The sequence below is a fragment of the Cystobacter fuscus genome, from assembly GCF_002305875.1.
Lineage (GTDB): Bacteria > Myxococcota > Myxococcia > Myxococcales > Myxococcaceae > Cystobacter > Cystobacter fuscus_A.
In genome coordinates this window covers 11737162-11793219 of record NZ_CP022098.1, presented here as the reverse complement: position 1 = coordinate 11793219, position 56058 = coordinate 11737162, and the positions used below count along the sequence as shown (strand labels likewise).

51 protein-coding genes (2 of these 51 cut by a window edge) are annotated in these 56058 nt (G+C 69.0%); 24 read left to right on the top strand and 27 right to left on the bottom strand.

What is annotated here, in order from left to right; translation table 11 throughout:
- From traB to CYFUS_RS47775, 5 genes are all read right to left on the bottom strand, one after another.
- Window positions 1-1560: the 5' portion of an outer membrane exchange protein TraB gene (traB, locus tag CYFUS_RS47795; protein ID WP_095991307.1), read on the bottom strand. 57 nt of this gene lie to the left of the window's left edge; 1560 of the gene's 1617 nt are visible here — the first part of the coding sequence; it begins with the start codon at window positions 1558-1560; its stop codon lies off the left edge, out of view.
- Window positions 1557-3566, bottom strand: coding sequence for an outer membrane exchange protein TraA (gene traA / locus CYFUS_RS47790; RefSeq protein ID WP_232537231.1), 2010 nt, complete (start codon window positions 3564-3566; stop codon window positions 1557-1559). Before traA ends, traB begins: the two co-directional genes overlap by 4 nt.
- Window positions 3567-3705: 139 nt before the next feature.
- The gene (locus CYFUS_RS47785; RefSeq protein WP_002621902.1) at window positions 3706-4068 is read right to left on the bottom strand and encodes a helix-turn-helix domain-containing protein; all 363 of its coding nucleotides are present in this window, start codon (window positions 4066-4068) and stop codon (window positions 3706-3708) included.
- Between the two features lie 227 nt (window positions 4069-4295).
- Window positions 4296-6074 (bottom strand): GTPase, encoded by a 1779-nt coding sequence (locus CYFUS_RS47780; protein ID WP_095991305.1) that lies wholly within the window; start codon window positions 6072-6074, stop codon window positions 4296-4298.
- 60 nt (window positions 6075-6134) lie between these two features.
- On the bottom strand, window positions 6135-7502 hold the full coding sequence (locus CYFUS_RS47775; protein WP_095991304.1) for a sigma-54-dependent transcriptional regulator: 1368 nt from the start codon (window positions 7500-7502) through the stop codon (window positions 6135-6137).
- A 197-nt stretch (window positions 7503-7699) separates the two neighbouring features.
- Here CYFUS_RS47775 and CYFUS_RS47770 point away from each other — a divergent pair, with 197 nt between their 5' ends.
- Complete coding sequence (locus CYFUS_RS47770; RefSeq protein WP_095991303.1) at window positions 7700-9058, top strand: thioredoxin family protein; 1359 nt, start codon at window positions 7700-7702, stop codon at window positions 9056-9058.
- A gap of 17 nt (window positions 9059-9075) precedes the next feature.
- On the opposite strand, the gene CYFUS_RS47765 is transcribed toward CYFUS_RS47770, so the two are convergent.
- The 4 genes from CYFUS_RS47765 to CYFUS_RS47750 all read right to left on the bottom strand — a co-directional run bounded on the left by CYFUS_RS47765 (window position 9076) and on the right by CYFUS_RS47750 (window position 13109).
- Window positions 9076-10461 (bottom strand): hypothetical protein, encoded by a 1386-nt coding sequence (locus CYFUS_RS47765; RefSeq protein ID WP_157759075.1) that lies wholly within the window; start codon window positions 10459-10461, stop codon window positions 9076-9078.
- Window positions 10458-11636, bottom strand: a complete 1179-nt coding sequence (locus tag CYFUS_RS47760; RefSeq protein ID WP_095991301.1) for a metallophosphoesterase — start codon at window positions 11634-11636, stop codon at window positions 10458-10460. The genes CYFUS_RS47765 and CYFUS_RS47760 overlap by 4 nt, the downstream gene beginning before the upstream one ends.
- A gap of 111 nt (window positions 11637-11747) precedes the next feature.
- Window positions 11748-12263, bottom strand: a complete 516-nt coding sequence (locus tag CYFUS_RS47755; RefSeq protein ID WP_095991300.1) for a hypothetical protein — start codon at window positions 12261-12263, stop codon at window positions 11748-11750.
- Window positions 12264-12434: 171 nt separating this feature from the next.
- Window positions 12435-13109 (bottom strand): dienelactone hydrolase family protein, encoded by a 675-nt coding sequence (locus CYFUS_RS47750; RefSeq protein WP_095991299.1) that lies wholly within the window; start codon window positions 13107-13109, stop codon window positions 12435-12437.
- Window positions 13110-13316: 207 nt separating this feature from the next.
- On the opposite strand from CYFUS_RS47750, the gene CYFUS_RS47745 reads away from it, so the two are divergent.
- The 5 genes from CYFUS_RS47745 (at window position 13317) to CYFUS_RS47725 (ending at window position 21200) form a co-directional block, all read left to right on the top strand.
- Window positions 13317-13700 (top strand): hypothetical protein, encoded by a 384-nt coding sequence (locus CYFUS_RS47745; RefSeq protein WP_232537230.1) that lies wholly within the window; start codon window positions 13317-13319, stop codon window positions 13698-13700.
- 137 nt (window positions 13701-13837) lie between these two features.
- Window positions 13838-15379, top strand: coding sequence for a GMC family oxidoreductase (locus tag CYFUS_RS47740; RefSeq protein WP_095991298.1), 1542 nt, complete (start codon window positions 13838-13840; stop codon window positions 15377-15379).
- Between the two features lie 276 nt (window positions 15380-15655).
- Window positions 15656-17293, top strand: coding sequence for a right-handed parallel beta-helix repeat-containing protein (locus CYFUS_RS47735; RefSeq protein ID WP_095991297.1), 1638 nt, complete (start codon window positions 15656-15658; stop codon window positions 17291-17293).
- A gap of 27 nt (window positions 17294-17320) precedes the next feature.
- Window positions 17321-19297 carry a PAS domain S-box protein gene (locus CYFUS_RS47730; protein WP_198316381.1) on the top strand — a complete coding sequence of 659 codons (1977 nt, stop codon included), beginning with the start codon at window positions 17321-17323 and terminating at the stop codon, window positions 19295-19297.
- A complete protein-coding gene (locus tag CYFUS_RS47725; protein ID WP_095991296.1) occupies window positions 19287-21200 on the top strand; it encodes a GAF domain-containing sensor histidine kinase in 1914 nt (637 codons plus the stop codon). Before CYFUS_RS47730 ends, CYFUS_RS47725 begins: the two co-directional genes overlap by 11 nt.
- Before the next feature lie 9 nt (window positions 21201-21209).
- On the opposite strand, the gene CYFUS_RS47720 is transcribed toward CYFUS_RS47725, so the two are convergent.
- Complete coding sequence (locus CYFUS_RS47720) at window positions 21210-22061, bottom strand: general secretion pathway protein GspE (RefSeq protein WP_095991295.1); 852 nt, start codon at window positions 22059-22061, stop codon at window positions 21210-21212.
- A 303-nt stretch (window positions 22062-22364) separates the two neighbouring features.
- On the opposite strand from CYFUS_RS47720, the gene CYFUS_RS47715 reads away from it, so the two are divergent.
- The 5 genes from CYFUS_RS47715 (at window position 22365) to CYFUS_RS47695 (ending at window position 27597) form a co-directional block, all read left to right on the top strand.
- Window positions 22365-23108 carry a MotA/TolQ/ExbB proton channel family protein gene (locus CYFUS_RS47715; RefSeq protein WP_095991294.1) on the top strand — a complete coding sequence of 248 codons (744 nt, stop codon included), beginning with the start codon at window positions 22365-22367 and terminating at the stop codon, window positions 23106-23108.
- 83 nt (window positions 23109-23191) lie between these two features.
- Entirely contained in the window at window positions 23192-23677 is a 486-nt protein-coding gene (locus tag CYFUS_RS47710) for an ExbD/TolR family protein (RefSeq protein ID WP_095991293.1), read from the top strand.
- A gap of 15 nt (window positions 23678-23692) precedes the next feature.
- On the top strand, window positions 23693-24277 hold the full coding sequence (locus CYFUS_RS47705) for an ExbD/TolR family protein (protein WP_095991292.1): 585 nt from the start codon (window positions 23693-23695) through the stop codon (window positions 24275-24277).
- Window positions 24278-24370: 93 nt separating this feature from the next.
- Window positions 24371-25048 carry an HAD family hydrolase gene (locus CYFUS_RS47700; RefSeq protein ID WP_095991291.1) on the top strand — a complete coding sequence of 226 codons (678 nt, stop codon included), beginning with the start codon at window positions 24371-24373 and terminating at the stop codon, window positions 25046-25048.
- Between the two features lie 167 nt (window positions 25049-25215).
- Window positions 25216-27597 (top strand): ATP-binding protein, encoded by a 2382-nt coding sequence (locus CYFUS_RS47695; RefSeq protein WP_232537229.1) that lies wholly within the window; start codon window positions 25216-25218, stop codon window positions 27595-27597.
- Window positions 27598-27607: 10 nt separating this feature from the next.
- On the opposite strand, the gene CYFUS_RS47690 is transcribed toward CYFUS_RS47695, so the two are convergent.
- Window positions 27608-28174 (bottom strand): YqaA family protein, encoded by a 567-nt coding sequence (locus CYFUS_RS47690; protein ID WP_095991290.1) that lies wholly within the window; start codon window positions 28172-28174, stop codon window positions 27608-27610.
- A 126-nt stretch (window positions 28175-28300) separates the two neighbouring features.
- Between CYFUS_RS47690 and CYFUS_RS47685 the strand changes: the two genes are divergently transcribed.
- The 6 genes from CYFUS_RS47685 (at window position 28301) to CYFUS_RS47660 (ending at window position 35159) form a co-directional block, all read left to right on the top strand.
- Complete coding sequence (locus CYFUS_RS47685) at window positions 28301-28960, top strand: LON peptidase substrate-binding domain-containing protein (protein ID WP_095991289.1); 660 nt, start codon at window positions 28301-28303, stop codon at window positions 28958-28960.
- Between the two features lie 76 nt (window positions 28961-29036).
- Entirely contained in the window at window positions 29037-30926 is a 1890-nt protein-coding gene (gene nadE, locus CYFUS_RS47680) for an NAD(+) synthase (RefSeq protein ID WP_095991288.1), read from the top strand.
- 131 nt (window positions 30927-31057) lie between these two features.
- A complete protein-coding gene (locus tag CYFUS_RS52100) occupies window positions 31058-32014 on the top strand; it encodes an outer membrane protein (protein WP_232537228.1) in 957 nt (318 codons plus the stop codon).
- Window positions 32015-32160: 146 nt separating this feature from the next.
- The gene (locus CYFUS_RS47670) at window positions 32161-32484 is read left to right on the top strand and encodes an FKBP-type peptidyl-prolyl cis-trans isomerase (protein WP_095991287.1); all 324 of its coding nucleotides are present in this window, start codon (window positions 32161-32163) and stop codon (window positions 32482-32484) included.
- 10 nt (window positions 32485-32494) lie between these two features.
- The gene (trxA, locus tag CYFUS_RS47665) at window positions 32495-32875 is read left to right on the top strand and encodes a thioredoxin (RefSeq protein ID WP_095991286.1); all 381 of its coding nucleotides are present in this window, start codon (window positions 32495-32497) and stop codon (window positions 32873-32875) included.
- An 82-nt stretch (window positions 32876-32957) separates the two neighbouring features.
- On the top strand, window positions 32958-35159 hold the full coding sequence (locus CYFUS_RS47660) for a patatin-like phospholipase family protein (RefSeq protein ID WP_095991285.1): 2202 nt from the start codon (window positions 32958-32960) through the stop codon (window positions 35157-35159).
- Between the two features lie 11 nt (window positions 35160-35170).
- Here CYFUS_RS47660 and CYFUS_RS47655 read toward each other — a convergent pair whose 3' ends face one another.
- Window positions 35171-36565 (bottom strand): FHA domain-containing protein, encoded by a 1395-nt coding sequence (locus CYFUS_RS47655; RefSeq protein ID WP_198316380.1) that lies wholly within the window; start codon window positions 36563-36565, stop codon window positions 35171-35173.
- A gap of 246 nt (window positions 36566-36811) precedes the next feature.
- Here CYFUS_RS47655 and CYFUS_RS47650 point away from each other — a divergent pair, with 246 nt between their 5' ends.
- Window positions 36812-38251, top strand: coding sequence for a sigma-54-dependent Fis family transcriptional regulator (locus tag CYFUS_RS47650; RefSeq protein ID WP_232537227.1), 1440 nt, complete (start codon window positions 36812-36814; stop codon window positions 38249-38251).
- A gap of 12 nt (window positions 38252-38263) precedes the next feature.
- On the opposite strand, the gene CYFUS_RS47645 is transcribed toward CYFUS_RS47650, so the two are convergent.
- The 5 genes from CYFUS_RS47645 to CYFUS_RS47625 all read right to left on the bottom strand — a co-directional run bounded on the left by CYFUS_RS47645 (window position 38264) and on the right by CYFUS_RS47625 (window position 41286).
- Complete coding sequence (locus CYFUS_RS47645) at window positions 38264-38764, bottom strand: GGDEF domain-containing protein (protein WP_095991282.1); 501 nt, start codon at window positions 38762-38764, stop codon at window positions 38264-38266.
- A gap of 9 nt (window positions 38765-38773) precedes the next feature.
- Window positions 38774-39385: an EcsC family protein gene (locus CYFUS_RS47640; protein WP_095991281.1), complete on the bottom strand. Its 612-nt coding sequence runs from the start codon at window positions 39383-39385 to the stop codon at window positions 38774-38776.
- 15 nt (window positions 39386-39400) lie between these two features.
- On the bottom strand, window positions 39401-39895 hold the full coding sequence (locus tag CYFUS_RS47635; protein WP_420042670.1) for a hypothetical protein: 495 nt from the start codon (window positions 39893-39895) through the stop codon (window positions 39401-39403).
- 48 nt (window positions 39896-39943) lie between these two features.
- Window positions 39944-40336, bottom strand: coding sequence for an aspartate 1-decarboxylase (gene panD, locus CYFUS_RS47630; RefSeq protein WP_095991279.1), 393 nt, complete (start codon window positions 40334-40336; stop codon window positions 39944-39946).
- A gap of 110 nt (window positions 40337-40446) precedes the next feature.
- Window positions 40447-41286 (bottom strand): LEA type 2 family protein, encoded by an 840-nt coding sequence (locus CYFUS_RS47625; RefSeq protein WP_232537226.1) that lies wholly within the window; start codon window positions 41284-41286, stop codon window positions 40447-40449.
- Window positions 41287-41395: 109 nt separating this feature from the next.
- Here CYFUS_RS47625 and CYFUS_RS47620 point away from each other — a divergent pair, with 109 nt between their 5' ends.
- Genes CYFUS_RS47620 through CYFUS_RS47605 form a run of 4 tightly spaced genes read left to right on the top strand, consistent with a single transcriptional unit; the run spans window position 41396 to window position 45587 of the window.
- Window positions 41396-42874, top strand: a complete 1479-nt coding sequence (locus CYFUS_RS47620; protein WP_420042721.1) for an alpha/beta hydrolase — start codon at window positions 41396-41398, stop codon at window positions 42872-42874.
- Window positions 42871-43605, top strand: a complete 735-nt coding sequence (locus tag CYFUS_RS47615; RefSeq protein ID WP_095991276.1) for an ATP-binding cassette domain-containing protein — start codon at window positions 42871-42873, stop codon at window positions 43603-43605. The genes CYFUS_RS47620 and CYFUS_RS47615 overlap by 4 nt, the downstream gene beginning before the upstream one ends.
- Window positions 43602-44774, top strand: coding sequence for an ABC transporter permease (locus CYFUS_RS47610; RefSeq protein ID WP_095991275.1), 1173 nt, complete (start codon window positions 43602-43604; stop codon window positions 44772-44774). Before CYFUS_RS47615 ends, CYFUS_RS47610 begins: the two co-directional genes overlap by 4 nt.
- A 9-nt stretch (window positions 44775-44783) precedes the next feature.
- Complete coding sequence (locus CYFUS_RS47605) at window positions 44784-45587, top strand: alpha/beta fold hydrolase (RefSeq protein WP_095991274.1); 804 nt, start codon at window positions 44784-44786, stop codon at window positions 45585-45587.
- A 79-nt stretch (window positions 45588-45666) separates the two neighbouring features.
- Here CYFUS_RS47605 and CYFUS_RS47600 read toward each other — a convergent pair whose 3' ends face one another.
- From CYFUS_RS47600 to CYFUS_RS47570, 7 genes are all read right to left on the bottom strand, one after another.
- The gene (locus CYFUS_RS47600) at window positions 45667-46047 is read right to left on the bottom strand and encodes a hypothetical protein (RefSeq protein ID WP_095991273.1); all 381 of its coding nucleotides are present in this window, start codon (window positions 46045-46047) and stop codon (window positions 45667-45669) included.
- Window positions 46044-46880 (bottom strand): TIGR02587 family membrane protein, encoded by an 837-nt coding sequence (locus CYFUS_RS47595; RefSeq protein WP_232537224.1) that lies wholly within the window; start codon window positions 46878-46880, stop codon window positions 46044-46046. Before CYFUS_RS47595 ends, CYFUS_RS47600 begins: the two co-directional genes overlap by 4 nt.
- Before the next feature lie 93 nt (window positions 46881-46973).
- Window positions 46974-47453, bottom strand: a complete 480-nt coding sequence (locus CYFUS_RS47590) for a DUF4126 family protein (protein ID WP_157759074.1) — start codon at window positions 47451-47453, stop codon at window positions 46974-46976.
- Window positions 47454-47566: 113 nt separating this feature from the next.
- Window positions 47567-48301: a hypothetical protein gene (locus tag CYFUS_RS47585; RefSeq protein ID WP_095991270.1), complete on the bottom strand. Its 735-nt coding sequence runs from the start codon at window positions 48299-48301 to the stop codon at window positions 47567-47569.
- A gap of 66 nt (window positions 48302-48367) precedes the next feature.
- Window positions 48368-49432, bottom strand: a complete 1065-nt coding sequence (locus CYFUS_RS47580; RefSeq protein ID WP_095991269.1) for an MBL fold metallo-hydrolase — start codon at window positions 49430-49432, stop codon at window positions 48368-48370.
- A complete protein-coding gene (locus CYFUS_RS47575) occupies window positions 49432-49632 on the bottom strand; it encodes a hypothetical protein (protein WP_095991268.1) in 201 nt (66 codons plus the stop codon). The genes CYFUS_RS47580 and CYFUS_RS47575 overlap by 1 nt, the downstream gene beginning before the upstream one ends.
- Before the next feature lie 81 nt (window positions 49633-49713).
- Window positions 49714-51255 carry an SIR2 family protein gene (locus CYFUS_RS47570; protein WP_095991267.1) on the bottom strand — a complete coding sequence of 514 codons (1542 nt, stop codon included), beginning with the start codon at window positions 51253-51255 and terminating at the stop codon, window positions 49714-49716.
- A 311-nt stretch (window positions 51256-51566) separates the two neighbouring features.
- On the opposite strand from CYFUS_RS47570, the gene CYFUS_RS47565 reads away from it, so the two are divergent.
- Both CYFUS_RS47565 and CYFUS_RS47560 read left to right on the top strand, forming a co-directional pair.
- Complete coding sequence (locus CYFUS_RS47565; RefSeq protein WP_095991266.1) at window positions 51567-52634, top strand: DUF2804 domain-containing protein; 1068 nt, start codon at window positions 51567-51569, stop codon at window positions 52632-52634.
- 34 nt (window positions 52635-52668) lie between these two features.
- Entirely contained in the window at window positions 52669-53838 is a 1170-nt protein-coding gene (locus tag CYFUS_RS47560) for a zinc ribbon domain-containing protein (RefSeq protein ID WP_157759073.1), read from the top strand.
- 10 nt (window positions 53839-53848) lie between these two features.
- On the opposite strand, the gene CYFUS_RS47555 is transcribed toward CYFUS_RS47560, so the two are convergent.
- From CYFUS_RS47555 to CYFUS_RS47545, 3 genes are all read right to left on the bottom strand, one after another.
- Window positions 53849-54484 (bottom strand): DUF3226 domain-containing protein, encoded by a 636-nt coding sequence (locus tag CYFUS_RS47555; protein WP_095991264.1) that lies wholly within the window; start codon window positions 54482-54484, stop codon window positions 53849-53851.
- Complete coding sequence (locus CYFUS_RS47550) at window positions 54484-55569, bottom strand: AAA family ATPase (protein WP_095991263.1); 1086 nt, start codon at window positions 55567-55569, stop codon at window positions 54484-54486. The genes CYFUS_RS47555 and CYFUS_RS47550 overlap by 1 nt, the downstream gene beginning before the upstream one ends.
- Before the next feature lie 85 nt (window positions 55570-55654).
- A protein-coding gene (locus CYFUS_RS47545) for a M1 family metallopeptidase (RefSeq protein WP_095991262.1) crosses the window boundary here: on the bottom strand, window positions 55655-56058 show its final stretch. 2152 nt of this gene lie beyond the right edge of the window; 404 of the gene's 2556 nt are visible here — the last part of the coding sequence; its start codon lies beyond the right edge, outside the window; the stop codon is at window positions 55655-55657.

Here is a 56058-nt window from a genome sequence, read left to right as displayed (position 1 = left end):
CCAGCCCGCGGCGGGATCCGGCGGACAGGGCGGGAGGGCTCCCTCCGCGGGTGGGAGGATGGTGAATTCCACCCGGCGGTTGAGGGCCATGTTGGCCTCGGAGTCATTGGCGGTGAGGGGGCGGCTGCGGCCGAAGCCCGCCGAGCACAGCCGCTCCACGGCGATGCCGCTGTCGAGCAGGAAGTTCTGCACGCTCACGGAGCGGCGGCGCGACAGGTCGAAGTTGTAGGCGTCGTTGGCGCGGGCGTCGGTGTGGGCCTCGACGAGCACGCGCTGGATTTCCTCGTGCGCGAGCAGCTCCTGGGCCACCTCCTCGAGGATGGGGAAGGACTCGGGGAGGATGACGTCCTGGTCGGTGGCGAAGTGGACCTGGTCGAGGATGACGATCTTGTTGCCCTCGATGCGAGCGAGCGGGCAGCCGTTGCGGCCCCGCGGGCCCGCGGCGAGCACGGGGCAGGGGTCGAGCCGGTCCACCACGCTGTCGCCATCGCGGTCGGTGTCGGGGCAGCCGCCGTTCTCCACGGGGCCGGGGGCGTTGGGGCAGCGATCGCCCTCGCCGATGACGGAGTCGCCGTCGGGATCCACGGGAGGAGGCGGAGGAAGGGGCGGCTCCGGGGGCTCCTTGAAGCGCTGGATGGCCTCCCACTCCCGGGTCTTCGCGGGCACCCAGATGATGGAGGTGAAGAGGCGCAGGGTGGGGGAGGTGGGCGAGCAGCCGCAGCCGCCGCCTCCGCCGACGGTGAAGGTGAGGCCGAGGCCCGTGTACCAGCGCAGGCCGACGAGGAACTCGGTGGGCAGGGCCTGCGGCTGGTTGAGCAGCTTCTCCAGGGGGGTGCTGCCGGTGAGCATGCCCATGGCGGTGATGCCATTGGCGCGCAGGATGGGCACCTCGGCGCCGAGTCCGAAGGTGAGGGAGTTGCCCCAGAGGGTGTTGATGAACTGGCGGGTGGGCCGTAGCCAGAACCCGGCGTTGAAGGCCAGGAGGACGCCCGACTCGAAGCGGTAGTCCGTCACCAGCCCGGGAGACCAGGTGACGGAGCCATCACTGGCGAACGCGTCCTGCAGGCCGGTGGGCAGGCTCATCCCGAGGGTGAGGGCGCCGCCGAAGCCGTTGCCCTCGGCGGAGCGGCGCAGACCGGGGATGGCGGCCTTGGCGGTGAGGCGCAGGTCCGCGGGGGTGAAGGACTGGATGAAGCCCTCGGTGCCGATGGCCTCCAGGTTGTCCGAGCCCTGGAAGAGGACGAGGGGCATGTCCACGCCGACCTCGACCCAGTTGTACAGGCCCACGGAGGCCATGACATCCAGTTGGAGGCGGTTGCCCACGAGGCTGACGGACCTGGCGTTGGTGCCCGCGGCGACGAGCACCAGCGGATCCAACATGAAGTTGAGGTAGGCGCCGCCGGAGACGGAGAGGTGGGACAGGGGCCGGGATTGGCCGACGCCGACCAGGTCCTGGGGTGCTCCCGAGGGGCGGAAGGCCTGGACGTCGAAGCGAACGTCCTGGGCCGAGGCGGCGCGGGTGAGCAGGAGGACGAGCAGGAGGGGCGCCAGACGGCTCATGCGACTCCCCGGGAGCGCCGCAGGAGGAAGGCGGCCGCGAGGAGCAGCAGGGCGAGGCCACTGGGAGGCGTTTCACCGGTGGCGCCGCAGCAGGGAGCGCCGCCCTGGGTCTCGGTGCCAGGCTTGCGCCGGCCGCGCTCACACTCGAGGGTGACGGCCGAGCAGTACTCGACCCCGAGGCAGTCGTTGCTGGTCTTGCAGGAGCTGGTGCACTGGTTGGTGGCGGTGTCGCAGGTGCCGCCGCAGGGGCAGTGGGCGTCGACGAAGCACTCGACGCAGGAGTCGCCGTTGCAGAGGGCGCCCTCGGCGCAGGTCACCGAGCACGTGGGAGTGGAGCAGGTGCGCGACACGGGGTCGCAGGTGCCGCCGGGGCCGCAGTGGGAGTCCTCGGTGCAGCCGACGCACGAGCTGCCGGTGGGGGTGCCGTCGGTGAGGCAGATGGGGCTTTCGGCGGGGCAGGCCTCGCAGCGCGAGCCACAGCGGTTGTTGGTGGTGCAGGAAGCGCACTCTCCGCTGAGGCAGAACTTGCCGTCACCGCACTCGAGGTCGGTGCGGCAGGTGACGCAGACCTGTCCGTCCAGGCAGTAGGGGCGATCCGTGGGGCACTTGGCGCACTGGGAGCCGCAGCGCTCCGAGGTGTTGCACTCGGCGACCTGCGCGACGCAGCGGCCATTGGCGATGTCGCAGCGCTTGCCATCGGAGCACTGGGTGTCGTTGGTGCACTCGACGCAGGAGGGGGGCGCACCCGGGGAGGGAGAGGCGCACTGGAGGCCCTGCGGGCAGCAGTTGCAGGAGGTGCCCGCGCAGCTGTCGTTGGTGGAGCAGGACTGGCAGGTGTTGTTGGTGCAGGACTGGCCGCGGCCGCAGTGCTCGTCGGTGATGCACTCGCGGCACTCGTGCTGCTCGGTGTCACAGTGCTGGCCACCGGGGCACTGCGCGTCGGTGTTGCAGCCACCGCACTGGTTGGTGATCGGGTCACAGCGGCCCCCGGGGCACTGCGAGTCCTCCGTGCACTGGACGCAGGTGAAGGTCCCGTTGCGATTGACGCAATTGGGCGTGTTGCCGCCACACGGAGAGCAGCTCGGGCCACAGTAGAAGGCCGAGTCACAAGGGGCGCAGAGGGCCGCTCCGTTGCAGTAGTAGCTGGGGTCACAGCCGTTGTTGCCCGAGGTGTTCGCGAACTGGCGATTGCACTGCTGGCAGTAACCCAGGTCCGGATACGACGGGCGTCCGGTCTCCGTCTGATAGAGCGAGACGGGCGAGACCAGGGCAAAGCCCGCGTCCTTCAGTTTGACGATGGGGGGTTCATTCGCCTTTCGCTCGAAGTCGGAGAAGGTTCCCACGAACACCGACATCTCCAACGCGGCGTGTTCCGTGACCTCCGTGTAGAGGATCTCCACGGCGTAGAGGCCTTCCTTCAGGAAGGTCACGCTGTTGGTAGTGCGCCAGGTAGCTGCTCCGAGCACAGGGGGCCGATTGATGACCGGATAGGCGCGGGATCTCTTGTCGTAGATGGTGAAGGCGACCGCGTCGTCGGCGTAGAAACCGAAGTGAACCGGCAGGCCCACCATGTCCGAGGTGACGTGGAAGTAGCCGCGAAGCCGGGTCGCGAACGCGGTGGAGGTGTCGTTGGCGATGAAGTCACAGCCACCGCTGCGGCACCCGGGGGCGGCGTTCTCGAAGTCGCCGTAGCTCAGCTTCAACCCGGTGTCGTTGTTGTTCGACAGATCGAACAACGTCCGCAGGACCGAGCTGACACGCGCGTTCGGATTGGATGCGTCCGGCGGGGTGTCCAGGAAGGTGTTCACCCCGAAGTTGAAGCCGGCATTACTCGTGGGGAAGTCCGCGGCCGGATTCGTCGACACCCGTGACGCAGTGCACAAGCCCGTTCCCGGCTGAGACGGTGGCGGGGCAAGAGGGTAGGGGTCGATGACCACCGTGGGGAGCTGCTCGGCGTGGGCCTCGACGCCCACCGCCACCAGCAGCACCACCATCAGGGCGGCCATTCTTCGAATGAGGTCCACGGGCACGGGGCGCAGAATTCCCCGGCCAACCTCCCCGGTCAAGCAATGCCCCGGGCTACACTGTAGAAGGGGGCACGGACGCCTACCGGGCATACGATCCCACCTCTCACTCGTGGACGCTCTACTCCTTCTTGAGTGCCACCGCGAGCCGTCCCAGCAGCTTGATCTGCCCGGAGTCCAGCTGGCGCAACACCCTCAGCACCGCCCGCACCTCGGGCTTCTCGCCCTGCTCGTTGGGCGGCTCGCTCAGCTTGAGCGCTCCGTCGGGACCCGATAGCCCCAGCAACTCGTCCGCGGAGATCCGCAGCGCCCGGCACAGCCTCAACAAGGTCGGCACGCTCGGCACCATGCCGCCGCGCTCGATGCGTCCGTACACCTCCGTCACCAGGTCCACCATCTCCGCTACATCCGCCTGGGTGAGTTGCGCACGCAGACGGGCCGAACGCGCGGCCTCCCCAATCGTCTTCGCCAATTTCTTATCCATACCTGAACCCACCCTACAGTGTAGGCACGGCGGAATACGACGTATCAGGTTGTTGGAACAGGACTGCAAAGGTCATTTCCTCGACCCTATCTCCGAAGTCACCCCGAACCCCCTCGCCCATCCCCACTTCGCTGTTCCCAACCCGCATTCCTACTCCGCACCGAGCCAGATTTGAACCCATGTACGACGAAATCCCACTCACCTCGTGTTCCGCGTGTCGCGGTGAACTACATCATGCGGGAGGGGTCTGACACGACTCCTCTTGTGAACGAGATTCGCGAGGTTGTCTCGGACAGGGTTGTCGCGGTGCGTTCCCACCCGGCCACCTGGGTGTCCAGGGCGCCCAGGAGCGGTGCGAAGAAGCGTTGTTCCAGGGCCTGGGCGAGGAGGGCGCCATGGGAGTCGGCCCAGCGCTGGGTGACGCGTTCGCGCAGGTCCGCGCCCAGCAAATCCACGAAACGCTCCAGAAGGGGGGTTGACAGGAGCGTGCCGGCCCAGATGACCGCATCGTGGCCGAGGCCCCCCGTGGCCACCGTCACCGCGGCGGCGGCTCCCGAAGGCACCGAGTAGACGAGCGTGGCGAGCGTCTGCAGCATCTCCTCACGCGCGCCGCCGTGGAGTTCCTGGGCCACCAGCCCACGGCAGAAGCCGTAAAGGCCCTCGCGCTCCTCGGGTCGGGACTGGAGTCCCTCGACGTCCAGCGGCTCGTCCAGGCGCGCGAGGGTCGCGGGGCCAAGGGTCTGGGCGAGCAGCTCGCGCGTGGCGGCCTCTCCCCTCCAGGCGGCCACCTCCGGGGCGAGGCCCTCCACCAGCCGGCGCACGCCATCGCGCAGGGTGTCCTCGGTCGCCTGCGCCACCGGGGCGGTGGTGGGCTCGGGGCCGGTGAACGAGCGGCGCACCTGGCGCGAGAGGAACGTGAGGGCCGTGGCCAGGCCCCGGAAGGGCAGGCGTACGTAGCGGTGGAAGGCGCTGCGCGCGTCGAGCTCGTCGCGGAAGGCCTCCACCAGCACATCCGCGGGCACCGCCTTGAGCGCCGCGGCCCGGCCCACCCCCAGCAGCTCGTGGCGCAGCCGCCGCCGCAACCGTTCGGGCTCCCGCGCGGCCCGGGTGGAGGCCTCGGCCAGCCGTTCCATGTCCGCGCGTGCGTCCCGGAGCGAGGCCTCCAGGGCACGGGCCTTGAGGGCGCGGGTGTGCTCGGGCTTTCCCAGGAGCGCGGACAGCGAGGGGCCCCCGTCGAGCGGGTGCGTCGCGAGTGGCTTCTCGCCGGCCTCCACCTCGGGCTGGTGGGGCGCGAGGTAGCGCGCCAGGGCGGGGTGGCCCACGTCCGCGGCCAGCTTCTCCAGGTGGCCCCGGGCCGTCTCCTCGCGGGTGGCCTCGTTGTAGACGAGGAGGTAGGGGTGCCCGTGGCCCACCGCCGTGCGCAGGAAGTCCACCAGGGCGGCGTTCTGGTACGTCTGCCGGCTGACGACGAAGACGAGCACGTCCACGGTGACCAGCAGCGCCTCGGCGCGCTCGCGGTTGTCGCGGTAGACGCTGTCGAAGTCCGGTGTGTCCATCACCACGAGCCCGCGGGGCACGGCATCGGCGAGGACGAGGTAGAGCCGCCCCGCCGGCCCTGGCTGATCCACCGGAGCCGTCTCGCCCGGCGCCACGAGGACGATGTCGTAGCGGCGCGTGAGGAAGTCCCGGAGCGCGCCCGTCCAGGTGTCCGGGTGCGCGGCGGCGAGACACTGCTTGGTGAGGCCACCCTCGGGCCGGGCCGGGGACAGGGGCGTGCCCACCAGCGCGTTGAAGAGCGTGGACTTGCCCACGTTGTTCGGTCCGGCGATGGCCACGAGCAAGAGGGGCGCGTCCGTGCCTCCCAGGCGGGGCAGCAGATCGCGCCTCAGCCGCTCATGGAGGCGGCGGGCGGTGTCCGCGTCGCCCTCTTCGACGAAGTGCTCGGGGGAGGGAAGGAGGGAGAGGGCGGACTCGAGCGCGGTGCGCAGGGGAGCGAGGTCGTTCATCCAGTTCCCGGAGGACAGCACGCGCCGGGCGGGATGCCCATGGAAAGCGGCGCGGCGGGACTACTCTCCCGTACCCTCCTTGAAACGGTCGAGCTTGCGATAGAGCGTCTTGCGGTCCAGGCCGAGAATCTGTGCCGCGAGTGACTTGTTGCCCTTCACCTCCTCCATGACGCGCAGGATGTAGCGCCGCTCGACCTCCTCCAGCGTGGTCAGCTCGGAGGCGTCCAGGCTCGCCACCACCACCTGCGAGGCGCGGTAGGCGCGGATCTTCTCCGGCAGATCGTCCACGGCGAGGCGCTCGGTGAGGGTGACGGCCACCGCGCGCTCGATGCAGTTGCGCAGCTCGCGCACGTTGCCGGGCCAGCTGTAGCTCATCAACCGCTCGGCCACGGCTTCGTTGATGCCCGTCACCCGCTTGTTCGCGCGCGCGGCGAAGTGCTCGATGAAGTGCTGGGCCAGGAGCAGGCAGTCGCCGCCGCGCGCGCGCAGGGGCGGCAGCTCCAACTGCACGACGTTGAGGCGGTAGTAGAGGTCCTCGCGGAAGCGCTGCTCCTCCACCATGCCCTCCAGGTCCCGGTGGGTGGCGGCCACCACGCGTACGTCGAAGGGCACCTCGTGGTTGCCGCCCACCGGGCGCACCCGGCGCTCCTGGAGGGCGCGCAGCAGCTTGGGCTGGAGCCCCAGGGGCATCTCCCCCACCTCGTCGAGCAGGAGCGTACCCCCGTGCGCCTGGGCGAAGAGGCCCGCGCGGGCCGTCTTGGCGTCGGTGAAGGCGCCCTTGGCGTGACCGAACAGCTCGCTTTCGAGCAGCGCCTCGGGCATGGCCGCGCAGTTGACGGCCACGAAGGGACCCGAGGCCCGCCGGCTCTTGTCATGCAGGGCCCGGGCGACCAGCTCCTTTCCCGTGCCGCTCTCGCCGTGGATGATGATGGTGGCGTCCGAGTCCGCGACACGGGTGATGAGATCGTACACCTTGAGCATCGGCGGGCTGGAGCCGAGCAGGCCGCCCAGGCTCTGCGACCCGGTGACCATCTTCTTCAGCCGGACCACCTCGCCCTTGAGCTGGGAGTGCTGCACGGCGCGCGTGAGGGTGTGCACCAGCGCGTCCATCTCCACCGGCTTGGTGATGAAGTCGTAGGCGCCGGCGCGGATGGCGGCCACGGCCGTCTCCATGCTGCCAAAGGCCGTCACCACCACCACGGGGAGGTCCGGCAGGTTGGCCACGACGCGCTCACACAACTGCGTGCCGCTCATGCCCTGCATGTTCAGGTCCGTGAGCACCACGTCGAAGGGTTGCTCGAGCACCAGGGGCACGGCTGTTTCCGGCTGGGTGACGGAGGTGACGGAGAAGCCGCGGCGGGTGAGGCGCGCCTGCAGCAGCTCCAGCATGCTCGGGTCGTCATCGACAAGGAGGACTCGGCCGCTCATAGGTCCCTCATGGGGGCGGGAAGAGAGTGAAGAGGGTCCCCTCGCCGGGTGGGTTGCGCGCATCCAGCCTACCACCGTGCTCACGGGGGATGGCCACGGTCGCTGCCCTCCAAGGTGGGCACGGGGAGCGGCGGGTGAACGGGACGCGGCCCCTCTGCTTCCTCCCTCGCTCGGCTCCAGGCTAGGGTGCCGGGCCCATGCGACTGCCCATCTTCTGTCTGCTCGCCGTCGGGGTGTGGGGGTGCGCCACGGAGCGAAGTGCGTCCGTGTCCGAGCCACCCGCCGCGCACGCCTCAGGTGCCTTGCCGTTCATCGAGAATGATTACCCACGCGCCCTCGCGGAGGCCAGGGAGCGAGGTCTGCCCCTGTTCGTCGATACCTGGGCTCCGTGGTGTCACACCTGTCGCTCGATGCGAGCCTATGTCTTCACGGACGCGGCGCTCGCGCGGCATGCGGGCCGCTTCGTCTGGCTCGAGGTGGACACGGATCTGCCCTCCAGCGCGGCCTTCCTGGAGAAGTACCCCGTGGAGTTCTGGCCCACCTTCTTCATCCTCGATCCCAAGGAGGAGAAGGCGCTCGTGCGCTTCGCGGGCAGCGCCACCGTGGCGCAGTTGGAGAAGCTCTTCGAGGATGGGGAGCGCGCGTACCGGGGCGCGGCCCAGGGGCCCGAGGCCCTGCTCGCCCGAGGCGACGCGCTCTATGGCGAGGGCAAATCGGCCGAGGCGGCGGACGTGCTCGCCCAGGCGCTCGCCGAGGCCCCCGCGGACTGGTCCCGTCGTGGGCGCGCGTTGGAGTCGCTCCTCGTCGCGCAGTACGGCGCGAAACGTCATGAGGCGTGCGCGCGCACGGCGCTGGCGGAACTGCCCAAGGTGCCCCCGTCGGCCTCGTGGGCGAACGCCGCGGGCCTGGGCCTGTCGTGTGCCCTCCAGGTGCCACCGGAGACTCCGGGAGCCAAGGAGCTGACGGCCGCGCTGGAGGAGAAGGGGCGTCAGGCACTGTCTCCGGAGCTCGCGATGCCGGCGGATGACCGCTCGGGGGTGTACGAGCTGCTCGTCGAGGCGCGCAAGCACGTGGGGGATGAGGCCGGGGCGAAGGCGCTCGCCGGACAGTGGCTGTCGTTCCTCGAGGGCGAGGCCGCCCGCGCGCCCACGCCCGATGCGCGCTCCGTGTTCGACTCGCACCGCATGTCGGCGGCGTTGGTGCTGGATGATCCGATGCGCGCGGTGCCGACCATCGAGCAGAGTGAGCGGGATCTCCCCAATGACTACAACCCGCCCGCGCGCCTGGCCAATCTCTACCGGCGGTTGAACCGGCTGGACGATGCGCTGGCCGCGAGCACCCGGGCCCTGGCGAAGGTGCAGGGAGGCCGGCGGCTGCGGGTGCTCTCGGAGCGGGCGGAGATCCACCTCGCCCGGGGAGAGCGCGACGAGGCGGCCCGGACGCTGGAGGACGCGCTCGCCTATGCGAAGTCACTCTCCTCGGTGCAGGCCTCGCCGCGCACGGTGGCCTCGCTGGAGAAGAAGCTGGCCGAGGTGAAGGGGCAGCGCGCGCCGTAGTTGCCGCCCTCGCGCCGTCAGCGCTCGTTCTCGTCGAAGAGGTCGCCCGGGTCTCCACGCCACCGGGCGAGCTGCTCGTCGGAGGGGAAGTCGCGGACGCGGTAGCGCTCTGGATAGAGCCCCTCGACCGGGGTGCCCAGTGCGCCGGTCACCTTCGCCACGTCCTCCCACCGCGCGACTCCCACGGGTGCGGCCCGCTCTCCCTGGGCGGGGTCCACGAAGAAGATCAGCTCGGCGCGGGGCAGCAGGGTGGTCATGCCCTTCTGCCAGACGGCGTAGCTGAGGCTCCGCCCGTGCTCGTCCTGGTAGGGCGTGAAGGCGGCCACGAAGACGTCCTCACCCGTGCCCTGGTAGTGCTTGTCGAGCTGCTGGGTCTGCTCGTCGTAGTCCCGGGCCTGGGTGAAGAGCTCGAGCTGGCGGAAGTCCTTCCAGGCATTGCTGAGCCGCTCGGGCATGAAGGGCACCCACGTTCCGGACGTCAGGCGCAGGGCGCGTCCATCCTGGGCGCGAGGGGCCAGCAGGGCGTCCAGGGACATGCGCGCCACCCGGCTCAATCCATCCTCGTCGTCGGAGCCCGTGATGAGCAGCAGGTCGCGGTGTGGCACGAGCACCACCGGCTCTCCGCGCACCGGGCAGCGGCGCACCACCTCCTCGAGCAGCAGGCGCGAGGCCGCGTACGTGTCCTGCCAGGGCGCCTGGCAGGTGCCGGGGGCGAGTCGTTCGAGGGACTCGGGGCTGCGCTGGCGCAGATTCTCCAGCGCGAGCGTCAGTGCCTCCTCGAAGGAGACGCCCCAGCGCCGCAGCTCGTCCGGGCCGAGGTAGCGCAAGGTGTCCGGACCATCGAAGGCCAGGCCCACGCCGAGAAATCCGCCCAGGGGCTTCCAGGACAGGAGGGTGGAGAGATCCTTCCGCCCCTTCACCTCCAGCCGGAGCCGCTCGAAGAAGGCGCGGCCGCGCACCACGGGCATCAGGTGGGGTCTGACGTCGGCGAAGGCTTCTGGCATCGTGGGCGGCGAGCGCACGTGGGTGAGGCGGCCGAGCACCTCGTGGCGCTGCTCGGGTGGCGTGGCGCGGTACTCGTCGAAGAAGTTGCCGAGGAACACCGTGCTCGGGTCCTTGTCCCCGAGCTCCAACAGGAAGCCCTCGGCGTCGTAGCGGATGGGCCGCGTCTCGCCGGCCTCGCGCAGGGCCGCGATGGCCTTCTGGGCGAAGGACTCCCGCTCCGTCCGCTCGTCCTCGTCGGCGGAGGACTCCTGGAGTTCTACCTGCTCCGCGAGACGTTCCTCGGCGCGCCGGGCGTCCTCGAGAGCAGAGGACTTCTGTGTCCGGGAGGGCCCCGCGCATCCGCCGAGACCCAGCAGCCCCAGGAGCACCAGCATCGATTTCCGCCAGACCCTCGTCATTGCACCTCTCCCCGTGCGGTGCCCTGCATGGGCGTTGCTGGACCCCGGGTATCGAGGTCGAGTAGCTGGAAGGACTCCAACGGCGACTCACGCATTCCCCCATCGGTGAAGAGGAGCACGGCCTCGCCCGGGTGGGAGGCGCGCGGTGTGCCGGGTCGGTAGTCGATGGTGGTGCCATCGGTGACGAGGTAGCGCAGCACGCCGTCATGGGAGGGGTCGTGAGGCAGCACGAGCAACTCCCGGCAGCGCTTGTCCCGGGTGTGGCCCACGACCTGGGTGAGGCCGAGGGGCAGTCGGCGGGGATCGAAGCGTCGGCGCGGGGTGGCGTCGCGGTGGAGGGTGTCCTCGGGGCTCAGACTTGGACGGTGGTAGAAGATGCCCCGGCCCTCGCCGTACGTGGCGTCGCCGGGCCGGTACAGCCCGGGGATGTGCAAGGGTCCCCGCGTCCAGGCGGCCACGGCGGAGTCGAGCGCCTGGTTGAGGGTCTCCACCACGGTGGGGGCGTGCGAGTGGAGGGATTCGGACATCCCCACCGCGTGCAGATCCTCGCGAGTCACTCCCGCGTGCAGGACGAGCATCCGCTCCGCCGCGGCATGGGCCACCCGGAAGCGCCGGGCGCGCAACAGGTAGTCGACCCAGCGGCGTTGCTCCTCACGGAAGGTGCCGAAGTCGCGTGCCACCAGCTCGACGTTGGGGAGCTCGGGGTGGCGGGCGAGGAAGTCGCGCTCCCGCGCCTCGTCGACGTCACCTCCCCGGTAGATGCCGTCCGCTTCCTCCTGGGCGGCGGCGAAGCGCGCGTCGGTGAAGCCGGCCAGCTCGCCCACTCGGCCCAGGTCGTGGTTGCCCAGCAGAAGCACCGCTTGATCCGCCGGGTGCGCGGCCATCCACGCGATCAGCCGGAGGGCGCTCGTGGCCACGGCGTCGCGCTCGGTGGACTTGCCCCAGTCGAAGTGATCTCCCACCGAGATGAGCTGGACTTCAGGGAGCAGGCGGCCGTCCATGCCGAGCAACCCATGCCGATCCAGCACGGCGAGGAAGCGGGTGATGTCCGCCTGGGGATCGCCGATGGCGAAGTGGTGGAGGCGGGGTTTCCCGTCGGGCGGCGTCGAATGGGGGCCCTGCTGGGCGACGGAAGTGGCGAGGGCGAGGGCGGCCTCGAGGCGGGGTGTGCTCACAGGCGCATCCTAGAACCCGCGCGGGGGCGGGTGCTGCGGCGATTCCGGGCCAGATGTGATTCGCCACCCGAGGAGCGGCACCCACGGCCGGGCGCGGGTGCCGCATGGAGGCTATTCGGGGAGTTCCTGCCGCAGACCGCCGCTGCGCTCCACCAGGGGGCACGAGTACACGCCGATGGCCGTGCCGATGAACAGGCTGACGATGTGCAGGATCGTCCAGTTCACCATTCCAATGCCATACAGGTCGTGGAGCCCCTGCACGGGCCTCATGAGGTCGAGGAAGCGGAGGATCAGGGGGACCGCCACCGAGGCGAGGGCGGCCGCGATGAAGGAGCGCTTCCAGCGCTTGGCGAAGAAGCCTCCGAAGAAGCCGGCCATGAGGGAGCCGAGTCCGGGCATCCAGAAGGTGATGAGGCTGACGGTCACCATGGTGAGCGTGCCGATGATGAGGCCCCGGTTCTTGAGCGTGAGATCGCCGGAGCGCACCAGCACGGGTCCATCGTCGAGGGAGAAGGCGGCGGCACGCACCTGGCTTCCTTCCAACTCTTGCCCGCGCGTCTGGTCCACGAAGACGTCGGAGCGTGGATTCACGGGGACGGAGCCCTTGGGATCGATGATGTCGGACATGCGTTTCCTCCCGAGGCCGTTGGGGGCGGAGTCCCCCGACGTGCGACCTGCCCAGTTGAAGATGGGACAGCATCCCGGGAAGGGCACAGCGGCTGGAGCCGTGTTGGAGGCCCTGCGTGCGCTCCAGCCGGCCCATGTCCGCCTGGCTGGAGCCTGTGGGCCATGAGCCGCTCAGCCCAGGTGGGCGCGGAGGAATTCCACGGACCGTTTCCAGGCCAGCTCGGCGTTCTTGGGCGAGTAGACCTCGGGCCGCTGCTCGTTGCAGAAGGCGTGGCTCGCGTCGTAGCGGTGGAGCTCGGCGGGGATGCCCGCGCCCTTCAACGTCTTCTCCAGCGCGTTCACCCGGTCTGGCGAGCACCAGTCATCGTGGTTGGCGAAGTGCCCCTGCACCGGGCAGCGGATCTTCTTCACGTCGGCGACCGACTCGGGGGGAATCCCATAGAAGGGGATGGCGGCGGCGAGCTGCCCATCCGTCGCCGCGGCCGCGAGCGTCAGGGCGCCGCCCATGCAGAAGCCGAGCACCGCCACCTTGGTTCCGGGAGCACGATGGCGCAGGGCCTCCGCCGCGTGGGAGATCTCCTGGGCGGCCCGCTTCATGTCCAGGGCGTTCATCAGCCTGGTGGCCTCGGCGGGATCCTTCGTCACCTTGCCGCCGTAGAGATCCTGCGCAAACACGGTGAAGCCCTCGCGCGCCAGACGATCCGCCATGCCGCGCACCTGGTCCGTGAGGCCCCAGAACTCATGGATGAGGATGACCGCTCCCCGGCTGGTACTTTCCTCGGCCGCCTTCAAGTAGCCCGCGACTTCCGCGCCATCCGCCGTGGTCAGCTTCGCTTGCTTCGCCATGTGTCCGCTCCTGTGGTCCGTGGAGGAGGCGGAGAATAAAGCCGGCGCGCACGCCCGCCCGGCGCGTGAGCGGGCACCGCTCGGGACTGTCAACGGGCGAACCGGGGGGACGGCGACAAGAGGGCCCGAGGGGAAAACACACTGGCTTTGAATCAACGCACGGGGTCCCCGTCAGAAGGAGCAAGAACGATTTGGGAGGACACGACGATGGCTCTTCAGCACGGACTCTTCACCCTGGCTCTCTCCGCTCTCCTGTTCACCCCCATGGCCGCCACGGCCGCCGACAACATCCAGCACGCGGCGTCTCCCGTGGCCAGCAACTGGGCTCCCGGCCGCGATTCACACCGGGCTCCTCCGCCCCCTCCTCCCTCGCGGGGCCGTGACGGCCGCTACGAGCTGCAGACGGTGCGCACGGAGGTGCCGGGTCACTACGAGCGCGTCTGGGTCGAGGAGCAGTGCGTGAGGACCCGCCGCTATGTGCGCTCGTGCGAGCCGGGCCATTACGAGCAGCGCTGGGTGCCGGGTTACACCCAGACCTCGCAGCAGTGGGTCTGGGTCCCCCGCGGCCGGGGCCCCTACGGCCGCGGGTAGCCTTACCTCTCATCATCACGCTTCACCGGGAACGCCTCGGCCTTCGGGCCGGGGCGTTCGTGTTTCCGGAGACTTCTTCGTCGCGAAGGGGCACGGTGCGTGACCGGTATTGGCGTTCGAGCCAGAGGAGGAAGGTCATGTCGGTCACGCTCGCCAGGAGTTTCGATTATGTGATCGTGGGTGGGGGAACGGCGGGCTGTGTCCTCGCGCGCCGCCTGGTGGAAGGCACCGACGCGACCGTGCTCCTGCTCGAGGCGGGTGGGTCGGACGAAGGTATCGCGAGCCTCTCGGATCCCCTGCGGTGGATCGAGAACATCGGCTCGTCCCACGCCCAGAACTACTTCTACGAGCCGAGCCCGCATGTCGCTCACCGCTCCATCCTCTTGTCGCGCGGCAGGGTGCTGGGCGGTTCGGGCAGCACCAATGCGTTGATCTGGGCCCGTGGGAACAGGGCCGACTACGATGGCTGGGCGGAGGCCGGGAATGTCGGCTGGGACTACGACTCCGTGCTGCCCCTGTTCAAGAAGTCGGAGGACTGGGAGGACGGGGCCAGCGACCTGCGTGGCGCGGGCGGTCCGATTCGGGTCGAGCGCGCCAGGAATCTCCACCCGGTGGCCGCCGCGCTCATCGACGCCGGTGGCTCCTACGGGATGCCGTACCTCGACGACGTGAACGTGCCCCACCCCGAGGGGGTGGGACCCATCAACATGAACGTTCGCGGGGGGGAGCGCTGCGGCACGTCGCGCGCCTATCTGCGGCCGGTGATGCACGACGCGAAGCTGACGGTGCTGACCGGGGCGCAGGTGCTCTCGTTGACCTTCTCCGGCACGCGCTGCACCGGGCTCGAGTTCCTGCGGGAGGGCGAGCGGCGGTCCATCGGTGCCTCCCAGGAGGTGATCCTCTGTGCTGGAGCGATCGACACCCCACGCCTCCTCATGCTGTCGGGAATCGGCCCGTCGGAGGAACTCGAGCGGCTCGGCATCCCGGTCGTGGCCGCGCTGCCGGGAGTGGGGCGGAACCTCCAGGAACACGTCATCGTGGCCGGGCTCTGCTTCGAGGCGAAGCACTCGCTGATGCCGCTGAACAACAACCTCGTGGGCAGCACCTTCCATTGGAAGAGCCGCTCCGAGCTGCGCGTGCCGGACCTGATGTTCGTGTCCGTTCAAATCCCCTATGTCTCGGCCGAGATCGGCGCCCGGTACCCGATTCCCGCGAACACCTTCTGCATCGCGCCGGGCCTGGTCCGGGTCCAGAGCCGGGGCTACCTGCGCATGAAGACCGCACGGCACGATGGCCCGCTCGAGATCCAACCCAACCTCCTGTCGGAACAGGCCGATGTCGATGCCTTGTTGACGGGGCTCGAGCTCGGGCTCGACATCGCGTCGCAGCCGGCGTTCCGTGAGTTGACCAGGAGCTGGGTCGCCCCGACGAAGCGCATGAGCCGGGAGGAGTCGGTGGCCTTCCTTCGTCAGGCGTGCTCTCCCTATTTCCATCCCGTGGGCACCTGCGCCATGGGCTCGGGCGAGGACGCGGTGGTGGATGCTCGACTGCGCGTCCACGGCATCGAGGGGCTGCGGATCTCGGACGCGTCGATCATGCCGACGATTCCCTCGGCGGGGACTCACGCGCCGTCCGTGATGATCGGCGAGTTCGCGTCTCGACTGCTGGTGGGCGGCTGATCCAGAGTGCTTCCCCACTCCCGTGAGGGAGTTCCACCAGGAGTGGGGGCTCGCCCTCTACTCGTGTGCGCCCACCTGCGACCTGGATGGTTGGGGTAGGTGGGGAGCGCCTTTCCTGGCAGGTCATCAACCCCTTGAAATCATGTCCCTTGCCCTGCTGCTCCGCGAACGGACGAGCAGTGGAAGGAGCAGCGGGGGAATACCGGGAAGTGGCGACCTGTCCGGCGCGGGTCTTCCGGGTCCCCATTGGGATCGCGGCTCACACAAGGAGTGTGGATGCGCGTCCGCTGGCTGCAGTCCGTCGTCTCTTCCGTGGTGCTGGTAGGGGTTGTCGCTTGTGGCTCTCGAGAACCCGCTCCGGTCACGGAACCTTCCGCTCCGGAGCTGCCCTCCTCGACGACGTCCTCTCCATCCCCCTCCGGGGACGTCTCCGCGCCGGCTCCCACCGCTCCGGCAACGCCTGGCGCGCCGGCATCTCCCTCCGCTCCTCCCGCGCCCACGACGGATTCGGCCTCATCCCCGCCGCCTTCTCCCCCGGAGTTCTCCCGCATCCTGTGGGTGTCCCCCAGTGGCAAGGATTCCGCCGCGGGCACGGAGTCGGCGCCCTTGCGCACGGTGGAGAAGGCACAATCGCTGCTCCAGCCGGGTGAGGCCATCTTCCTCAAATCCGGCACGTACACGGAGCGGCTGCTGCTCGATGCCCGGGATGGTTCCTCCGGGCGCTATCTCACGGTCAAGGCCGCGCCCGGCGCGAAGCCTGTCTTCAAGGGGGGCACGGGGAGCCGCACGCCGATGTTGGAGGTGAGCCGGGCCTACTGGCGCGTCGAGGGCATTACCTTCGACGCGGCGGGGGACAAGGCCTTCGCGGCGTACTGGCGCGGCGAGGGCGCGCATCACGGCATTCTTCGTGGCTGCACGCTCAAGAACGGGACGGATGGGGCGGGCGTCTTCGTCGCCGGCAAGGCCCGGGACGTGCTCATCGAGGGCAATACCATCTCGAACTTCCAGCGCTCCGGAGCGGACAGCCACGGCGTGTGCGTGCAGACCAACTCCAAGAACGTGACCGTGCGCGCCAACGACATCCACCACAACTCCGGCGATGGTGTGCAGTGCCTGAGTTCCGAGGGCGGTTCCACCGAGGAGGGCACCCCGTTCGACAACCTGCTCGTCGAGGACAATGATCTTCACGAGAACCGGGAGAATGGCGCGGACATCAAGACGTGCACCCGCGTGACGCTCCGGGGCAACCGCATCTGGGGCCATCGCCGCTCCTCCACCTCGGGCGGGGAGGGCGTGGTGGTGCACATGTCCGCGCGCGACGTCACGATCGAGGACAACGAGGTGCGCGACAACGGCCGGGGCATCCAGATTGGCGGCGTCCGACAGGGCGCTCCGCCCACCCACATCGTCCTGCGGCGCAACCGCGTGTTCGACGGAGTCAACTCGGACGGCAGCGAGGGCTCGGGCATTCGCATCGACACCGCCAGCGACGTGAAGGTGCTGCACAACACCGTGTGGAACATGCCCACCTATGGACTGGTCGTGGGCAAGGGGGAGTCGGGCGCGAGCGAGGACGTGGAGGTGCGCAACAACATCCTCGGGGCCTGCGCGGCCCTGGCGGTGCGGGTCGGCACGGAATGGAACGGCCTGTCCTTCGACGGCAACCTCTACTCCCCACTCGGGGACGCGCCCACCTTCCGCAAGGACTCCCGCGACCAGGATCTCGCCACCTGGCAGGAGAGCACGGGCTGGGACGCCCATTCCGTGGAGAAGGCTCCGGGATTCGTGGACGCCGAGGCGGGGGACTTCTGGTTGGCTTCCTCCTCGCCCGCCCGCGACGCCGGCCTGGCGGTGGGGGAGGACTGGTGTGGCCGGGCTCCGGACATGGGGGCGCGGGAGTCTGACTGCCCCTGAGCCGGGAGCCGGAGTAGAGTCGGGGGCGTGTCCGTCTCCGAGTCCTCTCCTGGCGTCATCCTGGTGCCCGCGGTCCTGGCCACGCGCGAGCCGCTGAGGCAAGCGGTGGCCCGGGCGGGTTTCCAGTGCGTGGAGGCACCCGAGCAGGCCTCCCTTGTCCTGGCGGATCTCACCCTGCCCGAGGCGCACGCCGCCCTCACCGCGCTGATCGCCACGCCCGTGGGGGCGGCGCTCTCCGTCGTGGTGTGGGTGGCGCCGGGCGAGGAGTCCTTCTCCACCGTGGATTCGTTCCATCCCGAGGAAGTGATGACCTCCGGGGCGGGCTGCCATGAGGTCGCCTGGCGGCTGCGGCGCGCGATGAAGCACCAATACAAGCGCGAGGAGGTGCGGCGAAGGCAGCAGGACCTGGCGCTCCTGGTGGAGCTCACCGCGGACTACGCCGAGAGCCTCGATGTGGAGGCCCTGCTGCACGACGTCACCCGCCGGATCGCGGAGCGGCTCGGCGTGGGGCGGGCCACGCTGGTGATGTTGGACCGGGAGGGCGAGGGCGCGCGCGTGGTGGCCGCCAGCGATGCCTCGGGCCCCCAGGACGTTCCCATCGATCTGGAGCGCTACCCCGAGGTGCGCGAGGCGGCACGCACGGGCGAGCCCGTCGTCGTGGAGGACGCGCCGCACCATCCGCTGTTCGAGGGCGTGCAGGAGGAGCTGGCCGTGCGCGACATCCACACGCTCGTGGCGCTGCCCCTGATCATCACGGGCGAGGTGCGCGGGGTGTTGCTCCTGCGCGCCAGGGGGAGCGACCGGCGCACCTTCGCTCCCCACGACATGGACTTCCTCAACACGGTGGCCCACTCCACGGCGGTCGCCCTGCGCAACGCCTCGCTGCTCCTGTCGGTGCGCGGGAAGACCGAGCGCGAGATGTCCGCGCGCATCGCCGCCGAGGCCAAGGCCGCCTCGCTGGAGACCTACCACCTCTTCTTCGCCAACGTGCGCGAGGGCGTGGCCATCCTCGATGATCGGGCGTGCGTGCTCAGCCTCAACCCCGCGGGCGAGGCCATCCTGGAGACGTCCTCGGAGGCCGCCATGGGCCGTCACCTGGTGGACATCACCCAGCCATTGGACGAGACGGTGCTGATGGAGCTGGTGACGGCGGCCCGGCGCGGTGAGTCCCGCTCGGATGTGGACATGATGGTGCGCCTGCCCGGGGGCCGCCGCCTCACCCTGTGCTTCTCCGCGGGGCCCCTGGAGGATGGGCGGCGAGCCATCATCCTCTCCTTCCGGGACGTCACCCAGGCGCGCCTGCTGGCCGACGAGCTGCACCACACCAAGGACTTCCTGGAGCGGCTCATCGACTCTTCAGTGGACGCCATCGTCGCCGCGGACATGCAGGGCCGCATCATCCTCTTCAACAAGGGGGCCGAGGCCATCTTCGGTTACACCGCCGCGCAGGCGCTGGGGGGACTGCACGTGGACCAGCTCTACCCGCAGGGGGTGTCGCGGCGCATCATGCGCCAGTTGCGCGGCCCGGACTTCGGCGGGCGGGGTCGGCTGGAGGTATGTCGCCAGGAGGTCATCAGCCGGACCGGGCAGCTCGTGCCGGTGAACATGACGGCCTCCATCGTCCACGAGGGCGGCCGCGAGGTGGCCAGCGTGGGCATCTTCACGGACCTGCGCGACCGCATGGCGCTCGAGCGCAAGCTGTCGGACGTGGAGACGCGCCTGGAGGAGAGTGAGAAGAACGCCGTCATCGTCGCGCTGGCGGGCACCACCGCGCACGAGCTCAACCAACCCCTCACCTCGGTGATGGGCTACGCGGAGCTGCTCAAGCGCAAGCTCAAGGAGGAGGACGCCGCGTACAAGCCGGTGGACATCATCTATCGCGAGGCGGAACGCATGGCGGAGATCGTCCGCAAGATAGGCCGCATCACCCGCTTCGAGACGAAAGCCTACATGGGGTCGCAGCAGATCCTGGACCTCGACAAGGCCAGCTCCAATGACGACTGAGTCGCGCCGTGTACCCGGGCCGGAGGAGCCTTCCGCCGAGGCCTTCCGGGCGTTCTTCGAGGCGGTGGAGGTACCCGCGGCGCTCTGTGATCTGTCGCTGCGGCTGCTGCGGGGCAACGCCGCCTTCAAGCGCTTCTGCTTCGATCATGGCCTCACGGTGGACCAGATGATGGAGGCGCTCGAGGACACGCCCGTGCCCGATGACTGGGGCTCGAGCGAGGTGAAGGTGGCGCTGCCCCAGGGCGGCGCGGTGGTGATGGAGCTGACGCGGCGGGGCGACTCGGTGTCGGTGGTGGGGCGGCGCGAGTCGGAGCACATGCGCGGCCATCTGGTGGTGGTGGAGCAGGCGCTGCTCGAGCAGGCGCGCACCGAGGGAGTGCTGCTGGACCTGGGGCGCAGCGTGGCGGAGGCGGGCAGCGAGGAGGAGCTGGTGGCGGCGGTGGCGCGCGGCGTCAAGGAGCTGTTTCCCGGGCGCTCCTTCTGCATCCGCATCACCGACGCGCGCACGGGCGCCCTCACCAGCCTCTACGCCGAGGGCCGCCTCAAGGAGGGCTCGCGCGAGCCGCTGGTGCTCAAGCGCAGCGCGGCGGAGAAGATGCACCTGGTGGAGTCGGCGCTGCCCGCGGGCAAGGTGGTGGTGGCCGGCCGCGTGCCGCTGCTCTTCGAGGACAGCGTCGGCGGGGTGAGCGCACCCCTGGTGGCCAGTAGCCAGCTCTATGGCGCCATCAACCTGGAGTACCCCGCCTCGCGCCAGGAGGCCAACACCTACCAGGACGAGCGGGTGCTCGTGCAGCTGGCCAACCAGGTCGCGGTGGCGGTGAAGAACGCCAAGCTCATCGACGAGCTGACGTTCGTGCGCAAGTACCTCGAGGACCTGCTGGAGAAGGCCAACGCCCTCATCGTCGTGGCCAACCGCGAGGGGAAGATCGTCGTCTTCAACCGGGCGATGAGCCGCCTCACGGGCTTCAGCAAGGAGGAGGTGCTGGGGAGGGACGTGGCGTGGCTGGTGCACCGCGACGAGCACCTGCGGCTGATGCCCGTGCTGCTCGCGGCCCTCAGGGGCGAGGACCTGCCCAACTTCGAGCTGCGGCTGCGCACGCGCATGGGCGAGGCGCGTGCCTCGTTCGCCACGTCCACGTCGCTCTCGTCCCAGGGCGAGGTGGAGGGCGTCATGGCCATCGGGCAGGACGTCACGGTGGTGGCGCAGCTCGAGCAGCGCATCATCCACGCGGAGAAGCTCGCCTCGCTGGGGCAGCTCGCCGCGAGCGTGGCGCACGAAATCAACAACCCGATGACGGCGGTGGTGACGTACGCCGACGCGCTCCTGCAGCGCGTGCCCGTGGGGGCCTCGGGGGGCCCGGACGCGGAGAAGCTGCGCAAGATATTGGAGAACGGCCAGCGCATCCTGCGCTTCACGAGGGATTTGACGTCCTACGCGCGGCCGTCGAAGAACAAGCCGGAGCCGGTGCGGCTCAACGCGCTGCTGGACAAGGCGCTGGGCTACTGCGAGCACGTGGTGACCAAGGCTCAGGTGGAGGTGTCGCGCGACTACGGCGAGGTGCCGCAGCTCACCGGGGTGCCCTCCAACCTGGAGCAGGTGTTCGTCAACCTCATCACCAACGCCTGCCATGCGATGCGTCCCGGCGGGCGGCTGTCCCTGCGCTCGCGGTGCGAGGGGCGTGAGGCGGTGGTGTGGGTGAAGGACACCGGCAGCGGCATCGAGCCCGCGCTCCTCTCGCGCATCTTCGAGCCCTTCTTCACCACCAAGACGGAGGGGCACGGCACGGGACTGGGGCTGTCCATCGTGCAGCGCATCGTGGAGAAGCACGGGGGCCGGCTGGACGTGGAGAGCGTGATCGGCCAGGGCACCACCTTCTCGGTGCGCCTGCCCCTGCCGGACTGAACGCCTGTTTCAGCCCTCGGGCTCGTCGTCCAGCTCGCGGGTGAACTCCTCGTTCGTGAGCAGCCCCTTGCGCGCCATGATGCGCATGAGGGCCCAGAACTTGCGTTCCAGCTCCTCCACCGGATCCACCGCCGAGGCCTGCGACTGGGGCTCGCCGAAGAGCGAGTCCAGCGCGGCGCTGACGTCTCCCGAGGGCGCGCGCCGGGCCGCGCCGCGCCGGGTGCCGCGCCGCTTCTGCTCTCGCTCCTGGATGAGCTGCTCGAGCGAGACGCGGCGCGTCATCTCCCCGGGGGGCAGCTCCTCGCCGAGGATGATCTCGCCGCCCTCCCCCTCGAGCTCCTCCTGGCCGAGGATGATCTCCTCCACGTCGTCCTCGTTCGCCACGGGCAGACCGGTGGTGGACGTGGTGCGAGCGGGGGAGTCCGGGTGGTAGTAGCGCTGGATGGAGGCGCGCACGGCCGACAGGGGCGCCACGCGCGGGCTCACCTTCATCCCCGTGGTGAACTCCATTTCCTGCAGGGCCGCGGAGTCGAGCGGATCCGCCATGGCCACCACCAGCACGCGCCGCCCGCCCACGTTTTCCAGGGAGATGGGAAACAAGTCGTGCTGCTCGCAGAAGCGCGCCCGCAGCAGGTGGATGGCGCTCCAGTCCGGGGCGCGGCCCGTCAGATCCATCACCGGAACGCCCAGCGCCTCGCTCAGCGCGTGCGCCAGGGTCTTCTCGGTGATCGCGCCCTGGGCCACCAACGTGGCGCCCAGCCGCTGCCGGGTGCGCTGTTGCGCCAGGAGCGCCGTGTCCAGTTGGGCCGTGCTGATCGCCCCCCTCTCCAGGAGCAACTCACCGATCCGCTTTCGGGCCATGTGCGGCGCCTTAGCCTCACCGCCCCTGTCCGTCAAGGGGATGACGCGGTGCATCAAGTGCTGTCCGTCTGGCATGTGACCAGCCGTCCGGGCGAAGTTCCCTCTCAAAATTCCCGTGAGATTTCAGCAACTAAGGGAGCAGGCCGTGTCTTGACACACTTGAAGAGGCGTTCTTAAAGTCGGGCCCCAATTGATGCCAATGGCGGGCCAATGATTCTCGCGGAAGATCGCGGGGTCAGGGGTCCGGGATGGCGAAGGCCCGTCACGCCGGGTCCGCATGTTTTTTGGAGGCAACACGTAATTATGAACCTGGGCTTTGTGACGAACCTGACCATTCTTGCCAACGCCGGCCATGGCGCTGAGCGCTCGTTCTTCGAGGAAGTCGCCAAGCGCTGGGAGGCCGGTCAGTGGGGTATGTACCCCATCGCTGTCTGCCTGGTGTTCGCCCTGGCCATCATGGTCGAGCGCAGCATTGTGCTGTTCGGCAAGGCGTCCATCAACAAGGAGGCCTTCCTGCGCGGCCTCAAGAAGCACATCTACGCGGGTGACCTGGACAAGGCCATCAACTACGTGTCCGGCCAGAAGCAGACGCCGCTCACGCAGGTCATCAAGGCCGGTCTGATGAACGTGCCCAAGGGTGAGGAGGAGGTCCAGGCGGCGCTCGACGAGGCCAGCCTGCGCGAGACGCCCCGCATCGAGGCGCGTACCGGCTACCTGGCCATGCTCGGCAACGCGGCGATGCTCGCCGGTCTGCTCGGAACGGTGTCGGGTCTGATCGCCTGCTTCGAGGCGGTGGCCAACGTGAATCCGGCCGACAAGGCGACCATTCTCGCCAACGGCATCTCGGAAGCCATGAACTGCACGGGCTTCGGACTGCTCACGGCCATCCCCGCCGTCGTCGCCTTCTCCATCCTCTCGGGCCGCGCCACGTCGATCGTCAACGACATCAACGAGACGAGCGTCGCGGTGCTCAACCTGATCGTCAACAACCGTGACAAGTTCAAGAACGCCACCGTCTCGGCGTCCGCGGGCCACGACGAGGAGTAATTCCTCGTCCTTTGACGAAACCTGAACTCCGGGCGCGTTGTCGGTAGCTTTGCGACGCGCTCCGGAAAGGAAAGGAGAGCCCCATGGCCGGCGGAATGGACCTGGGGGGAGGCAAAGGCAAGAAGTCGCTCGACGTTGCCATCAACCTCACCCCCTTTATCGACCTGATGGCGGTGACCATCAGCTTCCTCATCATGACGGCGGTCTGGACGCAGATCGGCCGTCTCCAGGTGGCGCAGGCCGGAGGGCCTTCCACCGACGAGGAACAGAAACAAGAAGAGCAGACCAAGACGGTCCAGCTCACGCTGTTCGTCACGCCCACCGAGCTGAAGCTGGTGGCGGACCAGAGTGAGTTCCCGTCCATCGAGGCCAAGCGCGGGGCCAACGGCAAGTTGGACCTGGCGCCGCTGCTCGCGCGCTTCAAGGAGCTCAAGGCGCAGTTCCCGGATCAGTCCTCCATCACGCTGCAGACCGAGGACAAGGTCCACTACGAAGACCTGGTGCGGATCATCGACCAGTGCATCGGCGCCGGCCTGCCCCAGGTCTCGGTGTCCGCCATCATGGGTTAGGAAGGCATCCACACCATGGCCATCAAGGCTCCCGGCAAGCGCTACTGCAAACGGCTGCAACACTCCAAGGTGTTCGGCCACGGCACGCACGGCCACAAGAGTGGCAACGCGGACGTGCTCATCACGCCCCTGGTCGACATGTTCGTGATCATCGTGCTCTTCCTCATCGCCAACTTCTCGGCGACGGGCGAGGTGCTGATGATGACCAAGGACATCCAGCTGCCCGAGGCGGTCAACGTCAAGGAAATCGAGATGAACCCGGTGGTGATGGTGTCCGGGGAGGAAGTCACCATCTCCGGCAACGTCGTCGGCCGCGTTCAGGACCTGGTCAAGGAGGAGTACCTCAACATTCCCGCCCTGGAGGAGAAGCTGCGGGACATGAAGAAGCAGTTCGAGGATCTCCACGCCATGGCCGAGGGCAACACCAACGCCTTCAAGGGTGACGTGAACATCCAGGCCCACAAGGAAGTGGAGTTCGCCATCATCAAGCGGGTGATGTTCAGCTGCGCCAGCGCGGGCTACAACAACATCAACTTCGCCACCCTCCAGAAGGGCGAGGCGGGCGCCGCGGGCGAGACCACCGCCGCCGCCACGCCGTAATCGTCGTCCCTTCCGGGCCCCCGGGCCTGGAAACCACCCGCGCCCCGCGTCTCGGACTTGTCCGGACCGGGGCGTTGGTGTTTGCGGGAAGCCATGTCCCACTCCCTTCGCGCCGCGCTCTTCGATCTGGACGGAACCCTGCTGGACTCGCTGCACGGCATTGGCGCGGCGATGAACCATGCCCTGAGCACCCACGGCCTGCCTCCCCATCCCCTGGCGGCCTACCGGCACTTCGTGGGCGAGGGGGCCCAGGTGCTCGTGGCCCGGGCCGTCCCCGAGGCACACGCGCACGCGCGGGAGGCCGTGCTCGCCACCTACCGCGCCTTCTACGCCGAGCACATGCTGGATCAGACCCGGCCGTTCCCGGGCATCCTCCCCCTGCTCGAGCGCCTCGCGGACGAGGGCGTGAAGCTGGCGGTGCTCAGCAACAAGCCCGACGCGGCCACCCGCCGGCTGGTGGCCGAGCTCCTGCCCGGCGTGCGCTTCGCGGCCGTCTACGGCGAGCGCGTCGGGGTGCCTCGCAAGCCGGACCCCACGGCCGCGCTCGGCATGGCGGCGGAGCTGGGCGTGGACCCGAGTGGATGCGCCTTCATCGGCGACACGTCCGTGGACATGGACACCGCCCGGGCCGCGGGCATGTACGGCGTGGGCGTGACGTGGGGTTTCCGCGATGAGCAGGAGTTGCGGACCCATCGGGCCCGGGTGATCGCCCGCTCGGTGGAGGAGTTGCTCCAGCACCTGCTGGCCCTGCCTCGCGCCCTCGCTTCCTGAGCGCGCACGCCCGAGGATGTCTGTTCGGTAGGAGAACAGCCAGGACGGTGGACGTTTTCGGCCCCCGGCGGGCCGGTTAACATGACTCATCCACGCCGCTGAGAGCTGGGACGTGTGTGGGGGGCACCGCCATTCCGACGCAAGCACAGCGCCTCGAGCATTTCCGTGTGGAAGGTTCGAGAGGATTCGCCGAAACGCTCGCGCTGGCGGTCGTGCATCTCGCGTCTTCCTGGCTCGGCATGACCCAGGCGCCGCTCGTGGGCATCACCCACCCGGTGTGGCCTTCCCTGGGCGTGGCCCTCGCGGGCTTGTATCTGTTGGGCCGCTCACGCTGGCCCGCCGTCTTCCTGGCCTCGCTGGGCGTCCACCTGCTCTCGGGCTCCGCCTCCCCCGGGGTGGCGCTGACGCTCGCGATGGGTCACACCCTGGAGGCGGTGCTCGGGGTGTGGCTGTTGCGGCGCCTCGGCTTCTCCGCCGGACGGGCGCGCCTCCAGGACGTGGCGGTGCTCGCTTGCTGTGCGACCGCGGGCACCCTGGTGGGCCTCCCGTCGGGCGTGTTGTCGCTCGCATCCCGGCCCTCCCTCGCCTGGGAAGCCGTGGGAGGGCTCGTCTGGCGGGGTTGGGTGGAGAGCATGCTGGGGATGCTGGGGGCCGGGGTGGCCTTGATGCTGCTCGCGCGGCGCAGGCCGGAGACGCTCTGGCGCGAGGGGCTGGCGCTCATGGGGCTGCTGCTGGGCGTGTGTCTGTGGTCCTTCAGCGTGGGCCTGCGGGGCTCCTCGCTCGTCTACGCGCAGGTGTTCGTGCTCTTTCCGCTCGGGGTATGGGCGGCCCTGCGCTTCGGCTCACCGGGGGCGGCGCTCAGCCTGGTACTGCTCGTGGCGGTGTCCATGGGCCACGCGCTCGTGGCCTCGGGTGTTTTCGTGCCGGCGGAGGGCACGCGCTCGGCGGACCTGCTCGGGTTCAAGCTCTTCCTGGCGCTCGTCACCGGCGTCGGGCTGTTGTGGAGGGAGGTGCGCCGCGAACAGGGCGCGGCCAGGACGCAACTGGAGGCGTTGACCACCGCCGTGCGCAACGTGCGCGAGGGGGTGGTCATCTGCGAGAAGCGCCCGGGCGAGGGGCCCCGGATCGTCTTCCTCAACCCCTTCTTCCAGGAGATGTGCGGTTGGACGCAGGAGGAACTGGCGGGCCACTCCCCGTGGGAGTTCTGCACGGCGGCGCAGGAGATCCAACAGCGGGTGGAAGAGACCTTGCGTGAGAAGGGCGACTTTCGTGGTGAAGTGGTGCTGATGCACAAGGACGGCTCACGGCTGTTCAGCCAGATGCACCTGTCGCGCATCCCGGGAGGGGATGGACAGGTCTCGTACGTCGTGGGCACCCACCATGATCTCACCGCGCAACGGCAGTTGCAGGAGAAGCTCGTCTCCGCGGGGCGGATCGCCGCGGTCGGCACCCTGGCGGCGGGTGTGGGCCATGAAATCAACAACCCACTGGCTTACCTTCTGTTGAACCTGGAAGGCGTGGCGCGCAGCCTGCGGCAGGGGCCCGAGCACCTCGCCGAGGCACGCACCCGGCTGGACTCCGTGCGCGAGGGCGCCGAGCGCATTCGCGTCATCGTGAGGGACCTGAAGGTCTTCAGTCGGCAGGAAGGAGAGGAGCGGGAGATGTTGGACGTCAACGCGGTAGTGGTTCCCGCGATGCGCATGGCGGCTCACGCGGTGCGTGCCCGGGCCCGGCTGGTGGAAGACTTCGGCTCACCTCCTCCGGTGCTCGGCAGCGAGGCCCGGCTCGGACAGGTGTTGCTCAACCTGCTCGTCAATGCGCTGCAGGCCATCCCCGAGGGCAATCCCGAGCGGCACGAGGTGCGCGTGCGCACGGGGGGTGACGGCCTCGGCCGCGCCCTGGTGGAGGTGTCCGACACGGGCTGTGGGATGTCTCCCGCCGTGCTGTCGCGCATCTTCGAGCCGTTCTTCACCACCAAGCCCTCCGGCGAGGGCACGGGCCTGGGGCTCGCCATCTGTCAGCAGATCGTCCAGTCCCATGGCGGCGAGCTGCGGGTGCGCAGCGAGCCGGGCAAGGGCAGTGTCTTCACGCTCGTGTTGCCCGCCGCGGCGCAGACGTCCCCCTCGCCCGCCGAGCCCGAGTCGGCAGGTGCCGTGGCCGAGTCCGCTCCGCGCCGACGCATCCTCATCATCGACGACGAGCCGCGCCTGGCCCAGTCCATGCGCATGCTCATCGAGCCCTCGCACGACGTGGTCATCACCACGCGTGGCGCCGAGGCCCTGGCGTGGGTGAGCGCGGGGCAGCGCTTCGATCTGGTGTTGTGTGACTTGCAGATGCCGGGGACGACCGGGATGGACGTCTACTCGCACCTGCGCACGCACGCGCCGGAGCTGCTCGAGCGGCTCGTCTTCATCTCCGGCGGGGCCTACACCCAGGCGATGCGCGACTTCGTGCGCACGGTGCGCAACCGCGTCCTGGAGAAGCCCGTGCGGCCCAACGAGTTGCTGGCCACCATCGACGAGGCGCTCGCCACCTTGTCCGCGGCCTAGCGCGGCGCGCTCACACGCGCAGCCACTTGCGCGCCGTGGGTCCGAAGAAGCGCATCACCCCGGACACCGCGAAGAAGCGCGCCGAGCGGCCGATGAGCGCCGCGAGGAAGAAGCGGTCCAACGGCACGCTCACCATGCCGCTGCCGATGGCGACGATCTTGAAGGGCGTGGGCAGCACCGAGCACAGGAGCGCCAACACCCAGAAGTTCTGGCCGAGCAGCTCGCCCACGGTGGCATCGATGCCGAAGCGCTGGATGCGTGCGTCCAGGTTGATGTTCAGGGCGCTCAGGGCTCCCTGGTGCACGAGCACCCCCAGGTAGTAGCCGATGAAACCACCGAGGAGGCTCGCCACGGTGCCGAGCAGCGCGTAGCGCACCCACTTGCGCGGCTGGGCGAGCACCATGGGCACGAGCAGCGCGAAGGGTGGAATGGGAAACACCGAGGCGTCCACGACGGACACCAACATCATGGCGCCCAGGGCATGGGGGGTGGACGAGAGGGACTCCACGCGCAGGTAGAGTCGGCGGTACCAGGAGGGTTTCCCGGAAGGGGCGGCGACGGGAGCGGGTTCGGTCATCGAGGGCGCGCACGCTAGCGGAAAGTGGACGCGTTATCAGCCTTCCGTCCCCCGGAAGACGCCCGCCTGCCGGCTGGCAACACCCCCTCATTCACCCGGGCCGGGGGACCGGGCTACGGTGCCCCCATGACGACGGCCCTCGAACGCATCGAGCGAACCACCCAGGCACTCAAGGTCTTTCCGCTGCCTTCCGCGGTCCTCTTTCCGCACGCCGTTCTGCCCCTGCACATCTTCGAGCCGCGCTACCGGGCCCTGGTGCGCGACGCGCTCGCCGGGGACAAGGTGATGGCGCTCGCCCAGTTGGAGCCGGGCTGGGAAGGGCAGTACGGAGAGCGGCCCCCCCTGCAGCCCATGATGTGCGCCGGGCTCATCATCTGGCACGAGGAGCTGCCGGACGGGCGCTACAACATCCTCCTGCAGGGCGTCTGCCGTGCCCGGCTGCTCGCGGAGCTTCCCGCGGACAAACCCTACCGGGAGGTGCGGGTGCACCCGTTGCCGGATCCGGTCTACCAGGGCCCCGAGGAGGAGCGGCTGCGGCAGGCGGTGCTCGACCTGGCCGGACGCGTGCCGGTGTCCTTCGCGGAGAACCTCCTGCCGCTCGCGGCGCGCTCCCAGGGGGGCATGTTGGCGGACGTGGTGGCCGCCGCCATCGTGCCGGAGCCCGAGCGGCGCCAGGAGCTCTTGTGCGAGCTGGACGTGCGCACGCGGCTCCTGGAGGTGGTGGACGAGGTGGCGGAGCTCGTCGCGCGTTTGAGTCCGGTCAAGCCGACGGGTCCGCTGAATTAGGCGCTTGCATGGCGTGCCGTCCGGGCGTCTGCTCGCGCGCCTCATCCCGTTCTGAGTTCGAGGAGGCACTCTTTCCATGCGGCTCGTGAAGATTGGGCTCGCCAGCGTCAACGTCACCGTGGGTGCCTTCGCCCGCAACGTGGACGCGGCGCTGGAGCTGGCACGCCAGATGGCGGCCGACGACGTCACCGTGGGCGTCTTCCAGGAATCGCTCGTCGGCGGCTATCCCCCCGAGGACCTGGTGCAGTGGCAGGGGTTCGTCGACAACCAGTGGCCCCAGCTCGAGCGCTTCGCCCGGGAGACGGCCTCGCTGCCGAGCGTGTTCCTCATCGGTGTGGCGGTGGCGCACCAGGGCCTGCGCTACAACTGCGCCGCCATCGTGGCGGGCGGCAAGGTGGTGGGTCTCGTCCCCAAGGAGAAGCTGCCCACCTACAGCATCTTCTACGAGGGCCGCACCTTCGCCCGCGGCGTGCCCGGCATGCACGAGCAGTTCCGGGGCATTCCGCTCGGCGACTACCTCTTCCACTTCGACTTCGGCATCATCTCCCCCGAGGTGTGCGAGGACATCTGGAGCCCCGAGGGGCCCATCCGTCGGCGCACCTATTCGGGAGGCGAGCTGGTGGTGAACCTGTCCGCCTCGCCCTTCCGGCTGGGCCACGTGGACACCCGGCGCGAGCAGCTCGCCACGCGCGCCGCGGACTTCCAGTGCACCATCGCCTACTCCAACGCGCTGGGTAGCAACGACGGCCTCATCTTCGATGGGGGCGGCTTCATCAACCAGAACGGCAAGCCCGTGGCCGAGGAGCCCCGCTTCCGCCAGGGCTTCGCCTCGGCGGTGGTGGATCTGGATCGCACGCTGCGCCTGCGCACGGAGAACACCACCTGGCGCAGTGACCGGGAGACGTGGCTGCGCGAGGGCGGCAAGCTGGTGCCCACCATCGACTGCACGCAGGTCGTCACCACCCGGCGCGAGAAGCTGCGCTACCCCGTGCCCGCCCACCGCAGCTTCTTCCTGCCCGGGCCCGATACCCGCCGCTCCGGACGCGAGGCGCTGTGCGAGGACATCCTCGATGCGCTGTCGCTCGGCGTGGGCGACTACTTCGAGAAGACGCGGGCCTTCAAGGTGCTCGGCATCGCCCTGTCCGGCGGGCGCGACTCGCTGCTCACCCTGCTCGTCGCCCACCGTTATGCCAGGCGCGTGCGGCCCGACAACCCGGGCAGCCTCATCCGCGCCTTCTACATGCCCAGCCGCTACTCGAGCGACGCCACGCGCGACGCGGCGGAGACGATCGCCCGCGAGCTGGGCGTGCCCTTCGAGGTCGTCCCCATCGAGGAGGCGTTCGACCGGGAGCTGCAAGTCACCCGCACGATGCTCGGCGGCGCCCAGCCCACGGCCCTCACCGAGCAGAACATCCAGGCGCGCCTGCGCGCCCAGCGCATGTGGAACTGGTCCAACTCCAGCGGGGGCCTGTTCCTGCAGACGGGCAACATGAGCGAGCGCGCGGTGGGCTACACCACCGTGGGCGGCGATCTCATGGGAGCGCTCGCCGTCATCGCCAACGTGCCCAAGACGGTCGTCATGTACCTGCTGGACTACCTCTTGGAGCAGACGAACTACGAGGGCATCCGCAAGGTGTTGTCCAAGCCGGCCGGACCGGAGCTGGCGCACAACCAGGTGGGCGAGGAGGAGCTGATGCCCTTTCCCATCCTCGATGCGTGCTTCTACCTGTTCGCCGGAGAGAAGCTGGTGCCCGCCGAGATGCTCCATGCGCTCGAGGCGATGTTCCCCGAGGTCGAGGCGGAGCGGCTGCGCGGCTACGTGGAGAAGTTCATCCGGCTCTTCCTCCAGTCCATCTACAAGTGGGTGCAGGCCCCGCTGTCGCTGCACATCGGCAACCTGGACCTGGATCGCGAGCGCGCCCTGCAACTGCCCGTCGTGACGAGCAGTGATTGGACGCGTGGCTGACCGGGTCGTCCGGGGCCGTCTGCTCGAGAGCCCCCGAGGCGGGGGGGCGGCCCTCCCCCGGGGGCCACTCCTTGCCGAACGTCATACCGGTAACGAACTTCCTGTCACCCACACGACGGTTGGAGGTTCGGATGAACACGAAGATTTTGGCGGGTCTTGTGACGGCGGTGCTCACGAGCGGCGCCGCGATGGCCCAGGAGGTCGAGACGGATGTGAACCAGGGGCATGAGCAGGGAGCCCCGGAGAACATGGGCATCGGCGGCGCCGGAGATGTGAACCAACAGCAGGGGTTCGGGGGCTCGGGTCAGGTGCTGACGCCTCCCGCGGTGCAACCCTCGGCTCCGAACTCGCAAATCATCCAGGGTCAGGGGGGCGTGACGCTCTACTGCACGCCGTTGCAGCAGGGCACGGGTGGCGCGGGAGTGCCGATGCATGATCCGCACGCGGGTCTGCTCCCCGGAGAGCAGCCCTCGTCGCTGCAGCGCGACTACGACGTGCATGACTCCGAGGCCATTGGCGGCTCAGGCTACGACGTGAAGGAGGCCGAGGCGCTGAGGGCGCTGGACGAGAAGCCCAAGAAGGAAGCGAACATGCGCGGCCTGACGGTGATGGTCGGCGGCGGTGTGGAAGGCTACACGGGCGGACTGGCTCCCGAGGTGCGGCCCGGCGCGGCGGTGGGGGTGACGGCGGCCATCAAGCCCAGCAAGGTGTTTGGCTTGGAGCTGGCCTACTCCGGCGCGGCGAACGACCTGCGGGACAACGCGGGCAGTGGCCCGGACATCATCCGCAACGGCGGCCAGGCGGCCCTGACCTTCGGCCTCGCGGCGACGCCCGTGCAGCCCTACGTGCTCGGCGGCTTCGGTCTCAACCGCTACAACGTCCGCAATAGCGGGGACACCGGCTTCCGCGACGACACCAACGCCAACGTCCCGGTGGGCGCGGGTCTGCGCACGCACATCGGTGATTTCACCGCCGACGCGCGCATCAACTACAACTTCCTGCTCAACAACGACTTCTCCCCGGGCGTGGAGGCCGACACCTGGACGGGCCGCTACACCGGCACCATCAACCTGGGTGGCACGTTCTAGGTCCCCCGGTGAGTGACAAAGGCAGGACAGTCACGGCGCGGCACCCTGCGATTCCGGGTGCCGCGCCGCTCTTTTTCCACCCTTCCGGATGCGGCGCACGGAAGGGAGACGTTAAGGTGGGATTCTTTCCAAATGGGAGGTGAATCATGAGCTTGCAGGTAGAGGACACGAAGGTCGGCACGGGTACCGAGGCCGTGGCGGGCAAGACGGTGACGGTGCATTACGTGGGGACGCTCACCAATGGCTCGAAGTTCGACAGCAGCCGGGACCGCAAGGAAGGTTTCACCTTCCGTCTGGGCGCGGGTCAGGTCATCAAGGGGTGGGACCAGGGGGTGGCGGGCATGAAGATCGGAGGGGTGCGCAAGCTCACCATCCCGCCGGACCTGGGCTACGGCGCCCGGGGCTTCCCGCCCGTCATTCCCCCCAACTCCACGTTGCTTTTCGAGGTGGAATTGCTGGACGTCCGTTAGGAGCCTTCCCATGGCCACGCTCGAAATCACCAAGGACAATTTCAAGGAAACGGTCTCCAAGCCGGGCATCGTCATGCTCGACTGGTGGGCCTCGTGGTGCGGTCCCTGCCGCGCCTTCGCGCCCATCTACGACAAGACCGCCGAGAAGCATGAGGACATCATCTTCGGGAAGATCGACACGGACGCGCAGCCGGAGCTCTCCGGCAGCTTCCAGATCCGCTCCATCCCCACGCTGATGGTGTTCCGGGATGGGGTGTTGCTCTTCGAGCAGCCCGGTGCCCTGCCCGCGGCGGCCCTGGAGGATCTCATCCGGCAGGTGCGCGCGCTCGACATGGACGAGGTGCACCGGCAGATCGAGGCGAGCAAGAAGGCCAAGGCGCCGCAAGCCTGAGTGCTCGGGCGCGGGGGGCATCCCGCGGCCCGTGAGCGGTGGGGGTTCCCGGGGGAGGCGTTCTGGGGCAGGCTCGGGGCCTATGTCCTGGGCGTGGGTGAGCAACTGGTGGCGGGGCAGGACGGCGCAACCGCTGCGTCCCCTCCTGGAATGGTGGAGCCGCAGCCCCGTACTGCTCGTGCTCCAGGCACTCGTCGTGTCCATGGTGTGGGGGGCCTTCGACGCGCTGGGGCTGTCGAATCTCTTCTTCCATGACGTGCCCCGGGTGACGTTCATCGCGGGCTTCATCGCGGCGATGTTGCTCGGGCAGTTGTGTTTCATCGGCTATCTGTTGGACGCGGACGAGCGGTGGGCCCTGGCGCCCCGGCCGGGCAAGCGCGGCGGGGTGCCGCCTTCGCTCGGCTGGTACCTGTTCCGCACCGGCACCTATCCGCTGCTGTTGGGCGTGCTCAGCGTGCCGTGCCTCACCCGCCGGTACTTCGCCTTCCTCTTCGGTGAGCTGGCCGCGCTGGGCGTCATGGTGCTGCTCACCCGGGTCACCGAGTGGTTGCGGCGCTGGAGCGAGTCGGACTGGCGCCGGCACCGCCTGCTGCGGCGCATCGGGGCGACGTTCTTCCGCCGGCGCTCGACCCACCTGCTGGTGCTGCACGTGATGCAGGCCTGGTTGTTGTTGCTCTTCGGGCTGGGCTACCTGGTCGTGGCCGCGAACGTGGCGCTCACGGGGGTGCACAACTGGGTGTCTCCCGCGGTGGTCATCTGCGTGGCGGTGGGCCTCAGCGGGGCCGTCTATGGCGCGGTCCGCTTCTTCTTCCCCTCGCGTCACATGGGCACCTTCCTGCTCGCGGGAGCCCTGGTGTTGTTCGGCGGGCGCGGGTGCGCGGACGACTCCGTCTATGCCGAGCTGTCCCTGTCCCAGCCTCCCGCGTACACGGGCACGAGCCCGGGTCCTCCCCGGGACACGGGCCTGCTCGGAGACGAGCAGGCGCTCCAGGCGTGGCTGTCGCGGATGCGGGCGGAGCCACCACCCGGGGCCTTGTGGCTCGCTCCCGGGGACACGCCGCCCGTCGCCGAGGAGGCGCCGGGCCCCTGCGCGCCGGGTCCCAAGCCCCGCATGGCGCTGGTGGCGACGAGCGGCGGTGGCATCCGCGCGGCGGCCTGGACGGCGCACGTGCTCTCCAAGCTCCAGGGGCCCGAGGGGGTGCCGGGTTTCCACCGCTATGTGCGTCTGGTCACCGGCGCCTCGGGAGGCATGGTGGCGGCGGGCACCTGGGTGACGGCGCTGCGGGCCGAGGGCCTGCCCGGGGACTTCTCCCTGACGTCCGTGATGCAGCAGGACAGCCTCTCCTCCCCGGCCATCTCGCTGCTGCTGCCCGGAGGCGAGGACCGGGGACGCTCGCTGGAGCACACCTGGGTGCGCAACACGGAGGGCCTGCTGGGGCGCTCCTTCGAGGCGCTGCGTCCGGGCGAGGCCTCCGGGTGGCTGCCCTCGCTCGTGTATTCACCCATGCTGGTGGAGGACGGGCGGCGGCTGCTGGTGAGCAACCTGGACCTGTCTGCGCTCACCTGGTCCGAGTCGAGCATCCTGGTGGCGGACCCGAATGGAGACTCGCGCGAGGAGGCCTCCCGGGCCCTGCTCTCGCTGTCGGGCGTGCAGCTCTTCCAGCTCTTCCCCCACAAGCAATCCGTCTTCGCGGTGGCCACGGCGGCGCGCATGAGCGCCTCGTTTCCCTACATGAGCCCGGCGAGCGCGCTGCCCACCGCGCCGCGCGTGCGGGTGGTGGACGCCGGCTACTACGACAACTACGGGGTGGATCTGGCGCTCATGTGGTTGCACGCGCATCGCGAGTGGATCCGCGCGTGCACCTCGGGCGTGGTGCTGCTGCAGATTCGCGATCACCTGCGCAACGGCCGGCTCTCGACGCTGCGCGAGAGCGGGGCGGGCGCGGTGATGGGAGGGCTCACGTCCCCCATCGAGGCGGTGCTCCAGGCGCGCGAGTCGAGCATGTCGTTTCGCAACGACGAGCTGCTGAGCCTCGTCCAGGACGAGCTGAACGCCGGACAGCCGTGCTTCTTCACCACCCAGCCCTTCGAGTTCAATCAGACGGCGCCCTTGAGCTGGGCGCTGTCGGCGCACGATGTGGCGCAGCTACAGCGCGCCGCGGACAGCGCCACGATGGCCTACCAGGTGGCCGCGGTGCGCGAGTGGCTCACCGCGAGCCCCGAGGCCCAGGCGCGTGCCCGGCAGCTTCTGCTCTGCCCGGGCCAACGCGACGTGCCGCCGTGAGTCGGGGCCCCTCAGCCGCCGGCGATGACGAACCGGAGCGCGGCGGCGAACTCCTCCTCGCCTTCGTAGACGGGATGGCGCACCCACGTGCGCGCCTCCACGCCTCCGCGCAGCAACTGGGTGCCGCTGTCCGGCTCGAACGTCCACTCCGGCACGTCCCCCACCAGGTGGTCCACCCCCCACGGCGAGGAGCACTCCTCCCAGTCCTCCTGGGGCATGTTGCCCCACGGGTAGCGCCGTCCATCCGTGCCGCGCGCCGCCATCTCCCACTCGTCCGCCGTGGGCAGGCGCAGCGTGACGCCCTCGATCTCCGAGAGCTGGGCACACAGCCGCTCCGCCTCCTTGCACGAACCCAGCCACACCTGCTCGTGGTCAGAGACGACACGGACGGGTTGTGGCTGACCCACCCACTTGGCCAGAGGGCGATCCATGGGGACGCGGGCCACGAAGAAGCCCTCGGAGCGCACGCGGCGCACGGGGGGAGCGCCCAGCCAGTGTTCGATGGGGGCCACCCACTGCAGGGGCACGCCCGAGCGGCGCAGGAAGTACAGGCCGCCTTCCTCCACCACGCCCGGGGGCAGGGCGGTGGGCCCGGGCCCCGTCTCCAGGGGGGTGCTCAGCGAGTGCAGCAGCAGCGAGGCCGAGTCCGTCACCTCGAGATCCCCCGCCAGCAGCTGCCACAGGGGCCGGAGCGGATCCCTCCCGGGCACCGTGTCCCCTGGGTTGCGGCGCTCCTGGAGGTAGCGGATGACCCCGTACCAGAGCTGCTCGAGGAAGCGGCGCTCGCGCGGCTCGTCCACCTCCTGCAGCAGCGTGGGCGTGTCCGAGGACTGCAACAGGGGCAGCATCTCGCGGGCGCGCAGCCGCGCCGCCGTCAGGGCGCCCGTCAGACGCACCTCCAGGTCGGCATCCCTCAGCGCCGCGCGCAACAGCCCATCCACCCGCGGGTGGGCGGTCGGCTCGCGCATGAGCCAGCGCAGCTCCTGCCGCCGCTTCTCCAGGGACGACAGCCCTTGGATCAGCGCCGTCTGTCCCGGCGTGGAGGATGGGGTGTTCCCAAGGCGTGGGTTCAAAACGACCCCCCCGGGTATGTCCTGGGCGATGCCTTGTCCCACGAGGGACTGGACGCGCAGGGAGTAGGGTCCGATGACCAGTTCGTCCTCGAATTTGAGCACGGAGGGGTGGTCCACGGGCTTGCCGTTGAGCCAGGTTCCGTTCTTCGAGTTCTCGTCCAACACGATGGTGGCTCCTTCAATGGCAACCAGTCGACAGTGGGTGCGTGAGACACTGCCGTTATCGAGGACGAGATCGTTCGCGGGATCCCTCCCGATGGCGATCTCCCGCCGCTTGAGGATCCCCGTCTGGGTGTTGTTCTCACCAATGAACCCGACAGTGATGTTGAACACGCGTGCTCCTGGGAGGAGGGCCCGTACGCCCGGTTGCCGGCACCAGTTCCAAGCACGTCGCATGCCAGCGCACCCTCTCTCATTTATTACCGTGGTACCAGAGACTTTTAATCCCATCGCTTCCGGGAAGTCCGTTCCGGGCGCCCGCCAGACGTCAAAACTGCTATCAATCCTGACGGCAGTCTCGTACCCGGAGTGAGAATGGCAGGCGGGCCCAAGGACGCAGCAGGGGGGAAGGGGGGCGCCGTGGGGCGGGAGAACGAGCCGGACACGTCCTCGGGGTGGAATCCGCCCTACCGCGAGCCCAAGGCGCTGCGCGTGCAGCGCGAGGGCATCGAGGACCTGGTGTCCCCGCTGTATCCGGACCGGGCCTACATCTTCGGGCGGTCGCCGGAGTCCACCGTGGTCTTCTCCCACGAGGCGGTGAGCCGGCAGCACGGGCGCCTGTCGCTGCGCGAGGATCGCCGCTGGGTGTACCGGGACCTCGACTCGAAGAATGGCAGTTACGTGGGCCGCCCGGACGTGCCCGGCAAGGAGACCCGGGTGCGCTTCCATCGCCTCACTCCCTCGAAGGATCGGGTGCTCGAGGCGGGGGACATGGTGCTGCTGGGCAACGGCAGGAGCCGCCTCACCCTGCTGGCCGAGATGCCCGTGGAGGGCGGGGCGCGTCCCCACGCCGCGCCGCGCACCTCCTCGGCCACGGTGCAACTCGAGCGCTCCATCGACCGGTGCGCCCGCCACCCGCTGCCGGTGTTCCTCCGGGGCGACTCGGGCACGGGCAAGACGTTCATCGCGCGGGAAATCCACCGCCGCGGCGGCCTGGAGGGCAGCTTCGTCATCCTCAACTGTGGGCGGCTGCCGCAGGATCCCGCCTCGCTCACGAGTGAATTGCTCGGGCACCTCAAGGGCGCGTACACGGGCGCCTCGCTCGCGCGCGTGGGCAAGCTCTACGGCGCCAACGGCGGCACGCTCTTCCTGGACGAGGTGGAGTTCCTGCCGCGCATCGCCCAGGACTTCCTCGTGGACGTGTTGGAGGGCACCGGGAGCCTCGCGCCGCTGGGCGCTCCGGCGGACTTCCGCGAGCCCCCGCCCCGCTTCCGCCTCATCTCCGCTTCCAAGGTGCCCCTGCGGCAGACGGACCTGCGGCCGGACCTGGCGCAGCGGCTCGCCGCGGGCGACTTCATCATCCTGCCCACGCTCGAGGAGCGGCGCGAGGACATCCCCCACCTCGTCGCCACCTTCCTGCACCGGCTCAAGGTCGAGCAGCAGTACGACGCCCAGCTCACCCCCGAGGCGCTCGATTTCCTCGCGCGGGCGAACTGGCCCGGGCAGATCCGCGAGCTGGAGTCCACCGTGCGCACGGTGGTGGCGCGCGAGGCCGCCCAGCAGTCCCTGGAGGGCAACGCGCGCGCTCCGGCCCTCATCTCGCTCGAGGCGGTGCGCTCCTATCTGGAGCAGCGCGCGTTGGGCTTCGGAGGCGCGCCGGTGCCGCTGCTCCTGCCAGGGACGGGCTCTCCCCCGGTGGACACCCTGGCGCCCGTGCGCAAACGACCCAGTGCCCTGACCGCCCAGGACATCCAGGAGGCCCTGGCCCGGCAGGGCGGCAACAAGACCCGGACCGCGGCGGATCTGGGCATCGCGCTCAACACGCTCAAGGCCCGGATGAAGGCGCTGGGGCTCTCGTGAGCGCGCGAGGGGCTAGCGCCGCACCACCCGGTCCCGTCCCGCCTGCTTCGCCTGAAGACAGGACGCCTCGGCCGCGTCCAGCAGGTTGCCATACGGCTCCTGGGGTCGCAGCGCCGCGACGCCCACCGACACCGTGAGGTGGAAGCCGCCCGGCTCCGGGCCGAACCGCCTCGCCGCGAACCGGTGGCGCATCCGCTCCGCGAGCCGCTCGCCCATGTCCGGGGTCACCGCGTAGAGCAATGCCGCGAAGGCGTCCCCCTCCATGCGCCCGATGGGCCCGCGCCCGTCCAGCTCCGCGGCGAACTCGTCCACCAGCGCGCTCAACGCGCCGTCCATCGCCTCGCGGCCGTGCGTGTCGTTGCCCTCCTGGGTCTCATCCACGTCCACCCACAGCACCGTGAGTGGCAGCCGCGTCAGGTGCGCGTCCGACACGGCGCGTGCCAGCAGCTCCTCGAAGTGGGGCCGCAGGTAGGCGCCCGTCCGGGGACATACCTGGGGGGCGCGTTCGCTCATCGGCGGCTCTCACTTGTGCGAGGCGGCGCGCGTCTTCGCGTGCGCCTTGTGGAAGCCCTCGTAGAAGCGCACCGCGTTGTCGCCCACCATCTGGATGTGCTTGTGGTTGAGATACGCCGTCACCGGCACGGCGACCAGGGGCATCGCCTTTCCGAGCGTCTGCATGCCCCCCTTCTTGAGCAGCACCTCCGCCACCGAGCCCAGTACCCGTGGCCCCGAGCGCCGCACCGTCCCCACGCCCGTCGTGTAGCCGTACAGCTCCAACAGCTCGTTGAGCGCGTGCGTGCCCTTGATGTTCACCTTGTAGAGCGTGGCCACGTCCACGAGCAGCGTGAGCTGCAACCACGCCATCACCGTGAGATCCATGGGCAGCCCCACGAGCCCGAAGACGCCGAAGATGCCCCCCGTCATGCTCGCCACGTGCTTCTTCTCGTCGATGAGCCGTTGGGCCCGCTCGCGTACGCCCGCGGAGGGGTAGCGCTGCTCCAGCTCCAGCACCCGCTTGCGCGCGCGCGGTATCTCCTGCTGCACCAGGTCCGTGAGCTTCGTGTCCGCCAGCTTCTTCAGCTCCGCGGGGGTGAGCTTCTTCACCTTGTCGGCGATGGGATCGTAGAACGCCATGTTGCCCTCCTCCCCTCAGTAACCCTGCTCCTCGAGGTACAGGTCCACCAGCGCCCCTTCCTCGTACCAGGCATGTCGCATCTCCGCCTGGAACCAGCGCGAGTCCGGCTTCGTCGAGCGCACCTCGAGCTTCACCTGGTCGGGCGCCGTGTCGATGACCACCGCCCGGGCCTTGCACACCGGCCCCGGCGGCTCGCCATAGCCGTCCTCCAGGCACACCTCGTCGCCCACGGACAGCCGCCGCGTGTACTCGGTCGCCAGGTAGCGGGCCTCGTCACATGGGCCGCGCACCGACGAGCGTCCATGCTGCTCGCAGCGGTCCTTCAGCGGCGCGCGCACCACCTTCACCGAGCCCACCAGCGGATCATCGTCGTTGGGGTTGGGACGGAACGCCTCGCGGCTCGTCCCGCAGCCGGTGAGCATCCCCACCAGGACCGCGCCTGCCCACGTCCACTTCATCTCGTCCCTCGCCTCTCGAAGCGCATCCGCGCGCCCCTCGCGCACGAGCATGGCAAGCCCGCGCGGGAGCGTAAAGCGGAGCGAGGCGGATGGACGGCCTCAGGCGATGCGCCGCGCCGGGCCCGGAATCTCCTCGGTCACCCCGGGCACGATGCGGTTGGCGGCGTCCACGAACACCACCGTCGGCTTCCAGTTCCTCGCCTCGTGCTCCTCCACCTCGGCGAACGTGGCGATGATGACCAGGTCCCCCGGCTTGTTCAGGTGCGCCGCCGCGCCATTGATGCAGATGACGCCGCTGCCCGCCTCACCCTCCAGGGCGTACGTCTCCAGGCGGGTGCCCTGCGTCACGTTCCACACCGCCACCTTCTCGAAGGGAAGGATGTCGGCGGCGCGCAGGAGATTCCGGTCGATCGTGACCGAGCCCTCGTAATCCAGATCGGCCTGGGTCACGGTCGCGCGGTGGATTTTGGACTTGAAGAGGATTCGGCGCATGGCGGATGTCGGGGTCCGTTGGGAATTTCCGGCGCAACCGTAACGGGGGATGCGCCGGGGAACAACCGACAAGACCTCGTTCGCCCGCCTGCCCTGCTCGCCGCCGCGAACTACTTCCGGAAATTCAGGAGTTGGGAGATGTCCATCGGCACGTTCTGGGAGCCGGACTGCAACTGGCCGTCGAGCATCACCTGGGCGTTGCCCCCCGAGCGCAGGGCGTTGGCCGCGGACAGGGCGCTCGCGAAGTTGATCTTCAGGGGCAGGGTGAGCTCCTTGGTGCCACCGGGCTCCAGCAGGCCGAGGTTGCCCGTGGCGAGGTTGCCCACGTTGGCGCCCGCCACCTTGAGCGCGCCGCCGATGCCCGCCACCGGCAGGGCGAAGCTGTTGCGGTTCTTCACCACCAGGGGGAACTCCACCGTGGCGCCCTGCACGGTGACGTTGGTGATGCGCGGCGACTGGAACTGCACCTGGGGAATCTTGGGGACCTCGAAGGTGCCCTCGTGCTCCAGGGGGAAGCTCAGCACGCCCAGCGGCGTCTTCACGCCGATGCTGCCCTGGGCCTTGTAGCGGGCGCTGTCCTTGGTGAGGAACGTCGTCACCACCGGCGCGATGTCCGCGAAGCGCACGTTGGCGGGGAAGACGAGCTCCGACTTGCCGTTGGCCGCGATGTTCAGGCCCTTGGCGGGTGTGCCCGCCACCACCTGCTTGTCCTCGACGAAGAAGGCGTAGCTGATCGACGCGAGGCTGAGGCCCAGCGGGTTGGGGTTGTTGAGCTGGTAGACGAGGTCGACGGTGGCGTCGGAGAGCGAGGCCTGGGACAGGCGCGCCGTCTTGAAGGTGAGGGTGGGCTTCTTGAAGGCATTCTTGGCCATCTTCTGCAACGCGGCGCAGCCGGTGCCGAGCGAGAGGCCAAGGACAGCGAGGAGGAGGAGGGTTCGATTCGTCTTCATGGTTGGGGAGGCGGACGGGAAGAGCGCCGGGGCCATTCAATCGCCCCTCGCGCGGGCCGTCACCGGGACAGTGCACCGGGGTGGGGGGCGATGGTAAGTCTTGAGCACCTTGAGACCGCGCGAATTCCGCTGGTTGTCCGTCCTGCTCGGCGCCTTGTTGTCGCTCTCCGCCTGCTCCCGGGGCTCGGGCGGGGAGTCGAACCGTACGCTGCCACTCGCTCCGTGCCGCCTGGAGGGCGTGGGAAGGCAGGCCCTGTGCGGCACCCTGGAGGTGTGGGAGGACCGCGCGGCGAAGCAGGGGCGCAAGGTGCCCTTGAAGGTCGTGGTGGTGCCCGCGCTCGCCTCCTCGCCCCTGTCGGATCCGCTGGTGCTCCTGGCCGGTGGCCCCGGACAGGGCGCCGCGAAGCTGGCCGGGCAGGTGATGCCGCTGCTCGAGCGCATCCAACGCCAGAGGGATCTCGTCTTCGTGGACCAGCGCGGCACCGGTGACTCCGGGCCTCTCGAGTGCGATCCCGTCCCCCCCACCGCGCCGCTCACCGAGCAGTTCGACGACACCTTCCACGAGAAGGAGCTCCGCGCGTGCCTCGCCCGCTACGACGCGGACGTGCGCCTGTACACCACGCCCATCGCCATGGATGACCTGGACGAGGTGCGTGCGGCGCTCGGCTACGACAAGCTCAACCTCTGGGGCGTGTCCTATGGCACGCGCGCCGCGCTCGTGTACCTGCGCCAGCACCCCGAGCACGTGCGCACCGTCATCCTCGATGGCGTGGCGCCCATGTCCCTCGTGCTTCCCCTCTACGTCGCGCGCGACGGTCAGCGCTCGTTGGATCTGCTGCTCACGGGCTGCGAGCGGGACGCGGCGTGCTCGCATCGCTATCCGGACCTGCGTGGCCGCTTCACCGCGCTCCTGGAGAGCCTCGCGCGCGAACCCCTGAAGACCCGCGTGCAGCACCCCCTCACCGGCGCCCCCGAGGAGGTGATCCTCACCCGCACGGCCTTCGTGGGCGCGCTGCACTCCCTGCTCTACCAGCCCGAGACGGCCGCCATGCTCCCGCTCGTGGTGGACCGCGCCACCCAGGGCGATTGGGGGCCCTTCGTCGCCCTCTACGTCACGATGCACGGGAGCCTCGAGAAGAACATGAGCCAGGGCATGCACCTGTCCGTGGTGTGCTCCGAGGACGCGCCCCTCATCACCGAGGAGGCCATCGTGCGCGAGGCGCGCGGCTCCTGGATGGGTGAGCGCGAGCTGCGCGACACGCTCAGGAGTTGTGAGCTGTGGCCTCGGGGCAGCGTGCCCGCGGGCTACCGCGACCCGGTGACGTCGGACGTGCCCGTGCTGCTCATGTCCGGCGAGCTGGATCCCGTGACGCCGCCCCAGTGGGCCGAGGACGCGAAGAAGACGTTGTCCAACAGCCTGCACGTGGTGCTGCCCGGCGTGGGCCACGGAACGTACACCGTCGGGTGTGCGCGCACGCTGATGTCGGACTTCGTGACGCGCGGGAGCGTGAAGGGACTCGAGCCCAAGTGCCGCGAGAGCCTGGCCCGTCCTCCCTTCTTCACCTCCTTCGCGGGGCCGGTGCCATGATCGACGTGACGAACCTGCACAAGCGCTTCGGCGCGGTGACGGCCGTGGAGGACGTGAGCTTCCGCGCCGAGGACGGCGTGGTGACCGGATTGCTCGGGCCCAACGGCGCGGGCAAGACGACCACCCTGCGCATGCTCTACTCGCTCATCCGCCCGGACCGCGGCAGCGTGAAGGTGGACGGTCTGGACGTGGCCGAGCGCCCCCTGGACGTGCGCCGCGTCCTGGGCGTGCTGCCCGACGCCCGCGGCCTCTACCCGCGCCTCACCGCGCGCGAGCACGTGCGCTACGCCGGAGAGCTGCACGGCCTGTCCGGCGCGGCGCTCGACACGCGCATCGCCGAGCTGGTGGAGCTGCTCGACATGAAGGACATCGCCGACCGGCGCACCGAGGGCTTCAGCCAGGGCGAGCGCATGAAGGTGGCGCTGGCGCGCGCTCTCGTGCACGGGCCGCGCAACGTGCTGCTGGACGAGCCCACCAACGGCCTGGACGTGATGAGCACGCGCGCGGTGCGCACGCTCATCCGCCGCCTGCGCGAGCAGGGCCACTGCATCGTGTTCTCCAGCCACGTGATGCAGGAGGTGGCAGCGCTGTGCGACCGCATCGTGGTGGTGGCGCGGGGCCGCGTGGTGGCGGATGGCACCCCGGACGAGCTGCGCGCGCGCACGGGCAAGGAGAACCTCGAGGAGGCGTTCGTGGCGATCATCGGCAGTGACCAGGGGTTGATGCTATGAAGTCGCTGCTCTCCACGGTGTTTCGCAAGGAGATGCGCGACCACCTGCGCGACCACCGCTCGGTGTGGAGCGCGGTGGGCATGACCCTCCTGGGGCCCATCCTCTTCGGGGTCATGTTCACGGTGATGGCCTCCTGGCTTAACAAGGACAAGCCCCTGGAGCTGCCCGTGCTGGGCCGCTCCCATGCCCCGAGCCTCGTCGCCTACCTGGAGCGCTCCGGCGCCACGCTCACCGAGCCCCCCGCGGACTACGAGGCGCGCATCCAGGCGGGCAAGCTGGACACCGTGCTCATCATCCCCGAGGGCTACGGCGAGGACTTCGCCGCGGGCCGCACCGCCAAGGTGCACCTCGTCATGGACAACTCGCGCAACCAGGCGCGCACCACCATCCGCCGGGTGCAGCAGTTGCTCAACGGGTACTCGGGATTGCTCGGCGCGCAGCGGCTGCTCGCGCGCGGGGTGGCGCCGGAGCTCGCCTCGCCCCTCAAGGTGGAGGAGGTGGACCTGTCCACTCCGGAGCGGCTGGCGGCGAGCCTGCTGTCCATCATCCCCATCTTCCTCGTGTTCGCCGCCTTCTCGGGCGGGATGAACGTGGCCATCGACGCCATGGCCGGCGAGCGCGAGCGCGGCTCGCTGGAGTCCCTGCTGCTCAACCCCGTGCGGCGCGAGGCGCTGGTGTTGGGCAAGTGGCTCGCCGCCGTGGTGTTCGCCGTCGCGGCGACGACGCTGTGCCTCGTGGCCTTCCTGCTGGTGATGAACCGGGTGCCCCTGCAGGACCTGGGCGTGAAGGTGCGGTTGGATCCGCTCGCGGTGCTGGGCCTGTGGGCGGGCGTGCTGCCCCTGGCGCTGATGGCCTCGGCGGGGCAGATGCTCCTGTCCACCTTCGCGCGCTCCTTCAAGGAAGCGCAGACGTACATGCAGATGTTGTCGCTCCTGCCCACGCTGCCCGGCATGGTGCTGGTGCTCTCGCCCGTGCAGAGCCAGACCTGGATGTTCGCCGTGCCGGTGCTGGGTCAGGAGATGCTGGTGCAGGAGCTGATGCGCGGTGAGCCCCTGGGTCCGCTGCCCTTCGTGCTGGGGCTCGTGAGCTGTATGGCGTTCGCCGGGGTGTTCCTCGGGTGGACGGCCCGCCTGCTGCGCGACGAGCGCATCATCTTCGGCCGCTCTTGAGCCGCTCCCATGGTGATGCTGAGCCAGGGGCTTCGTGTCGAAGGGTGCCTTCTCCGCTATGCGGACAGCGGAGGAGACGGAACACCGATCGTGTTCACTCATGGAGCGGGCGCCGACCATCACATGTTCGACGCGCAATACGATCGGCTCGCGATGTCGGGGCACCGGGTGGTGGTTTGGGACATGCGCGGACACGGGGCCTCCAGGCCGAACGGTGAACCCTTCACCGGCGAGCGCGCGCACCAGGATCTCCTTGCGCTCATCGAGCACCTGCGACTGTTCAAGCCGGTGCTGGCTGGGCTCTCGCTCGGTGGCAATCTCTCCCAGGCGGCCGTTCGGCGGAGCCCCGGAGCCTACAGGGCCCTCATCGTGATGGACTCCACCTGGAACACGGGGCCGCTCACCACCACCGAGCGCTTCCTGCTCAAGCTGGCGGCCCCGTTACTCGCGTTGGTTCCAGAGTCGAGACTTCTGCTTCTCATGGCGCGCGCGTCGGCGGTGACGTCCGCCGCTCGGGAAGACGCGATTCGCGCGTTCGCGCAGATGAGCAAGTCGCAGTTCATCGAGGTCTTGAAGGCGACGGTCGGATTCGTCACGCCCGAGCCCTCGTACCGGACTCCAATCCCCCTCTGTTTGATCAGGGGTTCCGCCGACGAGACGGGAAACATCGCCACCGCGATGCCGCGGTGGGCCGCGGCGGAAGGAATCACCGAACACGTCGTCCCCGAGGCGGGGCACCTCGTCAGTCAGGATGCGCCAGAGGCCGTCACCGCGATCATCGAGAGGTTTGTCTCCGCGCTTCCGCGCGCGTGAGGCCCGTGCCGCGAGCCGACCTGCAACCCGCTGCCGCGTCCAATCGAGCTACCGGTCCGGCTGTTCTCGAGCGACCCGGTCAGGGCTTCGCGTAACCGAGCGGCCGCGCTTCCAGGTCGGCGGGAGAGGGCTCGTGGAGGAAGGTCACCCAGCCCTCCCGCCGGGAGTGCCGGGGCACGTAGGAGATGAAGAGCTCGGAGCGCTCGAGCACCTCGCTCCCCTGGCGCAGGTCCACCCCCACCCGCACCTCCTCCGCCGTCTCCTCGCCGCGGTTCTCCACCGTGATGGGCACCCGCCAGTGTCCACTCCCCTGGAGGGGCGTGCCCACGGTGACCACCAGGTCCGGCGGCGTGTCGCCCATCGTCCATGCGTCCACCGCGATGAAGCCCAGCACCGCCGCCACGAGCACGCAGCTCACCGCGAAGACGATCCGCTCCAGCCAGTTCCACTTCGCCGTCATGATTGGATGAGCAGCCTTCCCGCGGAGGCGCCGAGCGTCCCCGCGAATCCCAGCACCACCACCTGCGCCACGCAGATGGACAACCCATTGCCGTCGAAGCGGCCGAAGAACCACAGCACCAGCGCCCCGGAAGCGAGCGCCAGCGCGTAGGTGATGACCGTGCCCATGAGCACGTCACCGAGCCGGCGATGCCTCGTGAAGCGGTGTGCTCCCGTGAAGTCGAGCTGGTACAGGATGAGCCCTCCGAGCAGCAGCGACAGCAGCGCCGTGCCCAGCAGCCGCACGGGGGTCAGCTCCACGGCGATCATCACGATCTCCTCCGTGGGCGCCACGTTGGCCGCGAAGAGCACCGCTCCGCAGAAGCCGATGACGAGCTGGCCGGGCACGTGATCCGCCGCGTCACGCTCCTTCGCCTCGTCTCCTTCCTTGCCGCCCTCGTCCCCGCCTCCGCCCCCTCCGCCGAACTGCGCGCTGCCCACCGAGATGCCGATGGCCACGGTGCCCGCCTCCACCGTCACCATCCCCACCACCTCCGGCCACGAGCTGTCCGCGGTGAGGCGGCCAATCAGGAAGAGCACCGCCGTGGACACCAGCAGTCCCAGCCCCAGCTCCTCCACCGAGTCCGCGAACACCTCGCTCCAGTTCACGTCCCGCCGGAAGCCGCCATAGCGGTTGTAGCCGAGCAGCAGCACGAAGGTGCCCAGCAGATAGAACAGCAGGTGGACGGGCCGGGCGATGAAGCCCGCCCACCACACCTCCATCGTGTAGAGCAGCGGCAGGCTGAAGAGCAGCCCGCCCGCGATGCCCCGGCCGTACTCGCGCAGGGACTCCATGATGGGACGTCGGAGCCTCCCGGGCGAAGCGTTTCCCTCCGGCTCGTGTCGCGCGTCATCCATCGCGCCGCCAATGCATTCAGCTCCCCGCGCCTATCCCATCACCGCCGTCAGCCGGTGGCCCACCGACGCGACGAGCGCGTCCTCCAGGAAGCCCGCGACGATGTTGGGGATGTGCAGCTTGCGGAGCGCGAACTGGCGGACCGTGTAGAGCGCGAACGAGGTGACCAACGCGGTCGCCGCGCCCACCACGGCGAACCCCAGCACGGACCGCTCCTTCTGCCGGGCCACGGCCGCTCCCACCAGGGCCCCGGAGGCGAGCCGCATGAGGAGCACCGGCGGCACGACGCGCGAGGGCATCCCGGGCAGCTTGTCCAGCACCAGCTCGCCCAGCGCGAGCACTGGCAGGACACGGGCCGTCGTCGACGACGCGAGGAACTGCTCCACGGGATTCGCCTTCGCGCTCGCTCCCTCTTCGGCCAGGTGCTGGCTGAGGAAGGCCGGAGCACCCAGCGCCCTCATTCCCGCCATCGCCCCCATCCCCGCCGCGGTCATCATGTCGCTTCGATTCATGTGTCCACCCTCGTGGCTGCGACCACTTCGCCTGTCAGCGAGGATGGGGATGCCAACGAGGAGCGACCATTCCCCACACAGGGGTTGCCTGCTCGGCTGCCGCTCCCCGCGCATCAGGGCTGGAGGGAACTCGGAGGGGGGGGCTGCTTCTTCACGGGGATGTAGCACTTGCCCTGGTACTCGGCCGTGCTGCGCGGGCAGGGCGCCTTCTTCGTGTGCTCAATCCAGCAGCCGCCCCGGACTTCCACCTCCGTTTCTTCGAGGCATGGAGGCTTTTGCTGTTCCTTGAAGGGCTTTTCCGGCATCGGGTAGGAGGCAATGGGAAACACGAGGTTCTGTCTGTCGGCGAAGAAGACGGGGTCCTCGCTCGTGGTCCGCACCCTCGTTGCTTCGCGAGCGTGAGGCCAGAGGAAGAGGACGAGTCCAGTCGCCATGGCCGCCGCGGCCCCCGAGAGTCCCCAGTGGAGCACCCATCGCCGGATGCGGGCGTGTGCGGGCACGCGGGAGAAATGCCCGTGCGCGTCCTTGCGGTTCTCGATGTGCGCGGTGGCGCCCGCGAGCCGGATGAGCAGCAGCGTCAAGTCATGCAGGGAGGCGCGTCCCTGGGGCGGCTGCTCGACGTGCACGGCCTGGTAGGGCGGATGGAGCGAGCCCTCGGCCCGGACGCTCCAGGCGCTTCGCGGGCGTCCGTCCTCGTTCGTGCCCGGGAGGATCACCAGCGCCGGGGCGCCCGTCTCGACATGGTGCGCTTCGTGGATGGAGCCCTCGCCCGGGTCGGTGCCCCGGTAGCGTCTGCCCAGCCGATACGGCCCGATCCTGTCGCCCTTCTTGCCTGGGGTGCCGCTCATGTCCGTGTCTCCCGTTGTCGGGGCCATCCTACCTGGAATGTCGGGCACCTGTACAGACGTTGGAGGTCAGGGCGGCACGTCCCGGCCCTCTCCGAAGCCGAGCACCCACCACTTGGGGGCGTCCGCGCCCCGCTCCGCCAGCGCCCCCGCCAGGTCCCACAGGGGCTCCGTCTCTCCATCGTCCGCGAGCCGGAACGTCCCGTAGTGCATGGGCACGCTGTGGCGCGCGCCCAGGTCCACGCTGGCCTGCACGGCCTCGCGCGGCGAGATGTGCACCGGTGACATGAAACCCTCGGGCTTGTAGGCCCCGATGGGCAGCACCGCCAGCCGCATGGGCCCGTAGCGCTCCCGGGCCTCGGCGAACTGCCGGCCCCAGCCCGTGTCCCCCGCGAAGTACGTCGCGCCGTGCGGCCCCCGGAAGACGTAGCCCGTCCACAGCGTGCCCCCGCTGTCGGTCATTCCCCGGTTGGAGAAGTGCTGGGTGCGCGCGCTCACCAGCGTCACCTCGGGGGTGAGCGGGAACTCCCGCCACCAGTCCACCTCGGTCACCTGGCGCAGACCCCGGCCCTCGAGGAACGCCCCGTTGCCGAGTCCCGCGAACAGGCGCATCGCGGGGAACTTCTCCTGGAGCCGCAGCAGCGTGGCCACGTCCATGTGGTCATAGTGGTTGTGGCTGAGCACCACCGCGTCGATGGGCGGCAGGTCCTCGAAGCGGATGCCCGGCGGACGCACGCGCTTGGGTCCCGTGAAGGACACCGGGCTGCACCGCTCGCTGTAGATGGGATCCGTGAGGATGTTGAGCCCATCGAGCTGCAAGAGCACCGTGGCGTGGTTGATGAACGTCACGCGCAGGGCGCCGCGGCCCACACGCTCGGGCGGAGGTGGGCCGTGTGGCACGTCGTGCCAGTCCTTCCACGGACCGGGCCGGCGGGTTCGCATCCAGTCCAGGAAGCCCATCCGCTGCTCGCGGGGCTCCAGGTTGAAGAAGCGCCGGCCATCGAAGTGGTCGCTCGGGGGGCCCTTCCAGGTGGGCGCGGCGAAGACGCAGCCACCCGCGCCCATCGCCATCCCCAGGGTGAGCACTCCGAGGCCAATGCGTGACAGGAGGTGGGTCGGAGCGAACGCGGTCATCACTCCTTCTGGGCTCCAGGCGGGGTCAATGTTTCCTGGGTCGACGACTGCCTCGCCTGTCGACTCAACCTCTCCTCTTCGCGGGCCTTCTGGGCAATCGCCTTGACCTGGGCTCGGGCCTTCGCTCGTCCGTGCAGCGAGGAGTCGCCCACCGTCACCACCGTGAACCCATCCACTTCGACCCGTTGGACCTTCTTCATGGCCACCTCTCCATCACCTGGGTGCATCTTCGCATGGGCCTGTCCATCGTCCACCTCCTCCCTCAGAGCGAAGGACTCCCTCTAGATGGGGGCATATTTCAAGACCTCGGTGAAGGTGTTGCGGAGCAATGTCTCCAGTTGCTCGTAGTCCTCGGTGTCGAGTCCTGCCCAAAAGGGTTTGAGTCGATTCGATGTGAGGTAGATGACCCCGATGGGGATCCAGTTGGCCGAGTCATAGATGGGCACACAGACCATGGAGGAGAAGATTTGATCGTGAGTCCATGACTCCAGCATGGGTGCCGTGAAGTTGGCATGCAGCCGCGGGTCCCGGGACGCTTCGAGCGTTACTCCGCGGAGAAAAGTGAAACCGGAGGCTCCTTGCGCTTTCTCCATCGAGGCGACGCTCAGTTGCCGCGTTCGCGCATAGGGTTCGTTGATGATGTCTCCCGTGCCGTCTCCACCGCGATAACGGAAACCCAGCTGGATGAGCGCACCCGCCGCCGGGATGAAGCCCCCAATGTGGAGTTCCTCCTCCTGCAGGACCGCGAACCGCCGCTTCAAGAAGGAGTGCATTCCCTTGAGCACGTTGATGGCACTGCGTTGGACCTCCTCGCGGTAGAGATCCTTGAACACCGGAGAAGTGGCTCGCAGGAACGCTTCCCCCTTCTCCGCCCAGGTCCCTCCGTTGGAACCCAGCCGGATCTGCCGCAGGTAGAAGGGCACCAGGTCGTGGCTCTCGACGTCGAGCACGTGCATTCGCCAGGACGCCCAGAAGTCTTCCTGGTGCCGCCGCACGAAGTTGCGCGCCAGCCGATCCATGAGTTCCGCACCGGGCGAGGGCGGATTGTTCGACAGCAGCGCGTAGACGCGGGCCACGGACTGGTGGCGTTGAGCCCTCTTCACGCGCTCCAGCAACAACCCACGCAGCCGGGGGTCGGCCAGGCTCAAACCCACCATCAACACGGTCTTCTTCTCTTCCGTGAAGAGATCGTCGAGCTTGCGGCTCGCCCAGTCGCCCCGCGCCTCGTGGTAGTCCTTCTCCGAGAGGACCACCGTGCCCGACGGTGTCTTCCCCGGAGTCGGTGGCAGGTAGCCGTGAAGGTGCACGACGTGTGGCTCCGCGGGCCGCTCCCCGGTCACGATGACCTCGGGCGCCTTTCCCAGCAGGCGCTCCGCCGCGCGCTCCAGCAGATCATCGAAGTTGAAGGTGTAGAGGCCGTGCAGTCGCCTCCGGGGCGTGTCCATCGATGCGGCCAGGATGGCGGCCAGTTCCAGGTGGATGCTGCTCACGTCCTTGGGGACGCCCCGGTACAGCGCGTCGCGGAGCATGTCGAGGTAGCGCTCCGCGGGCAGCTTGTCGCGCACGACGTCCACCACGGCTTCCCGGCCGAAGTTGTCCACGAAGATCCGGGCGGCTACATCGAGGTCGCCCGATTGGAACTCGAGGTCGCTGTGCTCCTGGGCCAGGAAGGAACTCAACAGCCGGCGGTTCAGCTCGTTCCAGGACGGCAGGCCCGACGCGATGGATGCGCCCGCGCCCACGAGGAACTCCAAGGAGCCCTCCTGGAAACTCCGCTGGAGGTTGGCAACGAAATCACCCGCCGACAGCCTGCTCATGCTCATGGCCCCTCTCTCCCCGTACCCGCCGTTGTTCCCCACGCGCACTACCTTACGAACAGCGTCTGACACATCTACTGGAAAAGTCAGCAAGGAAGGTGCGCCGCGTCATCGCGGCCTCGTGCCCCCACGGCAGGAGAGCGGGCAGCCGCTTGCCGTTCATTCAGGTACAATCACTTCCCCTGGCCAGCAGGAGTGGGCTTCAACCACTTGTTCACACTGGGGTCGGATCTTCCGTGCGCGACGCTCCGGCCGTACCCACGGACAACAGACGGTGGGCGGGTACTGACCCACTTTGGAGCCGACTTGGAGCCGATATGACCCCGGAGAGAGAACTCACGCTGATGTTGGCGCCGGCCTCCGTGGCCACGGCGTCGGGCGAGCCCCGATTCGGCACCTACCAGGGTGAACTGCCCGAGGTGGACTTGCAGAAGCTCACTGGCCGGTGGGCCCCGTCGGCGGCGAAGGATCGCCTGCTCAAGCGCAAGCGCTGGCACTACACCCTGGCGGCCACGCGCGAGGTGCTGGCGCTCTTCGCGGTGGTGGACGTGGGCTACTCGGCCAATGCCTTCGCGGTGGCGTTGGACTTGAAGGAGCGGCGGGTGCTCTGCGACGTGAGCTTCCTGGGAGCACCGGGTCCGCTGGCCGAGGTGGGCAATCGGCCCGGGGCGGGGCTGTCCGTGTCGTTCCGCACGCTGGGTGGACGGATGACGGCGCAGCGCGGCGCGGAGGACGAGCGCTACCGGCTGCGCGTGGACGTGAGCCGCTTGCGCACCGGCAGCCTCCAGACCTTCCAGTGGGATGGGAGCCTGTTGGTGGCCGGGGGCGCCCCGGCGATGTCGGTCATCGCTCCCGTGGAGGGGGACGGCTTCGTCAACGTCACCCAGAAGCGAGGCGGGATGCTGGCCTTCGGCACGCTCGAGGCGGGGGGCAAGCGCTTCCAGCTCGACGGGGGCGTGGGGGGCACGGACTACACCCAGGGCTATCTCGCGCGGCATACCGCGTGGCGCTGGGCCTTCCTGGCGGGACGGCTCGCGGATGGCACGCCCGTGGGCCTCAACCTCGTCGAGGGCTTCAACGTGAGCTCCCACACCAACGAGAACGCCTTGTGGCTCGGCAACCGGCTCATCCCCCTGGGCCGCGCGAGCTTCGAGTACGACCGTCAGGAGTTGATGAAGCCCTGGCGGTTGCGCACGGACGACGGGGTGGTGGACCTGAGCTTCCAACCCCTGCACGTCCACCGCGAGGACCATGACTTCAAGGTGGTGGTGAGCCACTTCGCCCAGCCCCTGGGGCTCTTCGAGGGCACGGTGCGCGTGGACGGCCACACGCATGTGCTGTCCGCGGTGCCCGGCGTCACCGAGGACCAGGACATGCTCTGGTGAACAGCCCCGGCGGGGGCGGGTGGCTGCGGTGGGCATGGGACTGGCCTATGCTCGGGCCGCGCTCGGGGGCTTCATGCGTTGCTCGAAATGCGGTCACGTCATTGACGATGAGTCGTTGGACTACTGTGCCGAGTGCGGTGAGCCCCTGCGCGTCCAGGCGGACGAGGACGACGAGCGGACCGAGGTCTCCCAGTCGCGGTACGCCGCCGAGGACGAGGCGACCGCCGTCACCGACACCGAGGACGACAATCCGGACGGCTCCGCAGCGGATTATGAGGAGGGGGCCCGGCCCGCTCCCGCGGACTCCTGGGGGGACCGGCTGTCCCAGGCCGCGGGCGCGCTGTTCGTCGCCGTGACGCAGGTGGGCGGCACGTTCCAGGGGCTGTTGGATGATCCCCGCTTCCGGGCACACCTGCCGGGCGGCTCGCTGACGTTGGTGGGCGTGGGGCTCGTGGGGTCGGGGGTGGTGCTCTCGGTGGCGCCTCCCATTCCGGGCATCGGGCCGATGGGCTCGGGGGTGGTGCTCCTGTGGGGAGCGCTCGCGGCGGTGAACGAGTGGCGCCAGGTGCACGAGGCGCCCGAGTACCAGGGCCGGCCCGTGCCACCCCTGCCTCCAGCGCTCGCGAACCTGCCCCGGGAGACGGAGCATCCGGTGATCGGCCAGACGTTCGCGCTGCTCGTCTGCACGTATGCCGTGTTGATGCTGGGCTACGGGCCCATCTCGTGGGTGTGGATGCTCGCCGGGGGGCTGCTCGGCTACGACCAGGGCCGGAGGTACTTCGTCCCGCCCGGGGATGGCTTGCCCGAGGGGGAGTCGGGGTCCGCGTCGCACCCGTGGGTGTTGGCGGGCGTGGTGCTGTGCAGCGTCTCGCTCCTGCTGCCGTGGACGCGGGGGAGCACGTGGTGGTCGGGCATGCGGGGAGGCGAGTTGCCGCTGGCGGCGCTCACCCAGTTCACGCTGCTGTTCCTCGCGTGCACGGCGGTGAAACACCGGGGGCTCGGGGGCATGCACCCGCTCTTCCTCACCCTCATGACCGTGTGGCTCATGCTGTGGTTCTTCGTGATGAAGAACTCCCACAGCCCGGGTCCGTGGGTCTTCCTGCCGGGCGTGTTGACGCTCGTCATCGTCGTCGCGCGCCACCTGATTCCGAGGCGTGCCCCGGAGGCCAAGGAGTCGGCCTCGGACCTGGACTTCCAGGGCTGAGTGGTTCGTCTCAGGGGGTGGAGAACAGGTTCCGCAGCCACGTGAGGAAGCGCTGGGCCAGTGAGTGGTTGGCGTCCAGGTAGCGCCTGGTCACCGCCAGCCCGAGGGGTGTCCCGGGTTCCTGCTGCCAGGCCAGCCACGTGTGGATGAGCGCTTTGGAGCGATGGACGTCCTGGAACCGGCGCTCGGCGGGCGGAATCCCGTCGACGGACGTCTGCGCTCGGGGGATCAGGGGGTCACCTTGATGAACGAGGTGTTGGATGAAGTCCTCCAACATTCCGGACAGCCGGTTGTCGGGCATGACCCAGATGCCGAAGCGGGGCAGGCGACCCTGGGCCGCGAGGATCGTTCCGTCTTCCGCTGGAGCGGCGGGAAGCTCCGTGTAGCCGCTTCTCGCCAGCACGTCGCACACCGAGTGCCACCGGTCCGCGAGGTTCGTGTCGGCGTCGATGATGGTCCCGATGGTGCGCAGCGCCGGGACCCGGAGACGGACACTCAAATCGTCCCGGAGCCGCTCGTATCCATCCTTCGCTTCCACCGTGAACAGGTTCTGGTTGTCCAGTTGGTGGTGGTTGCACAACTGGTAGACGACCTCGCGGTCGTCCTTGCCCTCGACCAACAGGACATGCTCTCGGGGCGGAGGCATCAGCGAACCTCGATGGATTCGCGGGTGATGATCTCGAGATCCCGCTCGTTGAAGACGGTGCCTTTCACCCCGTCTTCCTGGCGCGCGAGGCTGATGAGCGCACCGTTCGATGGGTGGGCGCTCGCGGCGCGCTGGAAGGCCTCGATGCAGTCCCAGCTGTGGGTGGTGGCGAAGACCTGGACGTTGAGCTGGCTGGCGGTCTCGAAGATGAGCCGCCAGAGTTGTTCCTGGGCGCTGTAGTGCACGCCGTTTTCCAGTTCGTCCACGAGGAAGAGCCCGTCTTTCGAGTTGGCGAGCCCGAGCGCCAGTTCGAACACGCGGTTCATTCCGTCGCCCATGCTTCGCAAGGGTTCTGGGTCGTGGCTGCCTTTTTGGCGGATCAAAGGGATGCGGCCTTGAGTCGATATCCTGGTTCCTTCAGCAAGAGAGATGCGTTCAATCCCGGGCGCGATGATCTGGAGCGAGCGCAGGACGTCTTGCTCTTGATCAGTGAGGACGATGTTGTCCCATAGCCAATCCAACTGTCTTCCTTCCAATCCACGGGCAGGTATGGAGTGGCACGTGAACAATCTTTCCGCTGCTGGAGTCTGGTTCTTGTCGAGACCGGGCTCAGAGACGGGATTGCCTTTCTTTTCAGCCCCATATTGAGCTGATATGTCGGGCTCGGCATGTCTGGCAAATGGCCCGGATTTTCTTTGGAGTTTGATCTGGAGTGATTTCTCTCCAGATCCTGACGGAGCGATGCGAAGAGTCGGTTCGAAGTCGAACCCTGTGGACGTGTTCGTGTGAAATGCGCGGTAGATGTCCACGGAAGGGTCGCGTTCGTCCTTGAGGAGTGGTCTTCGAAATTCCTGACGTGCTTTGAGCAGGTTGCGGAGTTCGCGGATCACCTCTGGTCCCGAGGCGTACAACGCGATGGCCTCCAGGAGCGTGCTCTTGCCCACGTTGTTCTTGCCGACGATCAGGTTGACGCGGCCGAGGTTGTCCAGCCGCAGGTCCTTGAAGGCCCTGAAGCCTTGGATATGCAGGGACGGCAGCGGATAGGCACTCCCGCCAGGCTGCGTCGATGTGGATTCTGTGTTCACGGACCGTTCCGCACGAAAGAGAAGAGCGCCCCGTGAAGCCGGGGCCTCACGGGGCGCTCAGGGAAACATCAGGGAAAACAACCCGTCAAGCCTGCTTCTGGAGCCAGGCGCGCACCTCGGGCAGGGCGCGCTCGCGCAGCATCACGTCCTGCTCCAGCTTCTCGATCGTCTGGCTCATGGCCTGCCTGGCCTCCTCCACCGGGTGCGCCGTCAGCAGCTTGCGCACCTCGTCGAGCTGCTTGCGCTCGCGCAGCGCGCCCAGCGACTCCACCACCCGCCGCAGCAGCATGGGCGCCGCGCCCGTGCGCGCCAGCACGTCCTTCCAGCGCTTCTGCTTCTCCGCCCACCACGCGTCGCGGCCCGTGCGGTTGGCCATCAGCCCCGTGAGGAAGCTCGCCACGTCCTGCATCTTCACCTTCTCGCCGAAGAAGAGCTGCTGCGCGGCGGCCGCCAACTGCGGATCCTCGAAGGAGGTGATGGCCATGAGGT

Excerpts from the sequence above, each read along its gene's own strand:
- traA (WP_232537231.1), bottom strand. The coding sequence starts at position 3,566 with ATGGCCGCCCTGATGGTGGTGCTGCTGGTGGCGGTGGGCGTCGAGGCC.
- CYFUS_RS47785 (WP_002621902.1), bottom strand. The coding sequence starts at position 4,068 with ATGGATAAGAAATTGGCGAAGACGATTGGGGAGGCCGCGCGTTCGGCC.
- CYFUS_RS47780 (WP_095991305.1), bottom strand. The coding sequence starts at position 6,074 with ATGAACGACCTCGCTCCCCTGCGCACCGCGCTCGAGTCCGCCCTCTCC.
- CYFUS_RS47775 (WP_095991304.1), bottom strand. The coding sequence starts at position 7,502 with ATGAGCGGCCGAGTCCTCCTTGTCGATGACGACCCGAGCATGCTGGAG.
- CYFUS_RS47770 (WP_095991303.1), top strand. The coding sequence starts at position 7,700 with ATGCGACTGCCCATCTTCTGTCTGCTCGCCGTCGGGGTGTGGGGGTGC.
- CYFUS_RS47765 (WP_157759075.1), bottom strand. The coding sequence starts at position 10,461 with ATGACGAGGGTCTGGCGGAAATCGATGCTGGTGCTCCTGGGGCTGCTG.
- CYFUS_RS47755 (WP_095991300.1), bottom strand. The coding sequence starts at position 12,263 with ATGTCCGACATCATCGATCCCAAGGGCTCCGTCCCCGTGAATCCACGC.
- CYFUS_RS47750 (WP_095991299.1), bottom strand. The coding sequence starts at position 13,109 with ATGGCGAAGCAAGCGAAGCTGACCACGGCGGATGGCGCGGAAGTCGCG.
- CYFUS_RS47745 (WP_232537230.1), top strand. The coding sequence starts at position 13,317 with ATGGCTCTTCAGCACGGACTCTTCACCCTGGCTCTCTCCGCTCTCCTG.
- CYFUS_RS47740 (WP_095991298.1), top strand. The coding sequence starts at position 13,838 with ATGTCGGTCACGCTCGCCAGGAGTTTCGATTATGTGATCGTGGGTGGG.
- CYFUS_RS47735 (WP_095991297.1), top strand. The coding sequence starts at position 15,656 with ATGCGCGTCCGCTGGCTGCAGTCCGTCGTCTCTTCCGTGGTGCTGGTA.
- CYFUS_RS47725 (WP_095991296.1), top strand. The coding sequence starts at position 19,287 with ATGACGACTGAGTCGCGCCGTGTACCCGGGCCGGAGGAGCCTTCCGCC.
- CYFUS_RS47720 (WP_095991295.1), bottom strand. The coding sequence starts at position 22,061 with ATGGCCCGAAAGCGGATCGGTGAGTTGCTCCTGGAGAGGGGGGCGATC.
- CYFUS_RS47715 (WP_095991294.1), top strand. The coding sequence starts at position 22,365 with ATGAACCTGGGCTTTGTGACGAACCTGACCATTCTTGCCAACGCCGGC.
- CYFUS_RS47710 (WP_095991293.1), top strand. The coding sequence starts at position 23,192 with ATGGCCGGCGGAATGGACCTGGGGGGAGGCAAAGGCAAGAAGTCGCTC.
- CYFUS_RS47705 (WP_095991292.1), top strand. The coding sequence starts at position 23,693 with ATGGCCATCAAGGCTCCCGGCAAGCGCTACTGCAAACGGCTGCAACAC.
- CYFUS_RS47700 (WP_095991291.1), top strand. The coding sequence starts at position 24,371 with ATGTCCCACTCCCTTCGCGCCGCGCTCTTCGATCTGGACGGAACCCTG.
- CYFUS_RS47690 (WP_095991290.1), bottom strand. The coding sequence starts at position 28,174 with ATGACCGAACCCGCTCCCGTCGCCGCCCCTTCCGGGAAACCCTCCTGG.
- CYFUS_RS47685 (WP_095991289.1), top strand. The coding sequence starts at position 28,301 with ATGACGACGGCCCTCGAACGCATCGAGCGAACCACCCAGGCACTCAAG.
- nadE (WP_095991288.1), top strand. The coding sequence starts at position 29,037 with ATGCGGCTCGTGAAGATTGGGCTCGCCAGCGTCAACGTCACCGTGGGT.
- CYFUS_RS52100 (WP_232537228.1), top strand. The coding sequence starts at position 31,058 with ATGAACACGAAGATTTTGGCGGGTCTTGTGACGGCGGTGCTCACGAGC.
- CYFUS_RS47670 (WP_095991287.1), top strand. The coding sequence starts at position 32,161 with ATGAGCTTGCAGGTAGAGGACACGAAGGTCGGCACGGGTACCGAGGCC.
- trxA (WP_095991286.1), top strand. The coding sequence starts at position 32,495 with ATGGCCACGCTCGAAATCACCAAGGACAATTTCAAGGAAACGGTCTCC.
- CYFUS_RS47660 (WP_095991285.1), top strand. The coding sequence starts at position 32,958 with ATGTCCTGGGCGTGGGTGAGCAACTGGTGGCGGGGCAGGACGGCGCAA.
- CYFUS_RS47645 (WP_095991282.1), bottom strand. The coding sequence starts at position 38,764 with ATGAGCGAACGCGCCCCCCAGGTATGTCCCCGGACGGGCGCCTACCTG.
- CYFUS_RS47640 (WP_095991281.1), bottom strand. The coding sequence starts at position 39,385 with ATGGCGTTCTACGATCCCATCGCCGACAAGGTGAAGAAGCTCACCCCC.
- CYFUS_RS47635 (WP_420042670.1), bottom strand. The coding sequence starts at position 39,895 with ATGCTCGTGCGCGAGGGGCGCGCGGATGCGCTTCGAGAGGCGAGGGAC.
- panD (WP_095991279.1), bottom strand. The coding sequence starts at position 40,336 with ATGCGCCGAATCCTCTTCAAGTCCAAAATCCACCGCGCGACCGTGACC.
- CYFUS_RS47625 (WP_232537226.1), bottom strand. The coding sequence starts at position 41,286 with ATGAAGACGAATCGAACCCTCCTCCTCCTCGCTGTCCTTGGCCTCTCG.
- CYFUS_RS47615 (WP_095991276.1), top strand. The coding sequence starts at position 42,871 with ATGATCGACGTGACGAACCTGCACAAGCGCTTCGGCGCGGTGACGGCC.
- CYFUS_RS47610 (WP_095991275.1), top strand. The coding sequence starts at position 43,602 with ATGAAGTCGCTGCTCTCCACGGTGTTTCGCAAGGAGATGCGCGACCAC.
- CYFUS_RS47605 (WP_095991274.1), top strand. The coding sequence starts at position 44,784 with ATGGTGATGCTGAGCCAGGGGCTTCGTGTCGAAGGGTGCCTTCTCCGC.
- CYFUS_RS47600 (WP_095991273.1), bottom strand. The coding sequence starts at position 46,047 with ATGACGGCGAAGTGGAACTGGCTGGAGCGGATCGTCTTCGCGGTGAGC.
- CYFUS_RS47595 (WP_232537224.1), bottom strand. The coding sequence starts at position 46,880 with ATGGAGTCCCTGCGCGAGTACGGCCGGGGCATCGCGGGCGGGCTGCTC.
- CYFUS_RS47590 (WP_157759074.1), bottom strand. The coding sequence starts at position 47,453 with ATGAATCGAAGCGACATGATGACCGCGGCGGGGATGGGGGCGATGGCG.
- CYFUS_RS47585 (WP_095991270.1), bottom strand. The coding sequence starts at position 48,301 with ATGAGCGGCACCCCAGGCAAGAAGGGCGACAGGATCGGGCCGTATCGG.
- CYFUS_RS47580 (WP_095991269.1), bottom strand. The coding sequence starts at position 49,432 with ATGACCGCGTTCGCTCCGACCCACCTCCTGTCACGCATTGGCCTCGGA.
- CYFUS_RS47575 (WP_095991268.1), bottom strand. The coding sequence starts at position 49,632 with ATGAAGAAGGTCCAACGGGTCGAAGTGGATGGGTTCACGGTGGTGACG.
- CYFUS_RS47570 (WP_095991267.1), bottom strand. The coding sequence starts at position 51,255 with ATGAGCATGAGCAGGCTGTCGGCGGGTGATTTCGTTGCCAACCTCCAG.
- CYFUS_RS47565 (WP_095991266.1), top strand. The coding sequence starts at position 51,567 with ATGACCCCGGAGAGAGAACTCACGCTGATGTTGGCGCCGGCCTCCGTG.
- CYFUS_RS47560 (WP_157759073.1), top strand. The coding sequence starts at position 52,669 with ATGGGACTGGCCTATGCTCGGGCCGCGCTCGGGGGCTTCATGCGTTGC.
- CYFUS_RS47555 (WP_095991264.1), bottom strand. The coding sequence starts at position 54,484 with ATGCCTCCGCCCCGAGAGCATGTCCTGTTGGTCGAGGGCAAGGACGAC.